This window comes from Streptomyces sp. NPDC127038, from assembly GCF_042725875.1.
GTDB lineage: Bacteria > Actinomycetota > Actinomycetes > Streptomycetales > Streptomycetaceae > Streptomyces.
In genome coordinates this window covers 181,771-237,274 of sequence record NZ_JBHXDQ010000002.1, presented here as the reverse complement: position 1 = coordinate 237,274, position 55,504 = coordinate 181,771, and the positions used below count along the sequence as shown (strand labels likewise).

The window sequence follows — 55,504 nt, the reverse complement described above, 5'->3', positions numbered from 1 at the left end:
CCGGCCGCCGTGCTCGGACTGTGGGCCTGGACCCCGATGGCCGCAATGCTGGCCGTGACCGTCTCCGCGCCCTGGGAGATCGCGTCCTACGGGCAGGGCAGCTTCCGGTTCCTGCCACGCCTGGCCTCCGTGATCACGTCGAGCGGGCCCGTCACGGTCCCGGTGGGCCTGGCGGCCGCTCTGGTCACCGTGCTCGTGGCCCGGATCGCCGCCAAGGGGGAGGAACCGGCACCCCGCGCGATCGTGGAACCCCGAGCCGCCCGGCTGGCCGCGAGCACGGGAACCGCAGTGACCGCGCTCTCCCTCGTCGTCCTGTCGTACCAGTCGGTGGCCGGCTGGATCCAGACCTCCTTCGACGGTGGAGGGCTGCTGTCCGAGCCCGGCGACCTGCTGCGGGCGTGGCTGCTGATCGGCAGCTGGGCGAGCCCGGCGGCCTCACCGATCGGCGACTGGCTGCTCTACCGGGCCGCCGACGCGCTCGTGCTGGTCGTGGTCTGGTGGGCGCTGCGGCTGCTGCCCGGCCTGCTCACCCGGACCACGATTCCGGCGATGGCGGTCTGCGGGGTCTGCGCGACCGTCCTCGGCCTCACGGCCGGCCGGCTGGTGCACATCGCCTTCGACGACGCGTTCGTCATCCGGGGACCGGTGTCCCTGGTCACCCAGCTCGACGCGGGCGTCCCGGCCGCCCTCACCTTCGGCGTCGCCGCGGGCCTGACGGCACTGGTGACCCTGCGGCTGGCGGGAGCCCGGGACACGGGCGAGGCACCGACGGCCGACTCCGGCGAGCCCGGCCCCGTCCTGGCCCACTGACGGCCCGGGCAGGTCGGGGACCCGGAAGGCGCGACCGAGCCCATGGACTCGTACCGGTGTCGTCCGGCCGTTTGACCGCCGGCCGGACGCGGTCCGTGTGAAGATCCTCGACGGTGGCGCCACGAGACCTCGGTGCCACGAGACCTGGGGAGAAGAGCATCGGATGAGCGCGCGTTTCGAGGAGATCGACTGGCGTCCCACGCCCATGGGCGAGATCAGCCTGCGCCGCCGGCGCGACCCGCTGTCCGGCGACGACGTGTACGAGGTGAAGCTCGGCGACGAGTACCTGATGTCCAGTCTCTTCACCAAGGGGGAGGTCGAGCTGACCCGGCTCGGCCTGGCGGAGCTGCCCGACACCCCGCTCGACGTGGTGGTGGGCGGACTCGGCCTCGGGTACACCGCCAGGACCGCGCTCGACGACCCACGGGTCCGCTCGCTCATCGTCGTCGACACCCTGGCCGAAGTGATCGACTGGCACCGGCGGGGGCTCGTACCCCTGGGCGAGGGCCTCTCCTCCGATCCCCGGTGCCGTCTGGTGCGCGGTGACTTCTTCGCGATGACCACCGGGGACGGGCCGCGCGGGCTCGACCCCGACAACCCCGGTCGCCGGTTCCACGCGATCCTCCTGGACGTCGACCACTCACCGCGCCACGTGCTGCACCCCGCCCACGCCACGCTCTACACGAAGGCCGGTCTGACGGCACTGGCCGAACTCCTCCGTCCCGGCGGCGTGTTCGCCCTGTGGTCGAACGACCCGCCGGACGACGCGTTCGGCACGGTGCTCGCGGAGGTCTTCACGGACACCGCGGCGCACGTCGTCGACTTCGACAATCCGCTCCAGGGCGGGACCTCCGCCAACACGGTCTACATCGCGCGAAGGCGCGACGGCTGAGACAACGGGACGATGCCGGACGAGGCGACCACGGGAAGCGGTGCCCGGTCCGGCAGTTCGCGCGGGACCCGCTCCAGGACGCCGCCCGCGAAGACGTCGTACAGCGGCAGGGTCTCCAGGTGCACGTAACCGATGTGGCAGTCGCACAGGGTCAGCGGGCAGGGCCGCGGGGCGAGCGCGGCGCGGTAGGAACCGTCGTACAGCCGGCCCAGCTCCGTCCGCACGAAGTGGCAGCGGCTCACCCGTCCGTCGCCGTCCACCGAGACGACCGACTCGCCCGTACGGCACGGCAGCCCCGCCGACCGGTGCGGATGGCGGCTGAACGGGAAGAGCGGGTCGAGCGCCGTCCACTCGGCGGCCTGTTCGTCGGTGTAGGTGTGTCCCTCGGCGGCGTTCACCCACAGGTACACATGCTCCGGGAGCTCCGCCCGCAGCCGCCGCGCGGGTTCCCGGTGCTCGGGCAGGCCGACGACGCCGACACTGAAACGGACACCCAGTTCGCCGAGCCGCCGGGTCTTGGCGACGAACCGCTCGTGCGGTGTCTGGCCCGGGTGGTACGTGCACCACAGCGCCACCGCGTCCCGGTCCGCCGCCTCCAGCCAGTCGGTGCGGCAACTGAGATTCGTCTGGATGGCCACCCGCCTGACATGGGGCTGGTGGGAGAGCTCGACCAGGGCACGGCGGTACCAGGAGCGGACCAGCCCCTCGCCCCACGGGGTGAACAGCACCGACAGCCGGTCCTCCCGCTGCTCGGCCGCCCAGGCCGTGAACCGCTCCAGGGCCGCGCGGTCCGCGCGCAGCTGCGCGGTGGAGTCACGGCGCTTGGCGAACGGGCAGTACGGACAGTCGTAGTCGCAGGAGGCCAGCGGGCCGCGGTACAGGATCGTCAGGTCCACCGGGTCTCACTTCGTCTCGTAGTCGGCCATGGCGTCCCGGACGGCCGGCGAGAAGAACTCGGGGCCTATCGCGTCCGAGTGGGCGAGTCCCTCCGCGGAGAGCCGGAGCCGGTCCTCGTCCCGGTGCGAGAGCCAGCCGCGCGCGGCGAGCGTCCCGATCTCGGACGGGAAGTCGTCGCGGGGGTCCGCCCCGAAGCGCAGCCGGTAGTCCGCCACGGGCAGGCCCTCGGCCTGGAGCAACGACTGGAGCAGATGCCGGCGGCGAGCCTCGTCCTCGTCGACGCGGCGGCCGTGCAGCGCGTGCGAGAAGTCCTCGGTGGCGGTGTAGTCGTCGATGATCCCGCGGATCTCGCGCATCGACACCGCGTAGTCGAAGGAGTAGTGCAGCGTGGAGGTGTACGAACGCGCACCGCAGCCGAGGCCGATCATCCCGTCGGTCTGGCAGGCGTAGTCGTCCGGGCCCTGCGGCGGTGCGTCCGCGCGCCGGAACATACGCATCGACACCTGCTCGTAGCCGTGTTCCAGCAGATGGTCACGGCCCTCCCGGTACCGCCGCAGCCGCTGCTCGTCCCACTCCAGACCGGCCGTCCGCGCGTCCGTGTGCCGGCCGAGACCGGTGAGGGGCCGGATGTAGAGCGGGTAGAGGTAGATCTCCTCGGGGCGCCAGGCCAGGGCCGCGTCCAGCGAGTGGCGCCAACTGGCCGCGGTCTGGCCGTCGATGCCGTAGATCAGATCGATGTTGAGGACGGGGACGGCCGCCTCGCGGATCCGCGTGAGCGCCGCCTCCACCTCGGAGCGCCGCTGGGGCCGCACCGCGGCACGGGACTCCTCCTCCACGAAGCTCTGCACCCCGAGGCTGAGCCGGGTGGCGCCCCGCTCGACCAGCACGGCCAGCCGGTCGGCCGTGGCCGTCGAGGGCGAGGCCTCCACCGACAGCGGGATCGCGCGGAGATCGGCCCCCATCTCCCGCTCGGCGATGTCGCACAGCCGCTCCAGCTCGGCGGCCTCCAGGAACGTCGGTGTGCCGCCCCCGAACGCGGCGTTGGCGAAGTGGGGGACCTCGGCGTCGCCGAGGGCCTCGCGCATCGCGACGGCCTGGCGCCGCAGCGCGTCCAGATAGCGTCCCGTCAGGCCGTCGGGAGCGCCGATCCGGGTGAACAGATTGCAGAAACCGCAGCGGATCTCGCAGAACGGGATGTGCAGATACAGGGACAGCGACCGACGGGACTCGCCGGCCCACAGGTCCCGCAGCGCGGGGCGCGGGTCGAGCGGCCGGTAGGCGGTCTTGTGCGGATAGGCGTAGGTGTAGCTCTGGTACGGGCGCGGCAGGCCGGTCGGGGCGGCCGCGGGGGCGAGGGTCATACGGTCGGCTCCAGGAAGAAGTGGCTGTAGGGCACGGTCCACACGCAGTCGTGGCCGAGACGGTGGCCGGTGTAGCCGTCGTCTCCGTAGGCCGTGCCGTGATCGGAGCAGACGATGGCGAAGCAGCGGCGGCGCGAGCTCATCGCACGGAACAGCCGTCCGACGTGCGCGTCGATGTACTCCAGGGCCGCCGCGTGGGTGGCCCGGCTGTCGCCCGTCTCCCGGGTGGCACCGGGCAGGTGGAACCAGTTCGGCTGGTGCAGCGCCGACGCGTTCAGGAACAGGAACAGTCTTTGTCCGGCGGGGAGTTCGGCGACCACCTTCTCCGCCCGGGCGACCTGCGCCTCGAACGAGGTGGGCGACGCGACCCCGAACTCCGGCTCCCAGTGGCTCTCCTGGAAGAGCCCGGGCAGCACACTGCCCAGCGCGCCCTGCTTGTTGAAGAAGCCGACGCCCCCGACGCACACCGTGCGGTAGCCCTGTGCGGCGAGGCCGGACACCAGGTCCGGGGTGTCGAAGACGAACGTGCGGCCCGCCGTCGTCTCGCTGCCGGCGAACCGTGCCGCGAACAGCCGCGGGTGCGGTCCGGGCTCCGCGGGGGTGGGCAGGAAGCCCGCGAACATGGCCTGGTGGGAGGCGTAGGTGAAGTTCCCCGGTGCGTGCCGCCGTTCCCAGGTGCCACCGGGCAGATGCGCGGTGAGGTTCGGCAGCCGGCCGGCCGCCGCGAGTTCGACGGCCACGTCGTGGCGCAGGGTGTCGAGGGTGAGCAGGAGCAGGTCGTCGCGGCCCACCACCTCGTTCATGTCCGGCGGCGCGGACGGTCCGGGGGCGGGCGGGGCGACGGCCGGTGCGCTGTCGGGTTCAGGCTGGGGCATGTGCTGTCCTGGCGGGGGTGTCGAGCGGAGGTGCGGGTCGTACGGGGAACTGTCCGGGGAAGCGGGAACGGACCGCCGCGATCTGCGCCGCGTACGTGTCCAGCCCTTCGGCGCCGCTGCCCGGCAGGCCGGTCAGCCGGGGGAGCAGATCGCCGAAGGCGTTGACCTCCCCTACGGCGAAGCGGCGCCAGCCGACGGCGGGCAGCAGGTCGACGCCCACGCACAGGGTGCCGGGGAAGCAGGCGGCCGCCCGCTCGCTGATGCCGAGGGCCTCCGGCCACCGGTCACCGGCCAGCGCGCGCACGGCCGCGAGATCGCCGCGCGCCCCGCCCAGATGCAGATTGGTCAGGGGGGAGCGGCTCGTGCGGACCACGGCGTGGGTCGCGCGCCCGGCGACGACCACGACACGCAGGTCCGCCGATCTGCTGCCGAGCGAGGCCTTCGGCAGCCAGCGCTCGATGTGCAGTCCGTCCGGCGCGAGCGTGTCCACGATCGCCGCGATCTGCGACTCGTCCGTGTAGCGGCGGATCCGAAGGGAGTTGTGGAGGTCGCCGTCCGCCGTGCGTTCGACGGAGGTGGTGGCCCGGATCCGGCCGGAGGCGGTCGTCTCCACGGCCAGCACGCCCGACGCGGACGAACCGTGCGCGAGTTTGACGAAGACCCTCCGCAGCGCGGCCTGATCCATCAGGTCCCGGACGCCGCTCCAGTCCGCGACCGCCGCGCGGGCTCCGGAAGTGGGGGACGGGGGCACCGGCACGCCCGCCGCGTCGAGACGGGCGTGGCACAGCCGCTTGTCGAAGAGCACGGCCAGCTCGGCCGGGTCGTCGAGCCGCAGCCCGCCGCGCAGCGAACCCACGCAGTCCAGGAACCGCGCGTACCAGCGCGCGGAGCCCTCCACCCGGGTCGGCTCACCGATCCCGCGCAACAGCCGGTCCACGTCGGCGTCCTCGCCGGGTGAGTCCAGCCGGACGACCTCGTCGTCGGCGAAGTCGTGCCCGCCGTCGCGCAGTACGTCCCGCCACTCGACCACCCGGGGCGTGCCGGAGCCCGCCGCCTCGGCCGCCGCCGCGAACAGGCCCACCCGGCGGTTCTCCCCGTTGGCCACGACCGCCCACTTCATCGGCGCGCCCTTGGGCCTCAACCCGCCCATCCCGCCTCCTCGTCGTCCGGTCCGCCGCTACTCGCCGACCGCGACGAAACGCCAGACCGTTCCGTCCTCCTCCTCGTCGGACTCCGCGTCGTCCTGGTCGGCGTGGACCGTGACGCCGGCGGGCTCCAGCGTCTCCAGCAGGCGCTTGCGCACCTCGGAACCGAGGTAGTTGTGGTGGAGGTCGAGCACGTCGAGGTGGGTCAGCGGCTGGCCCGACAGCAGGGCCGTCGCGCCGTCGTCGGTGAGCACGCCCATGGAGACGTCGAGGTGGGTGAGGCGCGCCACGACCGGAGCCGAGGCCAGCGCCGCGCAGATGTCGTCCTGGATCTCGCTGTTGCGCAGAGCGAGGCGGGTCAGAGCGGGCAGCCGGGTCCCGGCGAAGAACGGCTCCAGGTCGGCGATGTCGGCGTCACCCCCGTACTCGGAGGTGCCGAGCCACAGGTCGAGCGACTCGAGGGCGGGCAGATCGCTGCCGGCGACACCGCGCACGGCCGTCGCGGGCATGCCGCCGGTCTCGACGGTCAGGGTGCGCAGCCGTTCGTGCCGGAAAGCGGGGAGCACCAGTCCGTTGCCGCCCCGGACACCGAACTCCTCCAGATCCGGGAAGGCCTCCAGCAGCGGCGAGACATCGCCCTGGACGATCCAGGAGATCTCGCACTCCTCCATCACGATGTCGGCGACGAACAGCCCCCTGAGCGCGGGCAGCCGGTCGCGCGCGGCCACCAGCGCCGTGATCACCGCGTCGGGGGAGGAGTCGTACGCGTCGCTCCACGCGCCGACGATCAGCGCCTTGACCCGCTCGGTGTCCACGGCCGCGAGGAAGCGCGCGAAGGCGTCCTCCCACTCCTCCTCGCTCTCGTAGGAGTCCACGGCGATGCGCCAGGCGACGGACTCGGGCGAGGGGAGCGACGTGGCCCGGGGCGACTCGTCGCCTGCGTCCGGGAACGTGAAGGCCCGCAGGCCGTGGAACTCCTCGAGGTGCCTGTTGATGGTCATGCGCGCCCACTCCTTCGTGCGGTGGATCGACGGTCGTGGTGGAGAGCCCGGAGCGCGCGGACCGCACCCGGTGCACGATTTCTACCAAGCCCCACTGACATCACGGCGAACAGGGGTCGGCACCTGGGGACGGCCTGCGGATCACTGGCCGCCGGGCGGGCGGCCCGACCCGCCCGGACCGGGGTACGGCACCTCGTCACCACGGACATGACGCCTGGTCAGCGGGGGTACGCGTCCGGTCCCGAGGCCGATTGTCAGTGGTCGCCCCTACGGTTTTTCCATGGCACATCCCGTGCCGTGCCGGGAGGGAGACCCATGTTCCGTCAAGGAGACGTGCTCATCGTGCCGTTGGACGAGAAGGCCGTGCCGGACCACGCCCGCGACGCGGCGTCGGAGCCCCGTGACGGCCGTGGACGACTGGTGCTCGCGCTCGGCGAGGTCACCGGGCACGCCCACGCGGTGGTCGGTCCGGGGCGTCTGATACGGGACGGCGGGGTGTTCGGGCCGATGCTGCTGCACGTCCCCGACGGGGCGCGGGTCGTGCACGAGGAACACGCGGCGATCCCGCTGCCCAAGGGCTGGTACCGGGTGATCCGCCAGCGGGAGTACGTACCTGGCTCGGTGCGGATCGTCGCCGACTGACGGGCCCGCCGGCGGTGCCGGTCCGGTTCCGGAGCGGTGGACACCGACGGGCGGACCGCGCGTCCGGGAGCAGGACCGGGTTGCGTCGAAAGGTGCCGTGCCGCCCGGGAACAGGGGACACAGGAGAGGAACGGTGTGATGGAGCAGGGCAGTTGGCGTGCCACCGCGACCAGGACGGGCGCGGGCGACCGGACGGCGGCCGAGGAAGGGGTCCGGCTCGCCTACCGGCAGGCCGGACTGGAGGAGCCCGAGCGCATCGTCTGGGCGCGCTCACCCCACGAGGCCGTGCGCGTCCTCATGGGCGCGGTGCCCGTCGAAGGGCCGGAGCTCGGCGACACCGGCCCCGGCGTCCGCGACAGGGTGGTCTCCGGTCCCTGGGCGGCGGAGCGCGCGCGAGCCCACGAGCGGCTGGGACCCGAGGGGTGGAGCGGACACTGGCGGGCCACGGGCGCGCCCCTGTGGGAGTCGGTCCGCACCCTGGCGGACCGGGTGCGCGCGGGCGTCGTCGAGGACCTCGCCACCGACCGGCGCGAGGAGAGCCGGGTGCGGCTGCTGCTCCTGGACGCGACCCTGGGCCAGCACGACGCGGCCTGGCTGTGCGCCTTCGACCCCGGCGAGGCGAGCGCCCTGGCCGGGATCGCGGCGGTGGCGCGCGAGGCGGGCTGGTGGTGGCCTTACGAGAAGGTCGCCGTCATCAGTGAGCGGCCGACGAGCCTGCACCGCGACGAGGCGGGACGCCTGGACCGGGGCGACGGTCCGGCCCTGCGCTACGCGGACGGCTTCGAGCTGTACGCCTGGCGCGGGATGCCGGTTCCCCGGACGTTCCTCGACGAGCTCACCGCGCTGACGCCCGAGCGCATACGCGACGAGGAGAACGCCGAACTGCGCCGGGTGATGCTGGAGCACTACGGCTACGACCGGTATCTGGACGAGTCGGGTGCCGTCCCCGTCCACCGCGACGAGACGGGGGTGCTGTGGCGGGTCGAACTGGTCGGGGACGAGGACGTGGTCATGGTCGAGGTCGTCAACTCGACCCCCGAGCCCGACGGCACGAACCGTACGTACTGGCTGCGCGTCCCGCCGACGACCCGTACGGCCCGTGAGGGAGTGGCCTGGACGTTCGGGCTGGCCGCCGAGGTGTACGAGCCGTCCCGGCAGACGTGAGGGCGTCGGTGTGCGGGGCTCAGGCGCGTCGTCCCCAGGCCATGAGCATTCCGGGGCCGAGTTCGGCGAGCGTGGGCGAGGCCAGCTGGGCCAGCGCCTCGTCGATCACGGTGGAGTCGACACGTCCGGTCTCCTCCAGGGCGGGCCGCATCCGGTTCCACGTCTCGGACCAGAACCGGGCCAGCGGGCCGTCCGGGACCAGGGGCGGGCAGACCAGTTCGGCGGCGACGTCGCGGAGTCCTTCCTCCCGCAGGAAGTGCGGGTAGGCCGGGATCTCCGAGGTGTCCGTGCCGATCGTCGAGCGCAGGGCCTGCCACATGGCGTCCATGGTCCGCCGGTAGGCCGACGAGGTGTCCAGCGGGTTCGGCACCTCCACGGCGTCGCCGAGCACCAGCCAGCCGCCGGGATTCAGCCATCGGGCGAGGCGGGTGACGAGCCGGCGGCGTTCGGGCAGGTGCATGAGGACGAACCGGGCGTGGATGAGGTCGAAGGTGCCGGGGTCGAGGCCCTCGTCCCGGAGATCGGCGGTGATCACCCGCAGCCTCGAATCCCTGAGGCCGCCCAGGCCGCCGGTGTCCCGGTCCAGCGCGACCACCTCCGCGGCTCCCGCCTCCTGGAGGAGCCATCGGGCCACGGTCCCGGTCCCGGCTCCCACTTCGAGGCAGCGGCCGCCCGGTCTCGGACCCAGGGCGCGCAGCCGGCCCGTGGTGACGGGGTCGTAGATCAACGCCGCCGCGTCGATGCGTTCGGATTCCTGCGGATGCTCCGGCTCGAACAGATCTTCTCCATAATGGCCGTCGGAGGCCGGGAGGCCGGTCATGTCCGGCTCTCCCGCCGCGATCCGGCGGTGGGTCCTCTGTCCGTCGGCACCATGAAAGCCCCCAGATCATAGGAGAGCGATTTACGGCCAGAATGGCATTTTTCGGTCACCCCGGCAGGTCGGCGGACACAGAATCCGCCCAGCTTTGCACCGGCTGTGACCCTTGAAACGCACCTGTAACGCTCATAGCATGATCGAACTCACGACGATTGCCCTGATCGTCCGTCCTTCACTAGAAGAACACGCCGTCTAGCGCGAAGGGTGAGCTATGTGACCAACACCAAACAAATCGGCCAAACAGTTGATATCTATAGCATCCCGAGTAATTTCACGAATAAACAACATAATTGATTTCGATGAACGGCGTCGGCCACAGGCGATTCTGTGGGCCGTCGCGGGTGTCGTGACCCTCGGATTCCTCGTCACGATGGAGATCGTCGCGCGCCACTACGGCATGCCGGGACCGATTTCCAATCAGGTGGGCGAGGTGATCCTCACCCCTACGTCGGGACCGCTGCTGTACGCCGGTCTGGCCCTGATGATGGTCGTCCTGCCCTGGCGGCAACGGTTCATCGCGCTGGGCATCGCCGCCGGGATCGACATCGCGTTCCTTCTGGTGCGCTGGACGCTCGACTCCGACCTGATGTTCGGCAACGGCGCGTTGTGGGTGATCCTCGGTTATGCCTTCATCGCCGTCACCCGGCGCAAGGGCAGGGAACGGATCCTGCTCCTGAAGGGCGTCGGACTGGGCCTGCTCCTGGTGGCCGGGCACAAGACCGGCGACACCTGGCTGATGATCACGTCGGAGACGCGTCCGTCCGTCCTCGACGCCTACGTGGCCACGGCCGATCACGCGCTGGGCAACCCGTCGTGGGTCATGGGCCGGGTCGTCGACGCCTCCGGACCCATCGGCTCCCACGCCCTCCACCTCGTCTACGGCCAGCTCCCGCTCGCGGCGGCCGTCTTCGCGCTCTACCAACTGCGCAACGTGGCCGAGGAGCGCCGGTTCCCGGGACACCACCTGGTGCGGACCTTCCTGGCCATCGGCCTCGTCGGACCCGCCATATACATGATCTTCCCGGTGGTCGGACCGGTCTTCGCCTACGGCGCCGAGGGCGGGCAGTGGGCGGCGGCCAACCTGTGGCCCCACACCCCGCTGCCGATCGGCGCCCCGCACCCGAGACCGTTCGACGAGATAACGCCCCGCAACTGCATGCCGAGCCTGCACACCGCCTGGGCCACCACCCTCTTCATCCACACCCGGGAGGGCTCGCGGCTGCTGCGCTACGCGGGCACGTTCTGGCTGGTCGGCACGCTCACGGCGACGCTCGGCTTCGGCTACCACTACGGCGCGGACCTCATCGCCGGCGTGGTGTTCGCGCTCACGATCGAGACGGCCATGCGCTCGTTCCACCGTGGCTGGGACCGGTCGGGATTCACGCTGGTCGGCTACGGCGCGGCGGTGTTCACCGCGCTCCTGCTCTCGTACCGCTATCTTCCGGTGGACATGGCCCTGCACCCCTGGGTGGCCGGGCCGCTCCTCCTGCTGGCGATGTCCTCCATGATCTACGGATACGTGCGGACCACCAACCAGTGGAAGCCCCGGCCCGCGCTCGTGCAGCAGCCGGAACCGCAGCTCGTACAGGCGTGACCGCGCCGCCCCCGCGCCACCCGTTCACGCCCCCGTCCGAGGCGCCTCCAACAGGCCGTGCAGGCGCCTCGGACGACAGCGGGGGCCCGGTGGCACCCCCCGGCCCGGCCGGAGCGGCCTGGCCGGGACACGGCCGGGCGCCGGGCCGCGGGATTTGCCCTGAAGTGCACTCGAAGGTGTTGGGTGGCCGGAGTGGCACCGCGGGGACGCGGTGACCGGGTGGACGACACGTTCCAGAGGAGCACTCCATGACACAGAAGATCTGGTTCATCACCGGCGCCTCCCGCGGCTTCGGGCGGGAGTGGGCCGTCGCCGCGCTGGAACGGGGCGACTCCGTGGCCGCGACCGCACGCGATCTGTCCACCCTGAGTGATCTCCGCGAGACCTACGGGGAGCGGCTGCTGCCCCTTCAGCTCGACGTGACGGACCGCGACGCCGACTTCGCCGCCGTACGGCTGGCGCACGAGCGGTTCGGACGGCTCGACGTGGTGGTCAACAACGCCGGCTACGGACACTTCGGGATGATCGAGGAGATCACCGAGGACGAGGCCCGCGCCCAGCTGGAGACCAATCTGTTCGGGGCCCTGTGGATCACCCAGGCGGCACTGCCGTTCCTGCGCGAGCAGGGCGGCGGCCACATTCTCCAGGTCTCCTCCATCGGCGGGATCAGCGCGTTCCCGCTGGTCGGCATCTACCACGCCTCGAAATGGGCGCTCGAGGGAATGAGCCAGGCGCTGGCGCAGGAAGTGGCGCAGTTCGGCGTCAAGGTCACCCTGATCGAACCCGGCGGATTCGCCACCGACTGGGCCGGTTCCTCGTCGAGCAGGTCCGAGGAACTGCCGGCGTACGCCGAATTCCACAAGGAGGTCCAGGAGCAGCGGCGCAAGCGCGTCGGCACCCCGGGCGACCCGCGCGCCTCCGCCGCCGCGGTACTGGAGCTCGTGGACGCGGACGAACCGCCGCTGCGCTGCTTCTTCGGCTCGGCGCCCCTGGCCATCGCGAAGGCCGACTACGAGCAGCGCCTGACCTCGTGGGAGAAGTGGCAGCCGGTCGCCGAGCTGGCCCAGGGCTGATGGCCCCCTGATCCGCCGCGAGGAGGCCGGAGCGGGCGAGCGCGATCCGACGTCCCGGCCCCTCCCCGGCACAGGCCCCGGCCCCAGGTACCCCGGACCCGGCCCCAGGTACCCCGGTACCGGGGTCGGTGCGCCGGTGGGTCAGCCGCGGTGGCTCTGGTAGTAGCCGCCGACCAGGTCGTGGTAGTCGACGTCACCGACGTGCTTGGCCCTGTCGAACTCGGGGGACTCCCGGATCTGCTGCCGGGTGAGCGCGACGTGGATCCTCCGCTCGTCGTGGTCGATCCGCCGCACCGTGCCCGCGGGCAGCAGCACGTGCCTGCCGAAGATCCACACGCCGAGGTCGACGATGAGGTACGAGGACCCGAGGTCCTCCGCGTGCTTGTCGACCTTGCCGATGGCGCCGTCGGTGGCCTCGACCCTGTAGCCGACCAGATCCGAGCCCGCGATGTGCCCGGCGTCCGGGTGGTAGCCCCAGATGCTGTCCGTCATGAACGGCTCCCTCATCGGAGATTCCTCGCGCGTCCGCGGCGGAACCGTGGAGTCGTGCGGGCGTCATCCACCGTAGAACACGAAGCGCGAGCGCCGCGACGTCAGTAGAAGTCGCCCCGGCGCTGCGCGGGGTTGACGGCGTCACGTCGCTGCTGGAGCCGGCGGGCGGCGCGCAGGGCCGCGATCTCCCTGAGGTGCGCCTGGCTCTGGAGCAGCATCATCGATCCCAGCGCGTGGTTTCCGGTCATCGGGTTGTCCACGCAGGACTGGTACATCACGGCGGCCCGTTCGTTGTCCTGGTAGAGCGTGCGGTAGATCTCGGCGGCGCGGTACTGGGCGTACGGGTGGTTGCGCGTGGCCGCCGCGAGGAACTGCTCCAGAGCGTGCTCCGCGGGCGTCCGGGTCACCGGGATCAGCCGTTCCAGGTACAGGTCGCCCAGCACGAGCATCGCCTCGGGCTCGCCCAGCGCGGCCGAGGCGCGGTACCAGCGGGCGGCCTCGTCCAGCGACTCGACGATGCCCGCCTGCGGACAGCCGCGGTGGTACAGCGAGGCCAGGTAGAAGGCCGCCCGCGGTGAACCGCTGCTGTGCCGCAGACGCGGTACGGCGCTCGCGTACCGCCCCTGTGTGTAGTCGATGTGCCCCAGCAGCTCGATCGCGGCGCTGTGTCCGGACGACGCCGCCGTCTCCAGGAAGTAGACCTCCGCACCGGGGTGCTGCCCGCTGTTCCAGCAGTGCAGGCCGATCCGGTAGTACTCCTCGGCACTGGTCGGCTCGTGTCCGTCCACGGTGAAGTTGGTCCCCTGCCACTGCACCATGTCGCTGCCTTTCGCGTCGTGGCCTCAACCGATGGTACGGCTCGCCGGCCGCCACGACCGCGGGACCGGTCGCCCGGGGACTCCGTTCACGCCGAGGGCCCGGCAGGCGCCTCCCGGCGCTCCGGCGGCAGACGCTCGGCCACGGCGTCGAAGAACCGCCATCCGTCGACCTGACCGGCGTGCCCGAACCTCTGCCCGTCGGCCAGAGCCGCTTCGAGCAGGCCTCGCACGGCCGCGGGCCGGTGCAGATTGAGGTAGCCGCCCCGTACGCGGCTGACACCGCCTTCGTGAGCACCCCAACCGCCGCCGCCCACCACACGATCGGGACCCGAGTCGAAGAAGATGCGGATCACGCCAGGAGATCCCTCGCGTGCGACGACGAGGACCTCCTGGCACGGGCTCGCGACACCGCTTCCGGGGGCGGGATCCCGTACATGCCGATGGCTGACCCACCATCGGTACCGCTCGGAGCCGATGACCAGATGCCGATGCCGACGACGTCCCATACGGTCACGGTAGCAACGCGCGCGGAGGCGCCGGCGGGTTCCGTGCTCCGAGGCCGTGGCTCCGGGGCCCCGGCTCCGAGCGTCGACTTGCGTTGGAGTGCGCTCCAGGCCATAGCGTCGCAGACACCACGGAAGGCCTCCGCGCTCTCCGAGGGACGACGAACGAGTGTGCAGAGACGAGCTGGGAGAGGGCATGCGCAAGCGCAGTCTGCGGGACCTTCAGGTATCGGCCATCGGCCTGGGATGCATGGGCATGTCCGCCTTCTACGGATCCACGGATCAGGAGGAGGCGATCTCGACCATCCGGCACGCCCTCGACCTCGGGGTGAACTTCCTCGACACCGCGCAGATGTACGGGCCGCTGACCAACGAGTCGCTCCTCGGCGAGGCGATCCGGGGTCATCGCGAGGAGTACGTGATCGCGACGAAGTTCAACTACCGCATGGACGACGCCGTGCCGGGCGACATCAGCACGGTCGGCCCGCAGGACGGCTCGGCCGAGCACGCCCGCAGTTCGGTCGAAGGCTCCCTCCAGCGCCTGGGGACCGACTACATCGACCTGTACTACCAGCACCGGGTCGACCCGAAGGTCCCCATCGAGGAGACCGTCGGCGCGCTGGGTGAACTGGTCGCCGAGGGCAAGGTGCGTCACATCGGCCTGAGCGAGGCGAGCGCGGAGACCATCCGGCGCGCCCACGCCGTGCACCCGGTCACCGCGGTGCAGAGCGAGTACTCGCTGTGGTCACGGGACGTGGAGGCCGAGGTGTTGCCCGCCTGCCGTGAGCTGGGCATCGGCTTCGTGCCGTACTCGCCGCTCGGCCGCGGATTCCTGGCCGGCCGGTTCGCCTCGCCCGACGACCTGGACGCGAACGACTGGCGCCGCCAGAACCCGCGCTTCCAGGACGCCAACCTGGAGGCGAACCAGCGGCTGGCGGCCAAGGTGAAGGAGATCGCGGCCGAGAAGGACGTGCTCCCGGCCCAGCTGGCCATCGCCTGGGTGCTGGCCCAGGGCGAGCACCTGGTGCCGATCCCGGGCACCAAGCGGCGCAAGTACCTGGAGGAGAACGCCGCGGCCGTCGACGTGACCCTGACCAAGGACGACCTGGCCCGGATCGAGGCGGAACTGCCCGAGGCCTCGGGCGAACGCTACGACGAGGCGGGCATGCGGTCCGTCAACCGCTAGAGCCCGTACGGCACATGCTCACCCGGCGGAGCCGTGTGCCCGCCGAATTGCCTTGCCGCCGCGACCCCGACCGATGATCCTGGGCCGATGCCAGGACAGCGGAAGAGGAAGCGGCGGCAGGACGCCGAGAGACAGCGGATCGCCCGGCGCACCGCACGGCCGGGGCACTGGGAAGTGGTCTTCGAGACGTACGACCAGGCGGAGCTGCGCGAGCACGCGATCCGCCTCCGGGAGGCCGGGGTCGACGGGCCGATGATCCGGATCGACATGCTGTGCGGCCGCCTGGTGCAGCCGACCGCCTACCGCCTGAGCCACTTCGTCCCGGACCCGACGCGGGAGCCCGACAGCGGGCACCTGGATCGCTGACTTTCCGAACCGCCGCGTGGGCTTCCCGCGGCAGGTTCCCCTCCGGCCTGTCGCGGGTCCTGGAGGCGTACGTACGGCACGTGGTCTTCGGTACGGATCCACCCGCAACGCCCGCGTCAGGCGCCGGTGTTGGCGCCGTCCCGCTCGACCGGGATCCACAACTGGGAGCCGGTCTCCGCGCCGGTCTCCACCGGCCGCGTCCGCAGGAGCTCCGGACCGGGCCTGGTCGTGTACAGGTTGGAGGGGAACCACTGCGTGAACACGTCGCGCCACAGGGCCTGGAGCGCGCTCGGGTACGGCCCGTGGCTGTCGAACACCGCCCATGTCCCGGCCGGCACATCGAGGGCGTCGAGCCCGTCGGCGACCACGTCGGGACCGGCGACCACGCCGATCCAGTAGTCCGCCTCGGTGCCCTCCTCCCGGCTGTCGGTCAGGTACACCGCCGCCGAGAGGATCCCGGCCGGCTCCTGACGGGCCGGCTCCCGATCGGCAAGTTCCTTCATCCGTACGACCGTTCGCTCGTCGAGGCTCTCCAGGTGCGCCGCGGCCGCCGCGTTGACACCGTCGTGCACGAGCGGGACCCGGGCCTTCCTGCCGACGACCCGGAACGCCCCCTTCTCCACGATCCGGTACCGCATGGCCGTACTGCCTTCGACGACGAGCCGGAAGGACATCCGCGGCTGCGCCGTGAGCACCGCGCCCGTGCGCCGGGCCTCGCCGGGCCCGATGCCGTGCAGGGACCGGAACGCGCGGGCGAACGCCTCACCCGAGCCGTACCCGTACCGCACCGCGATGTCGAGCAGCGTCAGCTCCCCGGCGAGCACCTCGGCCCCGGCGAGGGTCATCCGCCGGCGCCGTACGTAGACCGGGAGCGGCATTCCGGCGAGCGCGGAGAACAGCCGCCGGAAGTGGTGCTCGGAGACCGCGGCGATCCGGGCGACCTCGGCGATGTCGACCTCTCCGTCGAGGGAGGCCTCCAGGTGGTTCAGCGCCTGATTCAGCCGCTCCAGCACGCGCAGCCGTCCTTCCTTCCCCGGTCGGCCGCCTCACCGGAGCGGAGGGACGTGATCATGCCCGGCCCGACAGAACCGGTGCGGGAATTGTCGGGTGGGGGACCCTGGTGTCGGCCGAGGCTTGCCCCATGACCGATATTAAGGGTTTTTGTGATCCCCGCTTCGTCGCCGTCCGTGACGCGCTCGCGGCGCTGCTCGACAAGGACGACATCGGCGCCTCGGCTGCCGTCTTCCTCGACGGCGAGCCGGTGGCCGACCTCTGGGGCGGGTACGCCGACGCGGACCGCTCCGTCGCCTGGGAACGCGACACCATCACCGGCGTGAACTCCACGACCAAGAACATGGTCGCCCTGTGCGCGCTGGTCCTGGCCGACCGGGGCGAGCTCGACCTGTCGGCGCCGGTCGCCGTCTACTGGCCCGAGTTCGCCGCCGCGGGCAAGGAGAACGTGCTGGTACGGCATGTGCTGTCGCACACCGCGGGGCTTCCCGACCTGCCCGGGCTCACGGCGGTCGAGGAGCTCTACGCCTGGGAGAGCGTGACCGAGGGGCTGGCCGCGCGGGCGCCCGCGTGGGAGCCGGGAACGGCCGCGGGCTATCACGCGCTCACCTTCGGCTACCTCGTGGGGGAGATCGTCCGCCGGATCACCGGGCGCGACGTCGGCGCGTTCTTCGCCGAGGAGGTGGCCGGACCGCTGGGCGCGGACTTCCACATCGGGCTCCCCGCGGTCCACGACCACCGCGTGGCGCCCCTCGTCCCGCCGCCGTCTCGGACCGAGGAGTACGCCGCCACCGCACCCCTGGGTCCTGACGGCACCCGGCGGGAGGACACCGGTGTCGCGATCCGGGTCAAGGACGCCAACTCCGTGGCCTGGCGCCGTGCGCGGATCCCCGCCGTGAACGGTTACGGCAATGCGCGCTCGGTCGCCCTCGTCCAGTCGGTCCTGGCGAACCGGGGCTCGGCCGGGGGCGTGCGCCTGCTGTCCGCCGAGGGGTGCGAGCCGGCGTGGCAGGAGGTGTTCCGCGGCGACGACCGGGTGCTGGGGACGCCGATGTCCTGGACGAACGGCTTCGGCCGGTTCGGCAACGCCTTCGGGTGGGGCGGCTGGGGCGGCTCGCTGGTCGTGAGCGATCCCGGTTCCCGTATGACGGTGGCCTACGTCATGAACCAGATGATCGACCGGGACGGACGGGACGACGACCGCGGCATGGAGATCGTGACCGCCGCGTACGGCGGCCTGTACTGACGTCGGCCCGCTTCGACGCGCTCCGCTTCGGGTCTCGGGCTCGGACGAGGACGGAGGCCCTCGGGTACCCGGCCGCGAAAGATGAGTGCGCGTACTCAGGCCCCGGTGACCCGCACGGTCCGACGATGAAGGCCGACACCGCCGAGACCGGGAGACCGAACATGCTCAGCCGCCTAGCCGACGCCCTGGTGCCCGCCGTCGGCCGCCTCACGGTCACCACGGACGCGGGCGCCGAACTCGCCCCCGGCAGCATCATCGCCGCGAACCACACCTCGCTCGCGGACCCCGCCGTCGTACTCGCCGCGCTGCACCGCCTCGGGGTCCGTCCGGTCGTCATGGCCACCGCCGGACTGTGGCGCGTCCCCGTCCTCGGACGGGCGCTCACGCGCGAGGGACACATTCCCGTCCACCGCGGCGACCGGCGCGCCGCCGACGCCCTGAACGGGGCGGCCGAGGCGCTGGAGCGCGGACGGCTCGTCCTGATCTACGCCGAGGGCGGGCTCCCGCACCGCGCCGATGCGGCGGAGGCGGAACCCGAGGCCTTCCGCAGCGGCTTGTCCCGGCTCGTCCAGCTGACGGGGGCTCCGGTGGTGCCCGTGGGCCAGGCCGGTGCCCGCCGCGTCACCTCGGGAAGCAGGGCCAAGCAGCTCGCGGGCCTGTTCACGGCACCGCTTCGGCGTCCGCGCCTGCATGTGCACGTGGGCGAGCCGGTCGAGTTGACGGCGGACGGCGCTGCCCGGACCGAGCGGGCCCGCGCCGCGGTGACGGCTGCCTGGCGCACGGCCGCCGCCCGGCTCGGCGAACCCGCCGCGCTCGCCGCGTAGTCCGGCGGCGGCCGGCGGCAACCGGCAGGAGCCGGAAGCCGGCCGTCGCCGGCCCCTGGTCGGCAGCCCGCGGCTACCGTCCCTCCCACTGCTCCTTGGTGATCTCGTACCGGACGCCTCCCTGCTCGGAGCCCTCGACCTTCTCCATGTCCGGGGGAGTGGGGATGGTGTCCGTGTGGGTCATGTCGAGCTTCTTCATGATGTTGCGCGAACCGTGGTTCACGGTCATCGTCTCGGCCCAGACCAGGCGCACACCGAGCTGGGTGAACGCCTTGCCGAGCAGTGCCCGCGAACCCTCGGTGGCGTAGCCCCTGCCCCAGGCCGCCTGCCGCAGCCGGTAGCCGAGTTCGACCTCGTCCAGCGGACCGTCCCGCTCGGGACGCAGGATGAACCAGCCGATGAACGCGCCGCCGTCCTTCTCGTGCGCGGCGAACAGCCCGAGGTCGCCGCCCCACCTCTCGTAGCCGGCGAGGATGTTCGGCAGATACAGGTCGCGGACGATCTGCGGCTCGGTCGGTTCGCCGCCGGTCAGGTAGCGCATGACCGCCGGGTCGCTGTCCAGCTCGATCAGCAGGTCCGCGTCGTCGGCGGTGAAGCGGCGCAGGGCCAGGCGCTCGGTCTCGAGATAGGTTTCCACGCAGCGATCCTGCCGGAAGGCGGGTCCGGGAGCCCAACGGTTTTTCCCCGGCAACTCGCGATCGTGGTCGTGACGTCGTACGGGTAGATCGGGCAGGTCGGGCAGGTCGGGCAGGTCGGGCAGGTCAGGCAGGTCCCGGCAGGTCAAGTAGATCGGTCAGGTCGGTCGGGGCTGAGTCGCACCCGTCACGGGATGCTGACGCCGGCCGACCGCATCCTCTCCTGGATCAGCGCGGTCAGCCGGGTCCAGCCGGGGCGCCGGTCCTCGCCGTGGCGGGTGAGCAGGTCGTGGCGGGCGGCGCCGTCCTCGCGGTTCCGGAGGCCGGTCAGCGTGGGCAGCAGCGAGGGGTCGGCGAGGAAGTGGGAGGCCATCTCGTCGGCGAGTTCCTCGATCCGGGGGTCGTCGGGGGCCCAGTTGCCGGCGGCCCAGGTCAGCTTGATCATGGCGACGTGCCGGGGATCGTCGAGGCCGTGCTCGATCTGGGAGAGGTAGTCGTCCAAGCCCTCCGGCATCAGGGCCCTGACCAGGATCAGGCCCTCCCGGGCCGTCGTCACGTCGTCCGCGGTGAAGCCGAGCGCGGGCATCCGGTCCAGCAGCGCCAGGGCACGCTCGGGCAGCAGGACCCGGTCGCCGTGGGCGAGGCGCCGCAGCGTCTCACGCCGTGCGATCAGCTCGTCGATCCGGCCGGTCAGACTCTGTTCGACGTCGACGAGCGCGGCGGCGAACGTGTCGGGATCGGCGTCGAGCACGGTGCCGACCTCGGCCAGCGGAACGCCCGCGCCGGCCAGGGTCCGGACCTGGACCAGTCGCAGCAGGTCAGCCGTTCCGTAGCGCCGGTAGCCGGAGGTGTCGCGGCGGGGCTCGGCGATCAGGCCGTGCTTGTGGTAGTGCCGGATGGTCTTCACCGTGACGCCGGCGAAGGCGGCGGCCTGACCGATCGTGATTCCCTCTGTCATGGCGTCAGTTGACCCGGTCACGCCCCGCGTCGGCAACCTCGCGCACCGCCGCGGCGACGGCCCGGAAGTCCTTGCGCACGATGGTCGTGTGCTTGCTCGCGACCGTCGCGCTGACCTTCACATGGGGGTTACGGGCGAGGATCGGGTCCAGCGTGGCGCGCATCGCCGCCAGGCCTTCCTCGGTCCCGCCGAGGCTGGCACCCGTGGCGACGAGGAACCGCATGGGGAAGGTCACCAGGTCGAAGACAGGGTCGCTGTCGGCGACGATCTCGTTCAGTTCGATGTTGACCTCGGCGTGCTGACCGGCGCTCATCCGCGCGGCCATGCCGAGCGGGCGCACCAGCGGCATGATCCAGCCGAAGCGCCGGAACATCTTCCGGATCTCCTCGCGGCCCGCCTCCCGGCCGCCCTCGACGGTGGCGAGATAGTCCCACGGGTAGCCGCCGTCGACCATCACCACACCGCCGACCCGGTCCGGGTCACGGGTGGCCCAGTGCAGCGCCAGGGCCGCCCCGTAGGACCAGCCGACCAGCAGCGGCCGTTGCGCCCCGGTGGCCTCCAGAACCGCGTCGATGTCGCGGAGGCAGGCGGCGAAGGAGTAGTCCGCCGACCGCCTCGACCGGCCGCGGGCCCGCTCGTCGAAGGTGATGTGCCGGTACGAGGACCCGAGTTCGGCGGTGACGTGCCGCCAGTTCTTCTGCGTGGCGTACGAGCCGTTGAGGTAGATCACGGGCCGGCCGGGTCCACCTGTGTCGGTGACGGCCAGGGCCGTGTCCTCCACCGGCACCATGCCGGTCCAGGGGGAGTCGGGACGAGGGCCGGAGCCGGGCTTCGAGTTCGTCATGCGTCGAGCGTCCACCCTGACCTCGGGTCAGGGTCAACCCCGGAGATCCGCGACCGCGTCGCCTCTCGGTCCCTGTGAGTTACCTCACCGCCGTCACCGGCGGCCGTCGGTGAACCGCCTGGCCAGCGAGTCGCAACTCCCCTTCGGTGAAGCTCTGTTGGCCGGATGTGTCAGTGATCTGTCATTGCAGTCAGTCCGAGATCCGATACAGGCTGTGACCGTGGCAGAGCGACGTGTTGTTGTGGTGGTGTACGCCGGTGCCATGGCGCTGGACATCACCGGACCGATCGAAGTGTTCGACATCGCCAACAGGCTTCTCGATCAGGGGGCCGCTCCTTATCGGATCGACCTGGTCTCCGCCGACGCGCCCTTGGTGCGCACGAGTTCGGGCGTGAGCGTGGCGGCACTGCCGCTGGAGGCGGGCCGGGGCCCCGTCGACACCCTCCTCGTGCCCGGAGGCTGGAGTGTCGGGGAGGCGCTGCGCGACCAGGCGCTGATCTCGTGGATCCGGGCGGCCGCGGGCCGTTCGCGCAGGGTCGCCTCGGTATGCGGCGGATCCTTTCTGCTGGCCGAGGCCGGTCTGCTGGACGGCAGACGCGCCACCACGCACTGGGCCTACAGCGAGACGATGGCCTGCCGCTATCCGGCGGTGACGGTGGACGCCGAGCCGATCTTCGTCTGGGACGGCCCCTTCGTCACCTCCGCGGGCGTGTCGACCGGGATCGACATGGCGCTCGCCCTGGTGGAGGCCGATCACGGAGCCGCGGTCGCCCTGGAGACGGCACGGTTCCTGGTCCTGTTCCTCAAACGGCACGGAGGACAGTCCCAGTTCAGCGCGATGCTGGACGCCCAGCTGGCCGACCATCCGCCGATCCGGACGGCGCAGGAGTGGATTCTGGAGAACCTCCACAACCCCTTACCCGTGGCCGAGTTGGCCCAGCAGGCCAACATGAGCCCGCGCAACTTCTCCCGGGTCTTCCGCCGAGAGGTGGGCACGACACCCGGACAGTACGTCCAGCGCACCCGGATCGCCCGTGCCCGCGAGCTCCTGGAGACGACCGACCTCCCGATCGGCCAGATCGCGGGCCGCTGCGGATTCGGCGCTCCCGAGACCTTCTTCCGCTCCTTCGGGCGGACCCTGGGACTCACCCCGAAGGAGTACCGGCACCGCTTTCAGGTGATCACGCCGTCCGGCCTGGTCGACCGGCACGAGGAGAGGGACGGGAGCCCCGTATGACGGTCTCCGCGGACGGACCCGGGACCGGGACGGTACGTCTGGTCGACCACCTGGCCGGCGAGCTCGCCGGCGCCGGGGTCACCCATGTGTTCGGCGTCGGCGGCGCCAACATCGAGGACCTGTACGACGCCGTGCACCGCGTCGGAACGGTGCGAGGGGTGGTCGCCAAGCACGAGTTCTCGGCCGTCACGATGGCCGACGGCTACGCCCGGACCACCGGGCGGCTGGGCGTCGTCGCCGCCACCTCGGGCGGCGGCGCGATGAACCTGGTGCCGGGCCTCGCGGAGGCGTACGCCTCACGGGTGCCGCTGCTCGCCCTGGTGGGCCAGCCCCCGACCGTCCAGGAGGGGCGGGGCGCCTTCCAGGACACCAGCGGCAAGGGGGACTCCTTCGACGCGGGCGAGGTCTTCGCCCCGATCTCCCGCTTCTGCGCCCGGGTCGAGGACGCGGACTCGCTCGTGGAACTGCTGCCGAGGGCGATGGCGGCGGCCCTGACCGAGCCGCGCGGACCGGCCGTCCTGCTCCTGCCGAAGGACGTGCAGCAGGCGCAACTCCGGGTGCCCGAACAGGATCCGGCGCCCGCGGAGGAGCAAACGGCATCGGCACCCGCGGCGCCGCTCGACAGCACCGCCCTCATCGAGGCGTCGGACATCCTGCGCCGCGCGGACACGGTGCTCGTCATCGCCGGTGAGGGCGTCGCGGCGGCGGACGCGCGCGCCGAACTGGCCGAGCTCGCGGGCAGACTGGGGGCGTGGGTCGCCGTCACTCCGGACGCGAAGGACGTGTTCGACAACCGGCATCCCCGATTCGCGGGCGTGGCCGGGGTGATGGGCCACGCCAACGTCGAACAGTGCCTGCGGCGCGCCGACGTGTGCCTGCTGGTGGGCACCCGGCTGCCGCTCCTGGCGCGCGGCGGTCTTGAGCAGGCGCTGGCCGCCGCCGACGTCGTGTGCCTGGACTCGGAGCAGCCGTTCGTGGCCGCCACCGCGCTGGGCGGGGACGTGCGGGACGCGCTCCGCGCCGTGACCGGCCGGCTCGCGCCGGGCCCGCGTGCCTGCCCGCAGCACTCCGGGCCGCTGCCCGTGCCCGCGCCGGACTCCGCGGACGTCGGCGGGCGGACCGTGCCCTTCGCCCGGGCCCTCGCCGCGGTGGAGGCGGCCCTGCCCGAGGACGCGCACGTCTTCGTCGACGCCGGGAACACGGGCGCCAGCGCGGTCCACCTCCTGCCGGCACCCCGGCGCGGACGGTTCGTCGTGGCGCTCGGCATGGGAGGCATGGGCTACACCTTCGGCGCCGGGATCGGAGCGGCGCTCGCGACCGGGCGCCGTACCTACGTACTCGCCGGTGACGGGGCCTTCTTCATGCACGGGGCGGAGGTGCACACCGCGGTGGAGCTCTCCGCGCCCGTCACCTTCGTCGTCTTCAACAACAACGCCCACGCCATGTGCGCGCTGCGCGAGGAGTTCCTCCAGGGCGGTGTCCGCACCGACGACCTGTTCGGCCGGACCGACATCGCCGCCGGGGTGGCCGCCGCCTTCCCGTCCCTCGACGTCACCGGCGCGGAGGACGCCACGCGGTTGCGTGAGGCGCTGCTGCGCGGCAACGCGGGCGGCGGCCCGGCGTTCGTGGCGCTGGACTGCGACCCGAGGGAGATCCCTCCGTTCCTTCCCTTCCAGCCCTTCACCGCGGCCACCACCGGTGATGCAGACCGCGCCGGCACCGACCATCCCGACGCCGGCCCCGGCCTCGGCGCGGACCATACCGAGGACCCCGGCCGCGCCGGACACCCCGACAGCAAGGAGAACGCAGATGAGCGACGAGTCGTCCGAGCTGGCTGACATCCCCGGCCTGATGCGGATCGAGAATCCGGGCAAGGACGAACTGACCGCCCACTGCGTGGAACTCACCCACGCCGTCTACCCCCACCATCAGGTCTACGGGCGGTACTGCACCATCCACGAGTACGTCGACTGCCCGCCCGAGCAGACCTTCGACTACCTCCGCCAGGGGCACCACCTGGAGGAATGGACGTGCAGTCTGCGGGACTTCACCCCCACGGACACCCCGGGACTGTGGGTCGGGCGCGACCGGCTGGAGGAGGACACCAGGATCTACTGCAAGGTCGTCGCCAACGCCGAGGCCCTGACCGTGGATTACCACTGTTCCTGGGACCAGGGCGACCAGCTGTGGATGATCTACCTGATGCGGGTGGTGCCGGCTCAACTGGTGCTCGGCAAGCCGGGATCGGTGATCACCTGGACCAACTGCCGTCATCCGTACTACGACACGAACCCGCACCCCGGACTGGCACCCCGGTCGGACCGGCCCTGGGTCGGCGACTACTGGGACCTGTTCTACGCCGGGCACACCGTGGAGATGAACAACCTCAAGGCGATCCTGGAGCACCGCCATCGCAACGGCCTGCCCATCGGCGTCGCGCCCTCGCGGGCGGTGGCGCGGTGACCACGGTCAGCCTCACCGACGTCTCGGGCTATCTTCCGGGCGATCCGGTCCCCGCGGAGTTCTACACCGACTACCCGGGAGCCGAGGACAAGCTCCGCGGCCACCCCATGTTCAAGGTCCCGCTGTCACGGCACCACGTCGCCCCGGACGAGACCAACACGGACATGATCGAACGCGCCGTGCAGCCCCTGATCGAACGCCACGGCAGGGACGAGATCCGGGGCGTCGACGTCCTGCTGGTGCACAGCCAGCTGCCTGACCTGCCCTTCGTCGGCGCGGGAACCGAGGTGGCCCGCCGGCTGGGACTGAATCCGGAATGGCTCGTCGACGTGGCCAACGCGGGCTGCGCCTCCTTCGTGTACATGTTGAAGCTGGCCCGGCAGATCCTCGGCACCACCGACGCCAGGACCGCGCTGATCTGCAACGCCCAGAGCGCGGCGGGCCAGTGCTTCACCCAGTCCGAGGTGCGCCGGCTCGCGCAGGCCGCGATCCCGGGGGACGGCTGCGGCGTGGGCTGGGTGACGACGTCGGCAGGTTCGCCGGTCCTCGACGTGGAGACCCGGCACATCGGCGATCACGCCGGTGACATGACCCTGGCGCTCGACGACGGGCGCAAGTACTGGGAGCCGGGGGAGTCCCAGCTGCGGATCGGGTTCACCGACGCGAGCGTCGCCAAGGTCCTGGCCCGTGGCAACCGACTGGTCCCCGAAGTGATCCAGGACCTGTGCGGGCGGCTCGGCGTGGCGACCGCCGACATCGACGTCCTGGTCACCAACCAGCCGAACCGCACCTTCCTGCGCAACTGGCGGGAGGCGCTGCAACTGCCCGCCGAGCGGCACCTGAACACGTTCGACCGGTGCGGGAACCTCTTCGGGGCGGCGATCCCGGTCACCCTGGACCAGGCGATCGGTTCGGGCCGGGTGAAGGACGGCGACCTGGTGGTGCTGGGCGGGTTCGCGCACGCCGGCGACTTCGCGGGAGCCGCCGCGGTCCGCTGGCACGGGGGACGCGGATGACTCGTACGACGGGAGGGCGGCCACCTGGCCGACCGCCGTGTGCCGGGCCCGCTGCTGCTCGGTCGCCCGTCTGCTGGTCACACGAGGTGATCAGCCTCCGATGACGCCGTCGGCGTGATGTACGGCCGTGCGCGCAACCGCAGGCGTGCTCCTCGGACTCTGGACTCGTAGTGGACAGCGATTCCTACGGTGAGGAGCCGGAGATGACCCCTTGGAGCGGTGAGAACCTCAGTTCCCGCGCGTTCGTCGACCCCTATGCCGTACAGCCGCGGGACAGCGCGTGGACGGCATCGGACCTGCCCCGCGACGACATCGACGCCCTGCTGCCCCCGCCCGACCCCGCCCACCGGATCGGCTACACCATCGACCCGCGGGACCAGCGGCGCCTCGCGCTGCACGCCACGCTCACCGCCGCCGGTGTGCCGCCGATGCCCGAGGACCGTGCCGCCATCGAGCAGATCAGCGCGCTCCCCGCGGACGTCAACGACGTCCTTCAGCGCTGGCTGCACCACACCGCCTAGGCGCGTTCCGGCGGACCTCCCGGCACATCGGTCAGCGCGAGCCCTCCGGTGTGCCGGGCAGGAAGTCGTACCCCGCCCAGTCGGCCAGCCCCCGATAGCCGAGACGCTGGTAGAGGGCGTTGCTGGTGGGGTTGGACAGGTCCGCGAACAGCACCACGTCCCGCGCTCCCGAGGCGAGCGCGGCGCGGCTCACCTCCGCCGTCACGGCGGCCGCGTAGCCGTGACCGCGCAGCTCGGCCGGCGTGTAGACGATGTCCACCTGGATCTGGCCGCCGATGAGCGGATTCATGCCCGCGACGGAGACGGGGGTGCCGTCCGGGGTCTCCCAGAGCGTGTAGCGCTTGTCGGCGAACCGCGTGTCGGCCCAGGTGCCCGCGTCGAGGGACACGTCCTCGCCGACGGCCGCGGCGAACTCGCCGCACCAGAACATCACTTGGTCGAGGTCCTGTTCGCCCAGGACGCGGGCGCGGCCCGCGGGCATCGGCTCGGGCGGGGTGAGTGTCTCCAGGCGGTACAGCCGCAGCCGGACGTCGCGCGGTCTCGGGGTGGCGCCGGTGTGCCGCTGCCAGGCCTCGGCGAAGACGGTGGCCGTGTCGGCGTCGGCGCTGACGCCGGGAACGGACTCGCCGAGGGCGGCCAGGCGGGCGGCGAGGGAGTCCGCCTGCTCGGGGGTGAGCGGGGAGAGGCCGAAACCGCGGGGCGGGAGACGGTAGAAGGTGGCCAGGGCCTCGCCCCCTCGCTCCAGCACTCCGAACTGCGGCGCTCCGGGGCCGAACGCGTCCGCCCCCCTCTTGCGTACCCTCTCGGCCCAGGTGAGCTGCATGATGTGCCGCCCGGGCCGTGAGCGGAGGAAGTCCCCGGCGCGGGCGAGGAAGTCGTCGACGTCTTCGGTGAGGTGCCAGTCATCGGGTCGCATGGCTCATGGTCCCAGTGCCGCGCGCACGCCGTATGCCTTTCGGCCGTGGCGGACGCGAGGCCGGGCGGTCTCGAACGCCGTGGTCAGGCGGGTTCCTCGACGGAGAGCTTGTCCATGGGACGCGCCTCGACCGGGCTTTCCTCCACGGGCTGCTCCTCGGCAGGGTGCTCCTCGACGGTCCGGGAGTTCGTCAGGCTCAGGGCACCGCCGGCCGCGATGAGTCCGACGACGACCGCGAGCACGGCGTACGTGATCCGCTCGCCGTGGAAGAACGAGGCGACGAGGTCGCTGCTCCAGGTGCCGGCGGGAAGCCGCGTGGTGACCAGCAGGGCGATCAGGGTGCCGACCACGGCGGTGCCGACGCTGGAACCGACCTCCTGGGCGGTGTCGTTGAGGGCGGCGCCGATGGAGGTGCGGTTGCTCGGCATCGCGTCGACGAGCGCGACCGCGCAGATCGTCATGACGGTGCGCAGTCCCACCGTCATGAGCACCATGCAGACGGCGATGGCGAAGTACCCGTGGCCGACGGCCCAGGAGAGACCGGCCAGGGCGCCGGCCAGGCAGGACGCGCCCACCAGGCAGGCGACGCGGTGGCCGAAGCGGCGCCCGAGCCACTCGGACAGCGGTGTCGCGAGGAGCATCGTCACGATGAGCGGCAGATTGGCCAGGCCGGCCCGCACCGGGCTCCATCCGTAGGCGTACTGGAAGTGGAGGATCAGCCCGAACATCACGCTGGCCATCGCGATGGAGGTGCCCAGCTGCGCGATGGTGGCGCCGCGGACGGTGCCGTTGGAGAAGAGTCGCAGATCCAGCATGGGTGCCGCGCTGCGGCGCTCGTGCCGGACGAAGGCGATCGCGGCCGCGACGGCGCCGACGACCGACGCGATGGTGGCGGCGGAGAGCCAGCCGTGCTCGACGCCGCTGGTCAGCGCGTAGCAGGCGAGCCCGATGGCGCCGACGCTCAGGGCGGCGCCCGGCAGGTCGAGGGCGTCCTGGGTGAGGTCCTCCGGCCGGTCGGCCGGGACGCCGAGCCGGACACCGATGCAGGCGAACAGCGCGATCGGGGCGTTCACGACCAGCAGCCATTCCCAGCCCACATGGGCCAGCGCGGTGCCGCCGAGCAGCGGTCCGAGGACGAAGCCGGACATGCCGACGACGATCATCACCGTCATGGCGCGCATCCGCAGGGCCGAGTCGTCGAACAGGCGGAAGACCAGTGAGTTCGTGATCGGGGCCATCGCCGCGGCGGCGATGCCGAGCACGGCCCGCAGGCCTATCAGCTCGCCCGCAGAGGTGACGAGGACGACGCACAGGCTCAGCGAGCCGAACGCGGCGAGTCCGATCAGCAGCACCCGGCGGCGGCCGAACCGGTCGGCCATCGATCCGGCGGTGAGCAACAGGCCGCCGAAGGTCAGTGAGTAGGCGCCGGTGACCCATTGCAGCGCGGTCGTCCCGCCGCCGAGGTCACGGCCGATCGTGGGCAGGGCGATCGACAGCAGCGTGTTGTCGACCATCTCGACGAAGAAGGCCAGGCAGAGCGCGGCCAGGGGAATCCATGCCGCGCGCAGGGACGAGTAGGTGCGTGGCGGGGGCTGGGGCGAGGTGGTGGTCATGGCGATTCCTTCCGATCGAACATCGTTCGGCTATCGAACAGTGTACGGCTATCGAACAACGTACGATGCGCTACGATAGAACAACGTTCGATACGACGCAAGAGTGATGGGAAGGAAGCCATGACAGGCCTGCCGAACCGCTCGACCGGGGGACGTCGACGGGCTTCGCACTCGATGGAGTCCGTGCTCACCGAGACGGTCGCCCTGCTCGACGAGGCCGGGGCCCAGGCGCTGACGTTCCGGGCGCTCGCCCAGCGCCTCGGCGGTGGCGTCGCCAGCATCTACTGGTACGTGGCGAACAAGGAGGAACTGCTCGACCGCGCCACCGACCATGTGATGGGCGGGATCCTGGCCGACGTCGAGAAGCTTCCCGGCAGCGACGACCCGATCGACGACCTGCGTGCGATGGCGGTGACGCTGTTCGACGCGATCGTGGACCGGCCCTGGCTCGGCGCGTACTTCATGCGCAACACCGACGTGCAGAGCAACTCCCTGCGCCTGTACGAGAAGCTCGGCCGGCAGACGCTCCGCCTCGATCTCACCGCGCACCAGCGGTTCCACGCGGTGTCGGCGATCATCGGGGTCGTCGTCGGGTCCGCCGTCGACATGGGGCAGGAGCCGCCCCAGGAGATCCTCGACGGCGCCGTGAACCGTGAGGAGTTCCTCGGCCGCTTCGCCCAGGCCTGGCGCGAGCTCGACCCCGAGGAGTTCCCGTTCGTGAGCGAGATCGTCGACGAGTTCGACGGCCACGACGACGTCGACCAGTTCCGCTCCGCGCTGGAGCTGACGCTGACGGGCCTGCGCCTTCAGGCCGGAGCCTGAACATCCTGACCACGGCGGCCGCAGCCGGTGCCCCGCCTGCCCGCCGGGGGCCGGCGAGTGCGGCCGCCCCGGCCGTCCCGGTTATCCTGCCTCGTTCCGAAGAGGCCAGGAGGTCCCGCACCATGAGCAGCAACACGTCGTCGTTTCCCGAGCGGATCGAGCTCACGGGGGAGGGCCTCGTCCTCCGCGACTGGACGGAGGAGGACCTGGCGGCGATGCCGGAGCTGTTCGACCACCCCGACATCGCGTACTGGACACCGATCGTCTCCCCCTTCGACGAAGCGGCCTCCCTCGCACGCCTGGACCGGGCCCGGCAGCTGCGCGCGGAGGGCACGGCCGTCCTGCTCGCGATCACCCTCGACGGCGGTGCTCCGCTCGGCGAGGTGATGCTGCGCCGTTCCCCCGAGGGCACCGAGATCGGCTACGCGGTCGGTCCGGCGCACCGAGGTCAGGGGCTGGCGGTGCGGGCGGTACGGGTCATGGCCGCGTACGCCTTCGAGGAGCTGGCCGCGGATCGGGTGATCCTTGAGCTGGAGGCGGAGAACGCCGCCAGCGTCGCCGTGGCCACCAAGGCGGGCTTCGCGCTGCTCGACGTCCCGCCGATCACCGGCGAGGAGAAGGGGCGCCCGTTCGTCCTCCAGACATGGGGCCTGGACCGCCTCTGAACGGCCCCGCGCACCGCCGTATATCCGATGGCGCCCGGGGCGGCGGAAACGGGAGCATGAACGGCCGCCGTCCCGTGCGCGGGGCGGCGGCCTTCGACGTGTTCGCGCTCCCTGGGGGGAAGTCCGTATGACCGTGATGCCGCTGGTCCGGCGTGTGCTGGGCGACGGGCCCTTCGCCGAGACGGGACGGCCGAGCCTGGCCGTCGTCGACGGTCGTTCACGCAGGATCGCGGTGGCCGGGGACGTGGGCCGGCTCCAGTGGAGCGGCAGCGGGACGGCGGAGTCGCGCTGGACGGGGGACCGGATCGGCGTCTACGACCGCGACACCCTGCGGTGCGAACACCTGGTGCGGTCGAGGTACCCGGCGCACTCCGCCGCCTTCCACCCCACGCTTCCCCTCCTGGCCGTCGGCACCGGCAGCTACGACGGCGGCTACGCGTTCGAGGGCGAGCTCCTCCTGCTGCGTCTGGACTCGGGCACCGTGGTGTCGGCGCTGCGGTACGAGCGCGAGGTGCTCGGCGTCGAATGGTGCGGACCGACGCGGCTGCGTCTGGTGCTGGCGCCCTGTGACGACTGGGAGAACGACGACGCCCACGAGCAGGGGCACGAGGTCGTGGTCTCCCGCGACGACTGGGGAGCGGTGGGCCCGCGGGCCATCGAACCGGAGGAGCTGGCGGCGCCCGTACGTCCCGCCGCACGGCCGGATCACCGCGCCGAGGCACGCGGTCTGCTCGCGGACCTCGCCGCCGTGGCCGGCCGGCCGTGGTCGACCCGGCGACGGGTGTGGGCCGTCGAGGGGCTGGAGGACGGCCGGGTGCTGGCCGCGCTGGACGGGGTCCTGGCCGAGTCGTGGCTGCCGTCGGGGGAGCGCGAGTGGGTGGTCGAGGACGACGAAGGCGGCCGCCAGCTCGTCCCCGCCTCCGACGGGGCCTCGGTGTGGACCAACGGCGACCGCCGCATGCGCCGGGGCGACGGCGGAGCGTGGCAGTGCCCCGCACCCCGGATCGCGCGCGTGGCCCTCGACACCGGGCAGGTGCTGGAGACGCTGAGCCTGGCGGAATCCGCGGTCCTGGTCGCCGGCGGGGGCAGAGTGCTGCTGAGACCGTCGGACCACACACGCCGTCGTGGCGAACGCCTGACGATGTTCGGCCTCACCGACCGGGTGGAGGCGGCCCCGGAATCCGACGGCTCCGGCGCGTCCCGACGTCCGTCCCCGCAGTCCGACGGCTCCGAAGCGGGCAAGGACCCGTGCCCGGAATCCGCCGGCGTCGAACCCTCCGCCGACTCGTTCCCCGAGGTCGGCGGCTTCGACCTGTTCAACCACCCGTTCCCGGTCAGCCGCGCGAGCCGTCCGTACGTCCTCGTGGGCACGAAGCCGGACGCGCCGCACAGGGACAAGTGGATCGTGGCGCTCGCCTCGGACGGCACGGTCCGGCGGCTCTTCCCGCTCTCCTGGGCGCCCCAGGAGCACCACTTCGGCGGCCCGGCGGCCGAGTTCGGGCAGGGTCTGGTGTACGCCGGAGCGGTCCACGACGGGGCCGGACTCCAGCCCGATGGCGCCTACGTCGTACGGCGCTCCCTCGACGGCACGGTGCGGTGGCAGCACCGCGCCGACCATCCGGCCACGGCGCTCGACGTCGACGAGGACACGGTCTACGTCGCGTACAACTCGGGCGCCCTGACCGCACTGGACGCCGACGACGGCACGGTCCGGTGGCACACCGAACTCGCGGTCGACGGGACACCGACCACGGCCCTGTCCCTCGCCGTGACGCCGCACGGGAGCCTGCTCATCGGCACGGTCGACGGCCGGATCCTGGAGTGCGCGGTCCGGGAGTGAGGCTCATCGCGCAGCCGAACAGCGTGTCCGTCAGGGACGTCACGCCTTCCGGTTCGCGTCGATCTCGGCGATCAGGGCCTCGATACGGGTCCTGATCTCGTCGCGGATCGGGCGGACGGACTCGACGCCCTTGCCGGCCGGGTCCTCGAGGGCCCAGTCCAGGTACTTCTTGCCCGGGAAGACCGGGCAGGCGTCGCCGCAGCCCATGGTGATGACGTAGTCCGACGCCTGGACGGCCTCGGTCGTGAGGATCTTCGGCTCGGCGTCGGCGATGTCGACGCCGACTTCCCGCATGGCCTCGACCGCGGCGGGGTTGACCTGGTCGCCGGGGACGGAGCCGGCGGAGCGGACCTCGATCCGGTCGCCCGCGAGGTGGTTCAGGAATCCGGCGGCCATCTGCGAGCGCCCGGCGTTGTGGACACAGACGAAGAGCACGGAGGCGAGCGGGTTGGAGGACATCGGTTCTTCCCTCGTGAGTGGTCGTTCGGACGACGGCGACCGGTGGGTCCTCGGGATCGGTCACGGGCCGGTCGAGGTCGTGGCGGTCGGGCACGCGTCCGCGCATCCGCGGGGGACGCGGGTCCCGAGAATCACTCCACGCTGGTATCAGCCCGGAGTGATGTGAGAGTATCAGTCCATGATGACGTCAGTCGACACTGATCTGATGCGGGTTCTGGCCGACCCGCTCCGGCTCCGGATCGTCACCCTGCTCGCCAGGGAGACGCTGTGCAGCACCCACCTGATCGAGGAGACGGGAGCCACGCAGACCAACCTCTCCAACCATCTGAAGGTGCTGCGCGAGGCCGGAGTCGTCGACACGGAGCCGTGCGGCCGCTTCACCTACTACCGCCTCAGGCCCGAAGTCATCGCCTCCCTCGCGGGCCAGTTCGCCGATCTGGCGGAGACCGCGCGCGCCACCGCCGAGAACAACGTCAAGCGGTCCTGCCCCTGATCCCGCCCTCGCGGCGACCTGCAATGAGGAGTCCTGTTGACCGCCACCGAGGCCACCGAGCGCGACGGCACCGAGGGATCTGCCCCAGCCCCTGACCCGTCCGTGCCGCAGCCCGCCCCGGGCGCCACTCCGCCCCAGGCGCCCCCGCTGATCGCCAGGGTCGCAGCCGAACTCGTCGGCACCGCGGCCCTGGTCGCGATCGTGGTCGGCTCCGGTGTCCAGGCCACCGAACTGACCAAGGACGTCGGCCTGCAACTGCTCGCCAACTCCACCGCCACCGTCTTCGGTCTCGGCGTCCTGATCGCCCTGCTCGGCCCGGTCTCCGGCGCGCACTTCAACCCGGTGGTCACGCTGGCCGAGTGGTGGACCGCCCGCCGCGGCGGCGCCGGAGTCACCCTGCGCGAGACCGCGGTCTACGTACCCGCGCAGATCGTCGGTGCGATCGCGGGCGCGATCCTGGCCGACGCCATGTTCGGTGAGCCGCTGGTGAAGTGGTCCACGCACGACCGCTCGGCTGGGCATCTGCTGCTGGGCGAGGTGGTCGCGACCGCCGGTCTGATCCTGCTGATCTTCGGTCTTGCCCGCACGGACCGGCTGCGCTTCGCGCCCGTCGCGGTCGCCTCGTACATCGGCGCCGCCTACTGGTTCACCTCGTCCACGTCCTTCGCCAACCCGGCGGTGACGATCGGCCGCGCCTTCACCGACACCTTCGCCGGCATCGCCCCGGGCTCGGTCCCCGCGTTCATCGGCATGCAGGTCATCGGCGCCGCGGTCGGGCTCGCGCTGGTGGCCCTCATCTTCATGACCGGCGGACAGGAAGCCCGGCGGCCCACCGAAGGCCGCTGACGTCCCAGGTCGTGGTGATCGGCGGAGGCCCCGAGCCGGGCTCGCCGCCGGGTGTCACCCTGCGCGGACCGGGCGGCGTGGGGCCGCCCTGCCGACGCCCGTGGGCCGAGTGGTCAATCGATGATCGGGCTGCGGCGTTCGACGAGAACGACGTCGCGCCAGCGGCCGTGGTGGCGACCGATCCGTTCACGGGTGCCGATGACGCGGAAGCCCGCCCGTTCGTGCAGGGCGAGGCTTGCGACGTTCTCGGGGAAGATCCCCGACTGGATCGTCCAGATCCCCGCCGCCTCGGTCGACCCGATCATCGCGTCGAGCAGCATCGAGGCGACGCCGCGGCCTCTGGCTGCCGGGTGGACGTAGACCGAGTGCTCGACGACGCCCGCGTACGCGCAGCGGTCGGACACCCGGGTCGTCGCGACCCAGCCCGACACGGCGCCCCCCTCGTCCAGCGTGACGAAGCGGTGCTCGCGCAGCTTCGCGGCATCGAACGCCGGCCAGGCCGGAGCGGTCGTCTCGAAGGTCGCGTCGCCCTCGTCGATGCCCGCCTGATAGATCGCCAGGACCTGATCCGCGTGGTCGGCGGTCATGGGTACGACGACCACACCCGGCCCGGTCGCGGGTCGGCCCGCGGCGCTGCTCCTCGTCTCCCCGGCCATGGTCAGGCCCCGGCCGGGGCGACCGTCAGCAGTTTGCCCATGGCGGCCACCACGGAGGGTTCGACCCGGTAGTAGACCCAGGTGCCGCGCCGCTCCGAGGTGAGCAGGCCCGCCTCCTTCAGCTTCTTGAGGTGGTGCGAGACCGTCGGCTGGGACACGCCGACGTCGGAGATGTCGCAGACGCAGGCCTCGCCGCCTTCGTGCGAGGCCACGGCGGAGAACAGCCGCAGCCGCACCGGGTCGCCGAGGGCCTTGAACATGCGCGCGGCCGTCTCCGCCTCCGCCGCGGTGAACGGGCGCTCGGTGAGCGGCGGGCAGCACGGCTCCACGGCCCGGTCGGCCTGATCCAGCAGCGGCAACAGCTCCATGTTTGACATGCGTCTATGTTGACACACGTCGAACCAGCCTGGCGAGAGCCGGATCGGCCGCCCCGGAGAACCCTCGCCAGGCTCGCTAATTCGATAGATGTCTATGTTGACGCTCGTCGAATCGAGTGTAATGCTGGCCCTGCAAGTCATCGACAGACGTCGAAACAGCGAGGAGTCGACCGTGAACGCGTCCGTCACCACCGATCCGCCCGTCACCACCGATCTGCCCGTCGTCGTGATCGGAGCCGGCCCCGTCGGGCTCGCTGCCGCCGCCCACCTGGTCGACCGCGGTCTCACCCCGCTGGTCCTGGAAGCCGGTCCCGTCGCCGGTGCGGCGGTGCGCGAATGGGCACACGTGCGGCTGTTCTCCACCTGGGGCGAGGTCACCGACCCGGCCGCGGAGAAGCTGCTCGCCCCGACGGGATGGGTGAAGCCGGATGGCGCCGCGTACCCCTCGGGCGGTGACTGGGCCGAGCGGTACCTCCAGCCGCTCGCCGACGTCCTCGGCGAGAGGGTCCGCTTCGGTGTCACGGTCACCGGAGTCTCCCGTGCGGGCCGGGACCGGATCGTGGACGCCGACCGTGAAGCTCAGCCGTTCGTCGTCCATGTGACCCACGCCGACGGCGCCGAGGAGCGGCTGTTCGCCCGCGCGGTGATCGACGCCTCCGGCACCTGGACCACCCCGAGCCCGGCCGGCGCCGGCGGCCTCCCGGCCCTCGGTGAAAAGGCCGCATCCGACCGGATCACCTACCGCGTCCCCGACCTCAAGGACCCGGCCGTCCGCGCCAGGTACGCGGGAAAGCGCACCGCGGTCATCGGCTCCGGCGCCTCCGCCTTCACCGCGCTCGCCTACCTCGCCGACCTCGCCAAGTCCGACGACGGCACCGGTACCGAGGGCGTGTGGATCCTGCGCCGGGGCATCTCCGGCTCCACCTTCGGCGGTGGCAGTGCCGACCAGCTTCCCGCCCGCGGCGCCCTCGGCCTCGCCGCCAAGGCCGCCGTCGACGAAGGCCACGCCGACGCGGTCACCGGCTTCCGCACCGACGTCATCGAACGCGACAGCGATGGCCGCCTGGTGCTCGTCGGCGAGGACGGCCGCCGCCTCGCCCCGGTCGACGAGGTCATCGTCCTCACCGGTTTCCGCCCCGACCTGTCGTTCCTGTCCGAGCTCCGTCTCGGCCTCGACGAACGCCTCCAGGCTCCCGTCGAACTGGCCCCGCTCATCGACCCCAACCAGCACTCGTGCGGCACCGTCTACCCGCACGGCGTCAACGAGCTGTCCCACCCGGAGAAGGACGTCTACCTGGTGGGCATGAAGTCCTACGGCCGCGCCCCCACCTTCCTCGCGATGACCGGCTACGAGCAGGTCCGCTCGATCGCCGCCGCCCTCGCGGGCGACCAGGAAGCCGCCGAGCGGGTCGAACTGACCCTGCCCGAGACCGGGGTCTGCGGCGGCGCCGGCCTCTTCGATGACCCCGCCGCCGCCCAGGACGGCGACGGCGGAGGCTGCTGCGCCGCCCCGACCGCCCTCCGGATCGGCCTCGGCGCCCCGGCCGGGTCCGGCGGCTGCTGACCGTTGGCGATCCGCGCAAGCAACGCAAGATACGCAATAAATCTACGGACTCTTGCAGGATGCGTACTGAAGGATGGAAAAACGCGTCTGGTGTCTTGTCCGGGTGTCCGGGCGCGCCCTAATGTCCCGGTACGCAGCGGCACGGCGTCCTGACCGCCGTGCCGCCGTGCACCGAGCTGCCCTCGGTGTCCCGCTCCCAGAGAAACGAGACCCCGATGGCGCGACACACCGTCCACGCGGCTGCGGAGCGGGTCCGGAGGCGCGTGCGAAGACCGGTCCGGACGGTCGCGGTGGTGACCGCGGCCGCCGCGGGGCTCGTGCTCGGGCTCGGGGCCCCGGCCCCGGCGGCCCCGGGGCACGGCGGCCGCGCGGGCGCACCGGCGGTGACCCGGGCCGGACTCGATCCCGCCCTCGTCGCGGGGCGCGGCGCCGCAGTGGACTTCGCCGAACAGGAGGCGGAGAACGCGCGGACCGACGGCACCGTCATCGGCCCCGACCGTACCGCCTACACCCTGCCCTCCGAGGCGTCCGGCCGCGCGGCGGTACGCCTGAAGCCGGGCGAGTACGTCGAGTTCACCCTGCCCCGAGCGGCCAACGCGCTCACCGTCCGCTACAGCATCCCCGACGCCCCGCGGGGCGGCGGCATCACCGCGCCCCTCGACGTCACCGTGAACGGCGGACACCGCACCACGATGACGCTCACCTCGCAGTACTCCTGGCTCTACAACCAGTACCCGTTCAGCAACGACCCCCAGGGCGACCTGCTGCACCCGGACTGGTGGATCACCGAATGCGGCTGCGTCCCCGCCGCCACCACCCCGGCGCCCACCGTCGACAAGCCGTTCCGCCCCAGCCACTTCTACGACGAACAGCGACTGCTGCTCGGCCGGAAGTACGCGGCCGGCGAGACCGTACGCCTCACCGCGCCCAGGAACACCAGCGCGGCCTGGACCGTGATCGACCTGCTCGACACACAGCTCGTCGGCGCCCCGCACGTCGAGAAGCACGCGGCGGACGTCATCGCGTTCGGAGCCGATCCCACCGGCCGGCGCGACGCGGGCGACGCCTTCGACCGGGCCGTCGCCTACGCCAAGAAGCGGCACCTCAAGGTCTACGTGCCCCCGGGCACGTACCAGGTGAACCGGCACATCGTCGTGGACGACGTGACGATCGTCGGGGCCGGCAGCTGGTACTCGATCGTCAAGGGCCACCAGGTCACCCTCGGCACCCCCGCCCCCGACGGCTCGGTCCACACCGGGGTCGGCTTCTACGGCAAGGACGCGGCGGACGGCGGCAGCCACGACGTCCACCTGTCGGGCTTCGCGGTCGAGGGCGACGTACGCGAACGCGTCGACACCGACCAGGTCAACGCCATCGGCGGAGCGCTCGGCGACTCCACGATCGACGGCCTCTACCTCCACCACACCAAGGTCGGCATGTGGTTCGACGGCCCGATGACCGGACTGCGGGTCACCCACACCGTGATCGCCGACCAGATCGCCGACGGCATCAACTTCCACACCGGCGTGACCGATTCCAGCGTCTCGGACACCTTCGTCCGCAACACCGGCGACGACGGTCTGGCCATGTGGTCCGAGAAGACGGCCGACGCCCGCAACGTCTTCGCCCACAACACCGTGCAGAGCCCGGTCCTCGCCAACGGCATCGCGCTGTACGGCGGCACCGACAACACGGTCACCGGCAACCTGATCGCCGACCCCGTCCGTGAGGGCAGCGCCATCCAGGTCGGCTCCCGCTTCGGGGCCGAGCCGTTCGCCGGGCAGCTGCGGATCACGGACAACACCACGGTCCGCTCCGGCCCGTTCGAGCTCAACTGGAAGATCGGCCTCGGCGCCATCTGGTTCTACGCCCTGGAACGGGACATCGACGCCGACATCCAGGTCACCGGCGACCACTTCCTCGACAACACCTACAACGCGATCATGCTCGTCTCCGACTTCCCGGTGAAGGACAAGTACGCGATCCGAGGCGTCCGCTTCAAGGACATCCGGGTGGACGGCACCGGCACGTCCGTCCTCAGCGCCCGCTCCGCCGGATCGGCGTCCTTCGAGAACGTGGACGCCCGTGGCGTCGGCGCGGTCGGCGTCAACAACTGCGGGTCCTTCAACTTCCCGGCCACCGGATCCGAGTTCACGGTGAACGACCTCGGCGGCAACGACGGCGGCGGCACGACCGGCCCCTGGCTGGCGTCCTGGGAACTGCCGAACACCATCACCTGCGACGACCGGCCCCCGGTGGTACCGCCACCGGCCCCGGCACCCTGGTGAGGGACATCTCTCACCGACGCACACGCACGGGCGCGGCGGCCGATCCCCATCGGCCGCCGCCGCGGCGTGCGCTCCGACGACGGCATGCGGTCGTACGGCTCGACCACGACGACGCAGACGGACCGTACGAGCCCGCGCAGGTGGCCTCCGGACCCGGGCGGGTCCGGGCGGTGGCCCCCGCCCGGGCGGATGCATGGCCCCAGCAGCTATCCTGGCTGACCGGCCGGGGCCACCGCCGCAGCCAGAGGGACCGGGTCCGACCCGACGCCGCACCTCGCGGGGCGATCTTGGAATGGATGCCTTCGCGCCATTGCTGCACCACCTGCGCGGGCCAACCCGCACCGCACCGCACCGCACCGCACCGCACCGCCCCGCTCCTGGTCCCCGGCCCGTTGTCTTCGAAAGGTTCTCCTGCACCATGCCCTTGGCTCTGCTGGCCCTCGCTGTCGTCGCGTTCGGCATCGGCACCACCGAGTTCGCCACGATGGGGCTCCTGCCCCAGATCGCCGACGGAATCGGTGTGTCCGTACCGCACGCCGGCAACGTCGTGTCGGCGTACGCGCTCGGTGTCGTCGTCGGCGCCCCGCTGCTCACGGGCATATGCGCGCGCGTCCCGCACAAGCGGCTGCTGCTTCTCCTGACCGGGCTGTTCGTGATCGGCAACACGGCGTCGGCCCTCGCCCCCGACTTCGGCACGCTCTTCGCCGCCCGCTTCCTGGCCGGTCTGCCGCACGGCGCGCTGTTCGGCGTCGGCGCCGTCGTCGCCTCCCGACTGGTCTCCGCGGACAGGGCGGCGCGCGCCGTCTCGAAGATGTTCCTCGGACTCACCATCGCCAACATCGTCGGAGTCCCGGCCGCCACCGCCCTCGGCCAGCACCTGGGCTGGCGCGCCGCCTACGGCGCCGTCGCCGTCATCGGCCTCGTCGCGCTGGCCGCGCTGGCCGCCTTCGTCCCGCACCAGCCGCGCGGGGAACAGTCCGGGGTACGGCACGAGCTGCGGGCCATGGGCAACCGGCAGGTCGTCATCGGTCTGGCCACGGCCGTCGTGGGCTTCGGCGGATTCTTCGCCGTGTACAGCTATCTCGTACCGATGCTCACCCACGTCACCGGCCTCTCCGGCACCTCGACCACCTGGGTCCTCGCGCTCTACGGCGTCGGCATGACGCTCGGAACCCTGATCGCCGGACCCCTCACCGACCGCGCGCTGCGCCCCACCATGTACTGGGGGCTCATCCTGCTGGCCGCGGCCCTGGTGACGTTCTACTTCGCGGTCCACAGCACCGTGCCCGCCCTGGTGATGATCACCTTCATCGGCGCGATGGGCTCCCTCATCACCACGCCGATCCAGATGCTGCTCATGGCCAAGGCCAAGGACGCCCCGACGATGGCGGCGGCCTCCAACCACTCTGCCTTCAACCTGGCCAACGCCGGTGGCGCCTGGCTCGGCGGCCTGGTCATCTCGGCCGGCTGGGGCTGGGCCTCGCCCAACCTGGTCGGCGCCGCGCTCGCCGTGGCCGGTCTGGGTCTCGCCTTCACGGGCGGTGCCATGGACCGCGGCCGGCGGCGCTCGGACGTCATCACCCAGGCAGCGCCGGTCGCCGGTCAGGAGACCCGGGTCCGCACCGCGGACTGACCGGGACACCGGGGATCTCCAGCAGCGCACCCGGTGCACCACGTGGCATGTCGTCCGCGCCGGGCTGACCTGCCCGGACCTGCGCGGACCCGTCGGCGGAGGTGACGCCGGAAGCGTGCCGGTCCGGCTTACTCGGCCATGCCGGCGCCCTCCACCGCGGGACCGGCGGACTGCGCCGGTCCCGCGGATTCCGTGACCTCGTCGGGGCCCGTGGCCGGGGCGTCGTCCACGAGCGAGGCCGTGCGGTGCGCGGGGCCCGCCATCCCGCACGGCGCGCAGCCCGACGCCGTCTCCGGACGCAGCGGCACGCCGTTGGCTCGCAGCACGTCACGCAGGTCGAGGATCAGCGGGAACACCTCGTGGTTGTGGTCCTCGCCCTGCTCGTCCCAGGCACGCTGCTCCGCCTCGACCGCCATCCGGTCCTGGGCGAAGACCCGCTCGGTGAACCTGCGGATCAGCGGCCAGGCGAGCTGCAGCGCCCCGGGCACCGGCGGCTTCGCGATCGTCAGCAGGCCGTAGGCGTGGTTGACCCGCTGTTCCGCGTCCTCCGGCACATACGCGGCCCAGAGCGAGAACGCCGGGAGGTCGCTGCCCTCCGGGACGTCCCGGAGGGTCTGGTACGGGTACTCGGTGCGGATCGTGATGACGTCGGGCCGGTCCTGGCCCCCGAACCCCTCCGCGGACAGCAGACCCGCGCCCCGGTCCTTGCGGCCCCCGGCCGGGACGAAGAGGTACCGCGCCTCGACGTGCGTCGGTCCGGCGTCGTACCCCAGCAGCTCCGGCCGGATCCTGCCGAGGACGCTCCGGTGCAGGAACTGGTGGTTCATGTCGAGCAGGTTCTCGTGCATGAACGAGTAGTGGCAGTGCACGGTCCGGGAGAACGTCATGGTGCGGTGGCCGGCCGAGTGGTACTCGGGCAGGAACGGGAACGGCGCGTCCTCGGCGAGCGCCGGGTCGCCCGGGAACACGAACACCAGGCCGTAGGCCTCGCGGACCGGATACGAGCGCACCCCGCGCGGCGGCCGCTCACAGCCCTTGGGCAGATACGGAATCTGCGAGATGCGCCCGTCGCCCCGGTAGGCCCACGCGTGGTAGCAGCAGCGCAGGATGTCACCCTCGACCACACCCATGCTCAACGGCACCTGCCGGTGCGCGCAGCGGTCCTCCAGCGCGTGGACGGCACCGCTGCGCCCCCGGTACAGCACGATCCGCTCACCCGCGAAGACGGCCGCGAACGTCCGGTTGCGCCGCACCTTCCGCGAGGTCGCCACCGGGTACCAGTGATCGGGGGAGATCCCGACCCGGCGGAGGTCGGAGACCGCACCCGACCCGGCCGCCGGGCGGCTGTCCGAGTGGCGCGGCACCGGGCCCTCGGGGCCGGGGGCGGAGTGCTGATCGGCTCCGGGGCGGTCGTGCCGGGCCTCGGTCATGAGCGGTGCTCCCTTGCACTCGGGGCGCGAGTTCACGTCGTGCGGCAGCGGGGAGACCGCGCGGCGGGGCTCCACCTTCCAACCGTCACCGCGAGCGCGACGGCCGTCAACCGCGGGGGTGCGTTGGTGGTACGTCCTCGGAGCGGCGCAGGCCATGGTTGCCGTGCTCCGCCGCTGACGGGTGCCGCCCGGGCCCGGGTGCCTCCGGCGTCAGAACCGTCCTCGGGCGAACACGCCGTCCGGGTCGAGGACGCGGCCGATCCGTTGCAGGAGAACGCCGTGGGGACGGGGGAGGGGGTGATCGATGTCCGGACGGTACGGATGGTGGCCTGCCGCGGCGAACGACCGGTGGAGCCGGTCGAGCGTGCGGTGGGCGTCGTCGACGGAGCGCGCGTCCCGTGGCGGGAATCCGAGGGTGACGACGTGGTCGATCGTGTCGGCGTCGAGAACGTTCATGGTGACGCCCGGAGCTGCCGTGCCGCCCTCCAGCGCCGTGGCGATCAGCTCGGAGGCCCGCGCGACGGCGGACCCGTCGAACGGGACGACGGGAAGGAACATCAGCAGACCGCGGGCGGTGTCCAGGCAGCGGGCGCAGCAACCCGCCTTGCGCCGGAAGAGGGTGTCGTCGGGGTCCGGCAGACCCGCGTAGGCACCGTGCACATGGTCGTCGGCGGTGTGCGGGGGCGCGGCCACGAAGGGGGAGCCGTGCCCGCCGACCCTTTCGGCGACGAGCCGGGACCGCGCGGCGACGAGGCCCGGGTCCCCGGTGAGGCAGATGTGTACGAGCCAGCGGTCCTCGACCCCGTAGGTCCGGGCTGCGACGGGGTTGTAGATCTTGGCCGTGGCGGGGATCAGACGCTGGGCGGTCCAGGAGCGCAGGACGTCGACGGCGGCGGGGAGTTCGGCCTCGGCGAAGGTCAGCGGCAGTACCCGTACCGCCTCCGGCCGGGGCAGCAGACGGACGACGGCGGCCGTGACGACGGCCATCGCGGACTGGGTGAAGACATGGTTGAGGGAGGGACCCCGTCCGTGCGGCTGCACGGTGTCGGCATGGTCGGAACGCTCGTCGGGCCACCAGCCGCAGCGTGTGAACGTGCCGTCCGACAGGACGAGTTCGAGCCCCGCCAGATCCTCCGCGCGGGCCCGGTGCAGGCCCACGCCCCGTTCCAGGATGTTGCCGAGGACGCTGGTGTGCTGTGAGGCGCCGGTGAGATTGAGCATCCGCTCCGACCCGCTGAGCCGTCCGGCCAACTCGCCCTGTGTGACGCCGGGTTCGACGACCGCGTACCCCGCCCGGAGGTCGATGGCGCGGATGCGGTCGAGCAGCGAGAGGTCGAGCACGGTGGCGCCCTCCTCGACCGGGCTGCCGGAGCCGAGCCCCCAGTTGCGTCCGGTGCTCACCGGATGCAGCGGGGAGTGCGGCCCGACGGCCGCGCGCCGGGCCGTCTCCCGCACGATGCTGGCCACCTCGTCGGCGTCGCCGGGCCGCAGGACCTCGGCCACCCATCGGGGGCGGAACCGCCCCGACTCGATGATCCTGTGGCCCGCTTCCGCTTCCGCCGCCGTTTCCGCTCGCGCGGGAGCGGCGGGCGAAGGGGCGGACGTCCCCGGGGCAGTGCTCATCGTGTTCTCTCCTGGACGCGAACTCCGGCCCGGCAGGCCGGAGATGGGGCGGCCGCGGTCGCGACCGCCGGGGTTCGGGGGCGGAGCCGCACCTCGGCCGGTGCGGCTCCGCTATCCGGAGGCGCGGGGGCCGAGGTGGCCGAGCCGTTGCCGGGCGAGGCGCTCGGCGGCCTCCACTCCGGTCTCGGGCCGCCGCGGACCGGGTTGCTGGGCGGTCTGGGCCATGAGCAGACTTTGCTGTGTCGCTCCGCCGAACCGTGCGCACACCCAGACGTGAGCGTCGTACAGATGCTGGACCGACGCGTGCACGGCGGTCACGGATGCCGGGGCCAGACGGTCGAAGACGCCGCTGTTCCTGGACTGGCGCATCTGGGCGACGAGCGCGTGATGGTCCCTGGTCTGGAGTCCGCTGAAGCCGGCGTTGACCGTGGGCGGGGTCATGGTGTCGCGGACGGGGCCGTACAGCTCCGGCGGGAAGTCGGCGGCGTAACGCATGGAGACGGCGGTGCTGCGGCAGATCCGGCCGAAGGCGCGGACCGCTTCTCCCTCTTGTTCCTCCTCGTGTGCCGTGCCGCCGTCGTCGAGGTCGCGCAGGGCGACGATCAGCAGTTGGAGCATGACGAAGAACCGCTGATGGCCGACGAGCCATCGCTCCTGAGCGGCGGCCGCCGGGTCGGCGGGCTGCCAGCGTGTGTGTTTGACGGCAGGGGTCGGCACGCCCGTGAGCAAGGTGCCGACCCCGAGCAGCAGGTTGTCCGGGTCCTCGTCGAGGGTGCTGCCGTTACGGGCGAGGTCGTCGTGGACGAGGAGGTCGCTGACCACCAGTGCCGCGGCGAGCAGCCCGGCACTGCTGCCCCCGGCCCGTTGCACCGAGAAGAACCGGTCGTGGATGTCGCCGCCGGCGGGGCGTGAGCCCTCCGCCGGTACGCCCCGGTCGAGTCGGGTGTCGCACCAGGCCAGCAACTCGGTTCGGGCCGCGGCGGCGTTGGGTCCGTCCTGGAGGGCGGTGGTGTACAGGCCCGGTGGCAAACCTTCGTGCAGGAGGGTGAGTTGCTCACCGACGCGGGCGGTGGTGGCGGGAAGATCCGTGGGCAACGGCAGGGTCAGAACGGTGGGGCTGCCGGGCACGGCGTCGTTCGGTACAAGTATCTCGGCTTCGATCGGCGACAGAGGGTGTAACTGAGCGTCCTTGATCCACTACTCTAAGTGTTCACGGGGGATGCTTCTGACCCACATCACTGCCGAGCGGGAGTTGTGCCATGCACCAGACGATGGACAAGGCGGCGAACCGGCCGGTTCCGGCCTCGGCCGGCCCGGCCGAACCGGAGTCGGTCACACCCGTCCCGCTGATGGAACTGACCACCGGCTTCTGGCGGTTCAAGGTGCTGGCCGCCGGTGTCGACCTCGGACTGTTCTCGGTCCTGTCGCGGCGTGGCACCGTCGACGCGCGCACGATCGCCGCGGAGCTGGGCCTGCATCCCAGGCCCGCCCGGATGCTGCTCGCCTGCTGCACCGCCCTCGGGCTGCTGACGCGTGAGGGCGGCCTCTACCGCAACGCGCCGATCGCCGAGGAGTTCCTGGTCGAGGGCCGGCCGCACTACTTCGGTGGCTTCGTCCGGTACTCGGACCGGCACGGCTATCCCGGCTGGGGCCGGCTCCAGGAGGCGATCCGCGACAACCGGCCCACCACCTGGGACCCCGACCTCCAGCAATCGGCGTTCGTCACCACGGACCCCGAGATCCTCGAAGGGTTCTGGGAGGCGATGTTCACCCTCTCGTCGTTCACCGCGCGGGCACTGGCCGACGCCCACGACTTCGCCGCGTACAGCCGACTGCTCGACGTGGGCGGCGGCACCGGGGCGTTCCCCGTCGGACTGTGCCGCCGCCACCCCCACCTCGGCGCCACCGTCCTCGACCTGCCGCACATCACCGCGATGACCCGGGAGAAGGTCGCCGCGCTCGGACTGACGGGCGCGATCGGCACCCACGACGGCGACTTCCTGTCCGAGGAGCCGTTGCCGTCGGGGCACGACGTGATCCTGCTCAGCATGATCCTGCACGACTGGGACGAGGCGACCGGGCGCCGGCTGCTGGAGAAGTGCCACGCGGCGCTGCCCGAAGGAGGAGCGGTGATCATCTGCGAACTCGTCCTCGACGACGACGAGACCGGCCCCGCCCCGGCGGCGCTGATGGGGCTCAACATGCTCGTCGAGACACGCTCGGGCCACAACTACACCTACGGCGAGTACCGGCGCTGGCTCACCGACGCGGGCTTCACCGACATCTCGGTGGCACCGCTGGACGCCGCCGGGGCGAACGCGGCCCTCATCGCGCGGAGGACGAGTGCGTCCGAGGGGCCGTCCCGATAGGCTCGCCCGGGTCCGAGACTTCGCCGAAGCCCTGGTCACGGGCACACCGAGGAGCCGTCGATGCGCACCCCCGAGCCGCGCCACGACACACGGCTCGCCGCGTACGGGCGGGTGTCCACGCGACTGTCCCTGCTGAGCGACCGCCGGCTCGGCGAGATCGTGGCCGGGGCGGCGCCGCTCGGGTCCGGCATCGGCGGCCGGTCGGCGGAACTGGACGTCGACGGCACGCGCGTGTTCGTCAAGAAGGTCCCGTTGACGGACATCGAACTGCGCCCCGGGAACACCCGGTCGACGGCGAACCTCTTCGGGCTGCCGATGTTCTACCAGTACGGAATCGGCTCGGCGGGGTTCGGTGCCTGGCGCGAGCTGGCCGCGCACGTCATGACCACCAACTGGGTCCTCGGGAACGAGTACGAGGGCTTCCCGCTGATGTACCACTGGCGTGTCCTGCCCGACGCGCCGCCCGAGGGGTTCGCCGACGCGTTCGGCGGGATCGAGGGGGCGGTCGAGCACTGGGAGGGTTCGACGGCCGTGCGTGAGCGGCTGGAGGCCATCGGTCGCTCCTCGGCCGCTCTGGTTCTCTTCCTGGAGCACATCCCCGAGACGCTCGCCGACCGGCTGCACGACCAGGGCGCCGCCGCACCGGAGAGCGGTGGCGGGTCGCCGTATCTCTGGGCGGAGGAAGCCCTGGAGCGCGGCACCGCCTTCATGGGCTCGCGCGGGTTCGTCCATTTCGACGCCCACTTCGCCAACATCCTGACCGACGGCCGTCGGGTGTACTTCGCCGACTTCGGGCTCGCGCTGAGCTCCGGCTTCGAACTGTCCGCGGCCGAGCGGGAGTTCCTCTCCGCGCACCGGCTCTACGACCGTTGCCTCACCGCCCGCCATCTGCTGCGCCATCATCTGCCCGTGGGTCCGCGCGATGACGAGGCGTACGCGGTCTTCCTGGCCGAGTGGATCGCCGGGCGCCGTCCCGACGGTCTGCGGTCCGAGATCGCCGCGATCCTCGACCGGAACTCCCGGGCCGCCGCGGCCATGGGCGAGTTCGCCCGGCGCCTGCTCGCCGAGACCAAGCGAACCCCGTACCCCGCCGCCGAGTTCGCGAGGGCCTGGGAGGGCGCCTCGGCGGTCGTGGCGAGCCCCTGAGGCCACCTGTCGAGAGCACTTTCCTTTCAACTCGGCCTTGAGCGGGGCTGCTTGGAGTCGCAGCCCCGCCAAATGCATCCTGTTCCACTGCTGTTGTCGTGCTCGGGACTGTGGGGATCAGCCCGTGGAGTCGGCTCCCGCGGTGGGCGGGGTCACGCGGCGACGGCGCCGTACGGCACCCGCGACCAGGTCGGCGGCCAGGAACGCGGCGAGCGGCAGGCCGAGGAGGGGGAGCGCCCACCCGAGCGCGACGACGGCGAGGACTCCTGCCGCCAGGGCCCCGTACGGGATTCCGCGCCAGGCACCACGGGCCGGCGGGGTGCCGAGCGGGGCGCGGCGGTCGGCGCGCGTGGGGCGCCGCTGCCACCACATGCGGTAGCCCAGGACGGTCATGCAGGTCAGCCCGATGGCCAGCAGGGCCAGCAGGATCTGGTTGACCAGGCCGAACAGCGTGCCCATATGGGCGTTGATGCCCCACCGGGTCAGCTTGGCCAGGACCGGCCAGTCGGCGAAGTCCACCCGGTCGACCACCCGGTCGGTGGTGGCGTCGACGGCCACGCTGTCGCGTCCGACCGGCCAGAGGTTCCGGGTCTGCGACACGGTCCAGGCGGCGGTGTGGTCCTGCGGGACACCGATGGCGACGGGGCCCGACAGTCCGTCGCGCCGGGCAGCGGCGAGGACCCCGTCGATGGCCTTCGGGTCGACACCGTCCCCGGTGGGGGAGTCCACCGCTCCGCCGTGGTGGTGGCCGCCCGGTCCGCCGGCGGACGCGCCGGGCAGGGCGGTCGACACCGCGGGCGTACCGGAGCGCAGCGCGTCCAGCGCTTCACCGAAGTGGGCGCCCGCGAAACGGGACCAGGTCAGGCCGGTCGCGGAGAGGGCCAGCAGACCGAGCGCGAGCCACACGCCCGTCGCCGCGTGCCACCCGCGGGTGCGGCGGACGCCCTTCCCGGCCGCAAGGTCGGGCAGCAGCAGACGCCGGGCGGAACGGTTGCGGCGCCGGCGGCGCCACCACAGGACCAGGCCGCCGAGGACGAGGACCCACAGCCAACTCGCGGCGAACTCCGAGTAGTAGCGGCCGGTCGTGCCCAGGTGCAGATTGCGGTGCAGGTCGTCCAGCCAGGTCTTGAGCGGCGTGGATCCATACCAGGTGGTCAACTGCCCGGTCACCTCGCCCGTGTACGGGTCGACGTAGACGGTGTGCGCCCGCTCGCCCAGTTCGGGCAGTGCGAAGTCCACCTGGGTCGTCGAGTCCCCGGTTCCGGGACGAACGGCGGTCAGCGTGCCCTTCTGGTGACGGGCCCGAGCGGCCTCCACCTGTTCGGCCAGGGGGAGGGACGCGCCTGCCGGACGCGCGACGGTGAGCTCCTTGTCGTAGACGAACGCGTCCAGTTGAGGGGTGAAGGTGTAGAGCAGGCCGGTGACCGCCGCGACGAGCAGGAAGGGTGCCACCAGGACTCCGGCGTAGAAATGCAGCCGTGCCAGCAACGGACCGAAGCCCGTGGGCCGTCGAGGTGATCCCGGTGTCCCGGCCGGGGCGCCCGCACCCGCGGACACCCCGCCGCCTTCTGGTGTGCCGGTGGCCTCCTCGCCCGGGGAGGGCAGGTCGGGGGCATCGGAGCTGACGGACATCGGTCCACCTCGTTCTGTGTCGGCTGCGGCGGACGCTGCTTCCCCGGCCCGGGCGGTGGACGCGCGGGTGACGACCGGGCCACGGCGTCCTTCCCACGGCCGTTTCCGGCCGTGCGGTGAAGCAGTCGGACGGGCGAGCCCTCCGGTTCCCGTGGTGATCCGGAAAAGTGCGCGGACCCGCCGGTGGCGCGTCCGGAACCGGGCCCGTCGGCGTCGTCACGCTCCACGATCAGCCGCCGCCCAAGCGTCACATTGCCCCGATATGGGTTTATTGCATTGAAGGCCGGGGACTCCAATGACAGTGCTTCGGACAACAGGCACGTCCGTGAGAGCGTCCGCTCCCCGCACGGGTGTGTCGCCCATACGCGTGCGCCCTCATGGAGTTCTGTCCAGTGGCAACCCTGAGGGAGCTGTTCGCACATGACCTGCACAGCAGCCACCCGGCGCCGTCGGCACGATGACGCACCCGAGACCGACGCCGCCTTCTCACACCTGGCAGGACTTCCCGACGGACCGGAGCGCAGGGCGCTGCGCGAGGAGGTCGTCGGGGCCTGGATGCCGATGGCCGAGCGCATCGCCGGCAAGTACCGGGGCAGGGGTGAGTCCATCGAGGATCTGGTCCAGGTCGCCGCACTCGGCCTGGTGAAGGCCGTGGACCGGTACGACCCCACCCGGGGCAACGCCTTCGAGAGCTACGCCGTCCCGACGATCGTCGGTGAGATCAAGCGCCACTTCCGCGACCACATGTGGGCCGTGCACGTGCCGCGACGGGTCCAGGAGGCGCGCAACCGGGTCCGCGGGGCCGTGAAGGACCTGGCGCCGGCCCATTCCGACCGGCAGCCCCGCGTCGCCGAGATCGCCGAATACGCCCAGCTCAGCGAGGACGACGTACGCGTGGGCCTGGAAGCCCTGGACAGCTTCGTGACCCTCTCGCTCGACGCCCGCCTCGCCGACGGTGACGACGGGTACTCCCTGTCCGACGGGCTGGGGGAGGCCGACACCGGGTTCGACCTGGTCGTGGACCGGGAGGCCGTCAAGCCCGCCCTGGCGCGGCTGCCCGAGCGCGAGCGGACCATCCTCTACCTGCGGTTCTTCCGTGACATGACACAGAGCTGTATCGCGGCGGAGCTGGGGGTCTCCCAGATGCATGTCTCGCGTCTGCTCAGCGGCTGCTGCGCCGCGCTCCGCGAGGAGGTGCTCGCCGACGCGGACCCGGGCGCGGAGCCGGCCGGCAGCAACACGGCCGACTCCGCAGCGGCCCGTTCGGCTTGAGCGCGGGCGCGCCGCATGCCGCCGGCCCTCCCTACTCCGCCGGCCAGGCCCCCACGGAACGCCGGTAGGCCACGTGCCCGCCCAGCGCTCCGGTGACGCCGACCGCCGCCAGGCCGGCCAGTGACCACAGGCTCCCCTTCGCCCGGTGATGGCGGAGCCGTGCGGTGAGGGAGGCGGCGAAGCAGGCCACCGCGGCCACGTTCGTGGCGGCGTGGGCCAGTCCGACGCGTGCCTGCTCCGGCGGCAGGTCCGCCCAGTCGACCCACCCGCTGATCGCCGCCGGGGCGACCCCGGCCAGTCCGACGGCCGTCAGGGTCGTCGCGGCGCGCTGCCCCGCCGGCATGACGTCCATGAGGGTGGCCGACAGCCAGCAGCCGATCGGGACCTGCACCAGGACCGGGTGCACAGGATGGCCCAGGGGCCGGCCGCGCAGCAGATCGCGGGCCCCGCCGAGCGGCAGCGCCCTGATGCCCCGCTGAAGCGTGCTGATCAGCGGGTCCGCCGCCGTGGACCGCTCGATGCGGGCCAGGCAGGTCAGCCATCGCGTCGAGGCGGTGCTGGACGCGAAGACCGTCCGGGTATCCGGTGAATCGCCGGATTCGTATTCCTTCATGCCCAACGACTACCCGGCGCGAGGGATCTCTCCCACCCGCCGGTCGTGTGGCGCGGCCGGCGGGTGGGAGAGGTGTTCGGCCGGGACGCGGCCGACGGGGCGGGCTCAGCAGTAGAGGTTGGCCCCCGGTGCGACGCCGAGGATCGAGGTGAACCGCTGGTACGCGTCGACCCGGCTCTGCACCTGGGCCGCGTTCTTGCCGTCGCACTCCAGGGAGCCGTTGATGCTCCGGATGGTCTGGCCGAATCCGGCGCTGTTGACCATCGCGTTGTGCGGGGTCATCGTGCCGGGGCCCGACTGGGTGTTCCAGTACCAGAGGCCGGTCTTCCAGGCCACGGCCGCGTCGGTCTGGACGAGGTTGGGATTGCCCAGCAGGTCGATGCCGAGCGCGTCACCGGCGGCCTTGTAGTTGAAGTTCCAGCTGAGCTGGATCGGACCGCGCCCGTAGTACGCCGACTGGCCGGCCGGGCAGCCGTAGGGCTGGCTCCAGTCGCAGTAGTGCGAGTAGTTGGCGGTGTTCTGCTCCACGACGTAGACCAGACCGCCGGTCTCGTGGTTGACGTTCGCGAGGAAGGCCGCGGCCTCCTGCTTCTTGACGGTGTCGCTGCCGGTGTTGGCGAAGCCCGGGAACGAACTCAGCGCGGCCTTCAGGCCGTTGTAGGTGTAGAAGGAGTTCCGGCTCGGGAACATCTGGTTGAACTGGGCCTCGCTCACGACGAAGCCGTCGGACGGGTTGGTCGAGCCGCCGTCGCAGGAGTACGGGTCCCAGAACCAGGTGCTGATGGTGGGGTCGTACCCCGGGTTGTCGTGCTCGGCGATGTAGGCCTTCCCGTCCGTGTACCGGACGATGTCGCCGGTGACGTAGGACCGGCCGGGCACCCAGTCCGGGTAGCTCGCGCAGGACCCGCCGGGCGGGTTGGTCGAGCCGCTGTCGCAGGCGTAGGGGTCCCAGTACCAGGTGCTGATGGTCGGGTCGTAGCCGGGGTTGTCGTGCTCGGCGATGTAGGTCTTGCCGTCGGTGTACCGGACGATGTTGCCGGTGGCGTAGGACCTGCCCGCCACCCAGTCCGGGTAGCTCGCGCAGGAGGCGGCCGAGGCGTTGGCGGCCGGCAGCAGTACGGGTGCGGCGGTTCCGATCAGCAGCGCGGCCAGTACGGAAGACACACGGCGTTGTGACAAGGGATCAGTCCTTCACGGAACAGGCCGCGACGGAGACATGGCGCGGCCTCGCGCGCACGCCGACGAGAGCGGAGCGATGCACTCCGGGCGACCGTGGTGGGGGGTGTGGAGCACACTCAACCGCGTTGGTCTGTACCAGTCAAGGTGTAGACCAATCCGGGCCACGGCCATTGGCGAAAAAGTGCTGCCTCGTGCCGGACGCCCAACTCGTTTGTGTGTCCGGGTGGTTGGCGGCAAGGGTGTGTGCCGGAGGCGACTGTCGGAGAGGTCCGGTTCGCTGCCGCGAGGGTATGCGTGAGATCGAGAGCGTCAGTACGGGGTCCGCGATCACTGTCGCGAGGTCGCGCAGGGGGTCGGTCGCCCGCCCGGGTCGTCGGCCCTCGGCCCGGACCTTCAGGCGCTGGGCCGCAGTGCCGTCGGGCGGGAGGTGAAGGCGCGTTCCAGGAGGGTGTGGAGCGTGGTCCGCTCCTCCTCGCTGAGGTTGTCCAGGCCGGCGCGGGTGGTGTCCATCCTGCCGCGGATCACGTCGATGACGCGCTCGCCCTCGGCGGTCAGGACGACGTTCTTGACGCGCCGGTCGGTGGGGCTCGGCTCCCGCCGGACGAGACCGCGCTTCTCCAGCCGGTCGATGATCCCCGTCATGTTCGAGGCGTCACAGGTCAGGATGGTGGCGAGGGCGCGCATCGCGGCCGGCCCCCGGCGCAGCACGTTGAGCGTCTTGCCCTGGCTGGCGGTGAGGTTCTCGCTCGCCGCGGCCACCGTGAAGTCGCCGTAGTAGGCCCCGAGCGACACCGACAGGAGCTCCATGAGCTGGTCCGTGTCCACACCGCTGGTTCCTGTCATGTGGCTCACTCTACGCCAGGAAGTTTGACCATCTCAAATATTCACGGCTACGGTCAGCTATTGCTTGAAGTTCTCAAGCATCGAGGTTGTTAACTAGTTAGGGCAGACTTTCCGTGTCTCACACACAGCAAGCGGCGTCGCCGAGGTCCTCCGGGAACACCCGGATCGTCCTCGTGCTCGGGCTCGCCGCCATGGTCGTCTCGATGATGCAGACCCTGGTCGTACCCATCCTGGGCATGATCCAGAGCGACCTGAAGGCCAGCACGGCGAACGTCAGCTGGGTGACGACCGCCACGCTGCTGTCCGCCGCCGTGTTCACCCCGCTGCTCGGCCGCTTCGGCGACCAGCACGGCAAGAAGCCCACGCTCGTCGGCGTTCTGGTCGTGATGATCGCCGGTTCGGTGCTCGCCGCCACCACCACCTCGCTGACCTGGCTGATCGTCGGACGCGTGATGCAGGGAGCCGCCACCGCGATCTTCCCGCTCGCCCTCTCCGTCCTGCGTGAGGAGATCGCGCCGGAGAAGCTCCACGGAGCGATGGCCCTGGTCAGCGGCACCCTCGCGTTCGGCAGCGGCCTCGCCCTCGTCGGCGCCGGCCTCCTCACCCAGGGCTCCCACCCCGACTACCACCGGCCCTTCTGGCTCGCGGTCGTGCTCGCCGTGGTGGCCCTGATCGGCGTGCTCGTCACCGTGCCCGCGTCCCGGACGAAGACCGGCGGGCGGACCGACTGGCTCGGCGCGCTGACCCTCGGCATGCTGCTGGTGCTCCTGCTGCTGCCCATCTCCCAGGGACACGAGTGGGGCTGGACGTCCGGCCGTACGCTCGGCGCCTTCGCCGGTGCCGTCGTCATGGCGGGTGTGTGGGTGTTCACCGAGAACCGGGTCAAGGAACCGATGGTGGACATGAAGATGTTCGTCCACCGGCCCGTGCTCTTCACCAACCTGGCCGGACTGCTGCTGGGCTTCGCGATGTTCACCCAGTTCATCGGCGTCTCGTACCTCGTGCAGATGCCGGAACACCTCCTCGGCTACGGCTTCGGCGCCTCCGTGCTCGCCGCGTCCGTCGTCTACCTGCTGCCGACCACGCTCGTCTCCCTCGTCGGTGCCCAGTTCGGCGGCGTGCTCGTCCGCAGGCTCGGCGCACGCTTCACGCTCGCCGCCGGCGCCTGCTTCGGAGTGCTCGGCTTCGCCTGGCTGACCGCCGCCCACGACACCAGCGCCTCCGTCATCAGCGCGGGCATGCTCATCGGTCTGGCGATCAGCTTCGGCTACGCCTCCATGCCGGCCCTCATCGTCGCCGGCGTCCCGGCGCACCAGACCGGCATCGCCAACGGCATCAACTCCATCTCCCGCTCCGTCGGCAGCGCCGTCGCGAGCGCGGTGATCACCTCGCTGCTCGCGTCCAAGACCGTACGGCTGCCGGCCGGCATGCCCGCGCTGCCCCAGGAGAGCCAGTTCACGCTCAGCTTCGCCATCGCCGGAGGCGCGTTCCTCCTGGTCGCCGTCGTCGCCCTGGTCGGACTGAAGGCGGCCCACGCGCCGCGGACGTCCGTGGTGCGCCAGTCGGAGACGCCCGAGCCCGCTGAGCTCGCGGTGGCGGGTGCCGAGGCCAAGTCCCTCTGACCGGCCCCCTCTTCCCCTCGTAGAAAGGCACCACAACGATGACGTCCCCGGACAGCCGTGCACAGGGAGCGACCCCGGTCGACCACCGTGCGGCGATCATGGCCGAGACCGCCCGGTTCGTCGCGGCGCTGGAGAACGCCGATCCGGCGACTCCGGTGCCGGGTTGCCCCGGCTGGACGCTGGCTGACCTGGTCACCCACACGGGCAGTGTCCAGCGCTGGTTCTCGGCCCTGCTGCACGCCCGGGTCCAGGAACCCCCGCGGACGCGTGACGTGGACCTGCGCCTGCCGGACGGGTGGGACGGCCGCGCCGACTGGCTCGCCGCGAGCGCGACGGTGGCGGCGGAGGCCTTCGCGGCCACGGACCCGGACCTCCCCATGTGGGCCTGGGGCGTCGACCAGCACGCCCGCTTCTGGGCGCGCCGGATGCTCTTCGAGACCCTGGTGCACCGGATCGACGCCGAGACGGCGCTCGGCCTGCGGCCCACCGTCGACCGTTCCCTGGCCGCCGACGGCGTGGACGAGTTCCTCGTCAACCTGCCGTTCGCCGGCTCCTTCGCGCCGGGAGTCGCCAATCTGCGCGGTCCCGACAGGACCGTCCGCTTCCTGGCGACCGACGGTGACGGCGACTGGCTGGTCCGCCTGCGGCCCGACGGCTTCGGGCTCGACGCGTCCGGCGCGGCGGCCGGATCCGCCGACGCGACCGTCCGGGGCACGGCCGCGGACCTGCTGCTGCTCGTGTACGGCCGGCTCTCCCGTGACGCCGGGGCGATCGCCTGCGACGGGGACGAGGAACTGCTGACGCTGTGGTTCGCCAACTCGGCCTTCTGACGGCCGAGTCCGCGGAGCCGAGTCCGCGAAGCCGGGCGGCGGGGGCCGCCGCCGGGTGCGACGGCGTGCCGTTCGCACCCGGCCCGGCGCATGGGGACCTCCGAGACGGTCCGTACAACCAAAACCTTGACCGTCATGTCGTACATGGCAGGCCCACCGAGAGCCGCGGAAACAAGGGGGAACCATGCGTACGAGACGATCCATGGCGGTGCTGGCCGCCCTGACGACGGCCGCCGCGGGCGTGGTCGGGGGGCGGGGGCCCGCGGCGGGCGCGGCCGCCCCGACCGGGCAGTGGCCGACCCGCTGGGGGCGCCACCCCGAC

The 55,504-nt window shown here is 71.9% G+C and carries 53 protein-coding genes (1 of these 53 cut by a window edge); 28 read left to right on the top strand and 25 right to left on the bottom strand.

The window, feature by feature from the left end:
- Both ACFWI4_RS02575 and ACFWI4_RS02570 read left to right on the top strand, forming a co-directional pair.
- Positions 1-810: the 3' portion of a hypothetical protein gene (locus ACFWI4_RS02575; RefSeq protein ID WP_387190050.1), read on the top strand. The gene continues 366 nt to the left of window position 1, outside the view; the window shows 810 of its 1,176 coding nt (coding positions 367-1,176); its start codon lies beyond the left edge, outside the window; the stop codon is at positions 808-810.
- A gap of 163 nt (positions 811-973) precedes the next feature.
- The gene (locus ACFWI4_RS02570; RefSeq protein ID WP_387190047.1) at positions 974-1,702 is read left to right on the top strand and encodes a spermidine synthase; all 729 of its coding nucleotides are present in this window, start codon (positions 974-976) and stop codon (positions 1,700-1,702) included.
- On the opposite strand, the gene ACFWI4_RS02565 is transcribed toward ACFWI4_RS02570, so the two are convergent.
- From ACFWI4_RS02565 to ACFWI4_RS02545, 5 genes are read right to left on the bottom strand one after another with little or no spacing between them, the layout of a single operon-like run.
- Positions 1,675-2,598, bottom strand: coding sequence for an STM4011 family radical SAM protein (locus ACFWI4_RS02565; protein WP_387190045.1), 924 nt, complete (start codon positions 2,596-2,598; stop codon positions 1,675-1,677). The two genes, ACFWI4_RS02570 and ACFWI4_RS02565, sit on opposite strands and share 28 nt — an antisense overlap.
- A gap of 6 nt (positions 2,599-2,604) precedes the next feature.
- Positions 2,605-3,960: an STM4012 family radical SAM protein gene (locus ACFWI4_RS02560; RefSeq protein ID WP_387190042.1), complete on the bottom strand. Its 1,356-nt coding sequence runs from the start codon at positions 3,958-3,960 to the stop codon at positions 2,605-2,607.
- Positions 3,957-4,763: an STM4013/SEN3800 family hydrolase gene (locus tag ACFWI4_RS02555; protein ID WP_387190174.1), complete on the bottom strand. Its 807-nt coding sequence runs from the start codon at positions 4,761-4,763 to the stop codon at positions 3,957-3,959. Before ACFWI4_RS02555 ends, ACFWI4_RS02560 begins: the two co-directional genes overlap by 4 nt.
- 58 nt (positions 4,764-4,821) lie before the next feature.
- Complete coding sequence (locus ACFWI4_RS02550; protein ID WP_387190039.1) at positions 4,822-5,985, bottom strand: STM4014 family protein; 1,164 nt, start codon at positions 5,983-5,985, stop codon at positions 4,822-4,824.
- A 27-nt stretch (positions 5,986-6,012) separates the two neighbouring features.
- Complete coding sequence (locus ACFWI4_RS02545; RefSeq protein ID WP_387190036.1) at positions 6,013-6,981, bottom strand: STM4015 family protein; 969 nt, start codon at positions 6,979-6,981, stop codon at positions 6,013-6,015.
- A gap of 315 nt (positions 6,982-7,296) precedes the next feature.
- Between ACFWI4_RS02545 and ACFWI4_RS02540 the strand changes: the two genes are divergently transcribed.
- A complete protein-coding gene (locus tag ACFWI4_RS02540) occupies positions 7,297-7,623 on the top strand; it encodes a hypothetical protein (RefSeq protein ID WP_387190033.1) in 327 nt (108 codons plus the stop codon).
- A gap of 135 nt (positions 7,624-7,758) precedes the next feature.
- Positions 7,759-8,787, top strand: coding sequence for a DUF6745 domain-containing protein (locus tag ACFWI4_RS02535; RefSeq protein WP_387190030.1), 1,029 nt, complete (start codon positions 7,759-7,761; stop codon positions 8,785-8,787).
- Positions 8,788-8,806: 19 nt separating this feature from the next.
- On the opposite strand, the gene ACFWI4_RS02530 is transcribed toward ACFWI4_RS02535, so the two are convergent.
- Positions 8,807-9,607, bottom strand: coding sequence for a methyltransferase domain-containing protein (locus ACFWI4_RS02530; RefSeq protein WP_387190027.1), 801 nt, complete (start codon positions 9,605-9,607; stop codon positions 8,807-8,809).
- Positions 9,608-9,986: 379 nt separating this feature from the next.
- Here ACFWI4_RS02530 and ACFWI4_RS02525 point away from each other — a divergent pair, with 379 nt between their 5' ends.
- Both ACFWI4_RS02525 and ACFWI4_RS02520 read left to right on the top strand, forming a co-directional pair.
- Positions 9,987-11,258: a phosphatase PAP2 family protein gene (locus ACFWI4_RS02525; protein WP_387190172.1), complete on the top strand. Its 1,272-nt coding sequence runs from the start codon at positions 9,987-9,989 to the stop codon at positions 11,256-11,258.
- A 248-nt stretch (positions 11,259-11,506) separates the two neighbouring features.
- Entirely contained in the window at positions 11,507-12,331 is an 825-nt protein-coding gene (locus tag ACFWI4_RS02520; RefSeq protein ID WP_387190024.1) for an SDR family oxidoreductase, read from the top strand.
- Between the two features lie 141 nt (positions 12,332-12,472).
- On the opposite strand, the gene ACFWI4_RS02515 is transcribed toward ACFWI4_RS02520, so the two are convergent.
- From ACFWI4_RS02515 to ACFWI4_RS02505, 3 genes are all read right to left on the bottom strand, one after another.
- A complete protein-coding gene (locus ACFWI4_RS02515; protein ID WP_387190022.1) occupies positions 12,473-12,823 on the bottom strand; it encodes a PRC-barrel domain containing protein in 351 nt (116 codons plus the stop codon).
- Positions 12,824-12,924: 101 nt separating this feature from the next.
- Entirely contained in the window at positions 12,925-13,641 is a 717-nt protein-coding gene (locus ACFWI4_RS02510) for a tetratricopeptide repeat protein (protein ID WP_387190020.1), read from the bottom strand.
- 86 nt (positions 13,642-13,727) lie between these two features.
- Positions 13,728-14,147 (bottom strand): hypothetical protein, encoded by a 420-nt coding sequence (locus tag ACFWI4_RS02505; protein ID WP_387190018.1) that lies wholly within the window; start codon positions 14,145-14,147, stop codon positions 13,728-13,730.
- A 193-nt stretch (positions 14,148-14,340) separates the two neighbouring features.
- Here ACFWI4_RS02505 and ACFWI4_RS02500 point away from each other — a divergent pair, with 193 nt between their 5' ends.
- Both ACFWI4_RS02500 and ACFWI4_RS02495 read left to right on the top strand, forming a co-directional pair.
- A complete protein-coding gene (locus ACFWI4_RS02500) occupies positions 14,341-15,330 on the top strand; it encodes an aldo/keto reductase (RefSeq protein ID WP_385393948.1) in 990 nt (329 codons plus the stop codon).
- A gap of 87 nt (positions 15,331-15,417) precedes the next feature.
- Positions 15,418-15,696: a hypothetical protein gene (locus tag ACFWI4_RS02495; protein WP_387190015.1), complete on the top strand. Its 279-nt coding sequence runs from the start codon at positions 15,418-15,420 to the stop codon at positions 15,694-15,696.
- Positions 15,697-15,812: 116 nt separating this feature from the next.
- On the opposite strand, the gene ACFWI4_RS02490 is transcribed toward ACFWI4_RS02495, so the two are convergent.
- On the bottom strand, positions 15,813-16,709 hold the full coding sequence (locus ACFWI4_RS02490; protein ID WP_387190012.1) for a GyrI-like domain-containing protein: 897 nt from the start codon (positions 16,707-16,709) through the stop codon (positions 15,813-15,815).
- Positions 16,710-16,837: 128 nt separating this feature from the next.
- Here ACFWI4_RS02490 and ACFWI4_RS02485 point away from each other — a divergent pair, with 128 nt between their 5' ends.
- Entirely contained in the window at positions 16,838-17,953 is a 1,116-nt protein-coding gene (locus ACFWI4_RS02485) for a serine hydrolase domain-containing protein (protein WP_387190009.1), read from the top strand.
- 161 nt (positions 17,954-18,114) lie between these two features.
- Positions 18,115-18,777, top strand: a complete 663-nt coding sequence (locus tag ACFWI4_RS02480; protein WP_387190169.1) for a lysophospholipid acyltransferase family protein — start codon at positions 18,115-18,117, stop codon at positions 18,775-18,777.
- Between the two features lie 73 nt (positions 18,778-18,850).
- On the opposite strand, the gene ACFWI4_RS02475 is transcribed toward ACFWI4_RS02480, so the two are convergent.
- The 3 genes from ACFWI4_RS02475 to ACFWI4_RS02465 form a co-directional block, all read right to left on the bottom strand.
- Positions 18,851-19,414 (bottom strand): GNAT family N-acetyltransferase, encoded by a 564-nt coding sequence (locus tag ACFWI4_RS02475; protein WP_387190006.1) that lies wholly within the window; start codon positions 19,412-19,414, stop codon positions 18,851-18,853.
- 185 nt (positions 19,415-19,599) lie between these two features.
- Entirely contained in the window at positions 19,600-20,370 is a 771-nt protein-coding gene (locus ACFWI4_RS02470; protein ID WP_387190004.1) for a MerR family transcriptional regulator, read from the bottom strand.
- A 4-nt stretch (positions 20,371-20,374) separates the two neighbouring features.
- Positions 20,375-21,214 carry an alpha/beta fold hydrolase gene (locus ACFWI4_RS02465; RefSeq protein ID WP_387190001.1) on the bottom strand — a complete coding sequence of 280 codons (840 nt, stop codon included), beginning with the start codon at positions 21,212-21,214 and terminating at the stop codon, positions 20,375-20,377.
- Between the two features lie 220 nt (positions 21,215-21,434).
- Here ACFWI4_RS02465 and ACFWI4_RS02460 point away from each other — a divergent pair, with 220 nt between their 5' ends.
- The 5 genes from ACFWI4_RS02460 to ACFWI4_RS02440 all read left to right on the top strand — a co-directional run bounded on the left by ACFWI4_RS02460 (position 21,435) and on the right by ACFWI4_RS02440 (position 26,451).
- Complete coding sequence (locus tag ACFWI4_RS02460; RefSeq protein ID WP_385393928.1) at positions 21,435-22,451, top strand: GlxA family transcriptional regulator; 1,017 nt, start codon at positions 21,435-21,437, stop codon at positions 22,449-22,451.
- Complete coding sequence (locus ACFWI4_RS02455) at positions 22,448-24,289, top strand: thiamine pyrophosphate-binding protein (protein ID WP_387189997.1); 1,842 nt, start codon at positions 22,448-22,450, stop codon at positions 24,287-24,289. Before ACFWI4_RS02460 ends, ACFWI4_RS02455 begins: the two co-directional genes overlap by 4 nt.
- Positions 24,261-24,914 carry an SRPBCC family protein gene (locus ACFWI4_RS02450; protein ID WP_387189994.1) on the top strand — a complete coding sequence of 218 codons (654 nt, stop codon included), beginning with the start codon at positions 24,261-24,263 and terminating at the stop codon, positions 24,912-24,914. Before ACFWI4_RS02455 ends, ACFWI4_RS02450 begins: the two co-directional genes overlap by 29 nt.
- The gene (locus ACFWI4_RS02445; RefSeq protein WP_385393922.1) at positions 24,911-25,930 is read left to right on the top strand and encodes a 3-oxoacyl-ACP synthase III family protein; all 1,020 of its coding nucleotides are present in this window, start codon (positions 24,911-24,913) and stop codon (positions 25,928-25,930) included. Before ACFWI4_RS02450 ends, ACFWI4_RS02445 begins: the two co-directional genes overlap by 4 nt.
- A 203-nt stretch (positions 25,931-26,133) precedes the next feature.
- Positions 26,134-26,451: a hypothetical protein gene (locus ACFWI4_RS02440; protein WP_385393919.1), complete on the top strand. Its 318-nt coding sequence runs from the start codon at positions 26,134-26,136 to the stop codon at positions 26,449-26,451.
- Positions 26,452-26,482: 31 nt separating this feature from the next.
- On the opposite strand, the gene ACFWI4_RS02435 is transcribed toward ACFWI4_RS02440, so the two are convergent.
- Positions 26,483-27,367 (bottom strand): GNAT family N-acetyltransferase, encoded by an 885-nt coding sequence (locus ACFWI4_RS02435; RefSeq protein ID WP_387189991.1) that lies wholly within the window; start codon positions 27,365-27,367, stop codon positions 26,483-26,485.
- 83 nt (positions 27,368-27,450) lie between these two features.
- Positions 27,451-28,980, bottom strand: coding sequence for an MFS transporter (locus ACFWI4_RS02430; protein ID WP_387189988.1), 1,530 nt, complete (start codon positions 28,978-28,980; stop codon positions 27,451-27,453).
- Positions 28,981-29,154: 174 nt separating this feature from the next.
- Here ACFWI4_RS02430 and ACFWI4_RS02425 point away from each other — a divergent pair, with 174 nt between their 5' ends.
- The 3 genes from ACFWI4_RS02425 to ACFWI4_RS02415 all read left to right on the top strand — a co-directional run bounded on the left by ACFWI4_RS02425 (position 29,155) and on the right by ACFWI4_RS02415 (position 32,307).
- Complete coding sequence (locus tag ACFWI4_RS02425) at positions 29,155-29,802, top strand: TetR/AcrR family transcriptional regulator (protein ID WP_385394267.1); 648 nt, start codon at positions 29,155-29,157, stop codon at positions 29,800-29,802.
- Between the two features lie 122 nt (positions 29,803-29,924).
- Entirely contained in the window at positions 29,925-30,467 is a 543-nt protein-coding gene (locus ACFWI4_RS02420) for a GNAT family N-acetyltransferase (RefSeq protein ID WP_387189985.1), read from the top strand.
- Between the two features lie 127 nt (positions 30,468-30,594).
- Positions 30,595-32,307, top strand: a complete 1,713-nt coding sequence (locus ACFWI4_RS02415) for a PQQ-binding-like beta-propeller repeat protein (RefSeq protein ID WP_387189982.1) — start codon at positions 30,595-30,597, stop codon at positions 32,305-32,307.
- 39 nt (positions 32,308-32,346) lie between these two features.
- Here ACFWI4_RS02415 and ACFWI4_RS02410 read toward each other — a convergent pair whose 3' ends face one another.
- A complete protein-coding gene (locus ACFWI4_RS02410) occupies positions 32,347-32,766 on the bottom strand; it encodes an arsenate reductase ArsC (protein WP_387189979.1) in 420 nt (139 codons plus the stop codon).
- A 178-nt stretch (positions 32,767-32,944) separates the two neighbouring features.
- Between ACFWI4_RS02410 and ACFWI4_RS02405 the strand changes: the two genes are divergently transcribed.
- Positions 32,945-33,259, top strand: a complete 315-nt coding sequence (locus ACFWI4_RS02405) for an ArsR/SmtB family transcription factor (protein ID WP_387189976.1) — start codon at positions 32,945-32,947, stop codon at positions 33,257-33,259.
- Positions 33,260-33,295: 36 nt separating this feature from the next.
- Entirely contained in the window at positions 33,296-34,105 is an 810-nt protein-coding gene (locus ACFWI4_RS02400; protein WP_387189973.1) for an aquaporin, read from the top strand.
- A gap of 113 nt (positions 34,106-34,218) precedes the next feature.
- Here ACFWI4_RS02400 and ACFWI4_RS02395 read toward each other — a convergent pair whose 3' ends face one another.
- Both ACFWI4_RS02395 and ACFWI4_RS02390 read right to left on the bottom strand, forming a co-directional pair.
- Positions 34,219-34,692, bottom strand: coding sequence for a GNAT family N-acetyltransferase (locus tag ACFWI4_RS02395; protein WP_387189970.1), 474 nt, complete (start codon positions 34,690-34,692; stop codon positions 34,219-34,221).
- A gap of 71 nt (positions 34,693-34,763) precedes the next feature.
- Positions 34,764-35,138, bottom strand: coding sequence for an ArsR/SmtB family transcription factor (locus tag ACFWI4_RS02390; protein ID WP_387189967.1), 375 nt, complete (start codon positions 35,136-35,138; stop codon positions 34,764-34,766).
- A gap of 88 nt (positions 35,139-35,226) precedes the next feature.
- Here ACFWI4_RS02390 and ACFWI4_RS02385 point away from each other — a divergent pair, with 88 nt between their 5' ends.
- The 3 genes from ACFWI4_RS02385 to ACFWI4_RS02375 all read left to right on the top strand — a co-directional run bounded on the left by ACFWI4_RS02385 (position 35,227) and on the right by ACFWI4_RS02375 (position 40,623).
- Positions 35,227-36,702 (top strand): NAD(P)-binding domain-containing protein, encoded by a 1,476-nt coding sequence (locus tag ACFWI4_RS02385; RefSeq protein ID WP_387189964.1) that lies wholly within the window; start codon positions 35,227-35,229, stop codon positions 36,700-36,702.
- Between the two features lie 215 nt (positions 36,703-36,917).
- Entirely contained in the window at positions 36,918-38,990 is a 2,073-nt protein-coding gene (locus ACFWI4_RS02380) for a glycosyl hydrolase family 28-related protein (RefSeq protein ID WP_387189961.1), read from the top strand.
- Positions 38,991-39,408: 418 nt separating this feature from the next.
- Positions 39,409-40,623, top strand: coding sequence for an MFS transporter (locus tag ACFWI4_RS02375; RefSeq protein ID WP_387189959.1), 1,215 nt, complete (start codon positions 39,409-39,411; stop codon positions 40,621-40,623).
- 128 nt (positions 40,624-40,751) lie between these two features.
- Here ACFWI4_RS02375 and ACFWI4_RS02370 read toward each other — a convergent pair whose 3' ends face one another.
- The 3 genes from ACFWI4_RS02370 to ACFWI4_RS02360 form a co-directional block, all read right to left on the bottom strand.
- Complete coding sequence (locus ACFWI4_RS02370) at positions 40,752-42,053, bottom strand: Rieske 2Fe-2S domain-containing protein (protein WP_387190167.1); 1,302 nt, start codon at positions 42,051-42,053, stop codon at positions 40,752-40,754.
- A 210-nt stretch (positions 42,054-42,263) separates the two neighbouring features.
- A complete protein-coding gene (locus ACFWI4_RS02365) occupies positions 42,264-43,676 on the bottom strand; it encodes an FAD-binding oxidoreductase (protein WP_387189956.1) in 1,413 nt (470 codons plus the stop codon).
- 111 nt (positions 43,677-43,787) lie between these two features.
- Complete coding sequence (locus ACFWI4_RS02360; RefSeq protein ID WP_387189953.1) at positions 43,788-44,804, bottom strand: hypothetical protein; 1,017 nt, start codon at positions 44,802-44,804, stop codon at positions 43,788-43,790.
- A gap of 131 nt (positions 44,805-44,935) precedes the next feature.
- On the opposite strand from ACFWI4_RS02360, the gene ACFWI4_RS02355 reads away from it, so the two are divergent.
- Together ACFWI4_RS02355 and ACFWI4_RS02350 are read left to right on the top strand one after the other, a co-directional pair.
- Entirely contained in the window at positions 44,936-46,045 is a 1,110-nt protein-coding gene (locus ACFWI4_RS02355) for a methyltransferase (protein WP_387189950.1), read from the top strand.
- Between the two features lie 60 nt (positions 46,046-46,105).
- The gene (locus tag ACFWI4_RS02350) at positions 46,106-47,191 is read left to right on the top strand and encodes a protein kinase family protein (protein ID WP_387189948.1); all 1,086 of its coding nucleotides are present in this window, start codon (positions 46,106-46,108) and stop codon (positions 47,189-47,191) included.
- 117 nt (positions 47,192-47,308) lie between these two features.
- Here the strand turns inward: ACFWI4_RS02350 and ACFWI4_RS02345 are convergent, their stop codons facing one another.
- On the bottom strand, positions 47,309-48,823 hold the full coding sequence (locus tag ACFWI4_RS02345) for a PepSY-associated TM helix domain-containing protein (protein ID WP_387189946.1): 1,515 nt from the start codon (positions 48,821-48,823) through the stop codon (positions 47,309-47,311).
- Positions 48,824-49,243: 420 nt separating this feature from the next.
- Between ACFWI4_RS02345 and ACFWI4_RS02340 the strand changes: the two genes are divergently transcribed.
- On the top strand, positions 49,244-50,095 hold the full coding sequence (locus ACFWI4_RS02340; protein WP_387189943.1) for an RNA polymerase sigma factor SigF: 852 nt from the start codon (positions 49,244-49,246) through the stop codon (positions 50,093-50,095).
- Between the two features lie 31 nt (positions 50,096-50,126).
- Here ACFWI4_RS02340 and ACFWI4_RS02335 read toward each other — a convergent pair whose 3' ends face one another.
- The 3 genes from ACFWI4_RS02335 to ACFWI4_RS02325 form a co-directional block, all read right to left on the bottom strand.
- Positions 50,127-50,708, bottom strand: a complete 582-nt coding sequence (locus ACFWI4_RS02335) for a DUF2231 domain-containing protein (RefSeq protein WP_385393873.1) — start codon at positions 50,706-50,708, stop codon at positions 50,127-50,129.
- 105 nt (positions 50,709-50,813) lie between these two features.
- On the bottom strand, positions 50,814-51,887 hold the full coding sequence (locus ACFWI4_RS02330) for a glycoside hydrolase family 19 protein (RefSeq protein ID WP_387189940.1): 1,074 nt from the start codon (positions 51,885-51,887) through the stop codon (positions 50,814-50,816).
- Positions 51,888-52,280: 393 nt separating this feature from the next.
- Complete coding sequence (locus ACFWI4_RS02325) at positions 52,281-52,730, bottom strand: MarR family winged helix-turn-helix transcriptional regulator (protein ID WP_387189938.1); 450 nt, start codon at positions 52,728-52,730, stop codon at positions 52,281-52,283.
- A gap of 113 nt (positions 52,731-52,843) precedes the next feature.
- Here ACFWI4_RS02325 and ACFWI4_RS02320 point away from each other — a divergent pair, with 113 nt between their 5' ends.
- Together ACFWI4_RS02320 and ACFWI4_RS02315 are read left to right on the top strand one after the other, a co-directional pair.
- Positions 52,844-54,352, top strand: coding sequence for an MFS transporter (locus ACFWI4_RS02320; protein WP_387189936.1), 1,509 nt, complete (start codon positions 52,844-52,846; stop codon positions 54,350-54,352).
- A 38-nt stretch (positions 54,353-54,390) separates the two neighbouring features.
- Positions 54,391-55,182, top strand: a complete 792-nt coding sequence (locus ACFWI4_RS02315; RefSeq protein ID WP_387189934.1) for a maleylpyruvate isomerase family mycothiol-dependent enzyme — start codon at positions 54,391-54,393, stop codon at positions 55,180-55,182.
- Positions 55,183-55,504: the final 322 nt, after the last annotated feature.

Coding starts and splice junctions, on each gene's coding strand:
- ACFWI4_RS02570 (WP_387190047.1), top strand. CDS start 974: ATGAGCGCGCGTTTCGAGGAGATCGACTGGCGTCCCACGCCCATGGGC.
- ACFWI4_RS02560 (WP_387190042.1), bottom strand. CDS start 3,960: ATGACCCTCGCCCCCGCGGCCGCCCCGACCGGCCTGCCGCGCCCGTAC.
- ACFWI4_RS02555 (WP_387190174.1), bottom strand. CDS start 4,763: ATGAACGAGGTGGTGGGCCGCGACGACCTGCTCCTGCTCACCCTCGAC.
- ACFWI4_RS02550 (WP_387190039.1), bottom strand. CDS start 5,985: ATGGGCGGGTTGAGGCCCAAGGGCGCGCCGATGAAGTGGGCGGTCGTG.
- ACFWI4_RS02545 (WP_387190036.1), bottom strand. CDS start 6,981: ATGACCATCAACAGGCACCTCGAGGAGTTCCACGGCCTGCGGGCCTTC.
- ACFWI4_RS02540 (WP_387190033.1), top strand. CDS start 7,297: ATGTTCCGTCAAGGAGACGTGCTCATCGTGCCGTTGGACGAGAAGGCC.
- ACFWI4_RS02530 (WP_387190027.1), bottom strand. CDS start 9,607: ATGACCGGCCTCCCGGCCTCCGACGGCCATTATGGAGAAGATCTGTTC.
- ACFWI4_RS02520 (WP_387190024.1), top strand. CDS start 11,507: ATGACACAGAAGATCTGGTTCATCACCGGCGCCTCCCGCGGCTTCGGG.
- ACFWI4_RS02515 (WP_387190022.1), bottom strand. CDS start 12,823: ATGACGGACAGCATCTGGGGCTACCACCCGGACGCCGGGCACATCGCG.
- ACFWI4_RS02510 (WP_387190020.1), bottom strand. CDS start 13,641: ATGGTGCAGTGGCAGGGGACCAACTTCACCGTGGACGGACACGAGCCG.
- ACFWI4_RS02505 (WP_387190018.1), bottom strand. CDS start 14,147: ATGGGACGTCGTCGGCATCGGCATCTGGTCATCGGCTCCGAGCGGTAC.
- ACFWI4_RS02500 (WP_385393948.1), top strand. CDS start 14,341: ATGCGCAAGCGCAGTCTGCGGGACCTTCAGGTATCGGCCATCGGCCTG.
- ACFWI4_RS02495 (WP_387190015.1), top strand. CDS start 15,418: ATGCCAGGACAGCGGAAGAGGAAGCGGCGGCAGGACGCCGAGAGACAG.
- ACFWI4_RS02485 (WP_387190009.1), top strand. CDS start 16,838: ATGACCGATATTAAGGGTTTTTGTGATCCCCGCTTCGTCGCCGTCCGT.
- ACFWI4_RS02480 (WP_387190169.1), top strand. CDS start 18,115: ATGCTCAGCCGCCTAGCCGACGCCCTGGTGCCCGCCGTCGGCCGCCTC.
- ACFWI4_RS02470 (WP_387190004.1), bottom strand. CDS start 20,370: ATGACAGAGGGAATCACGATCGGTCAGGCCGCCGCCTTCGCCGGCGTC.
- ACFWI4_RS02465 (WP_387190001.1), bottom strand. CDS start 21,214: ATGACGAACTCGAAGCCCGGCTCCGGCCCTCGTCCCGACTCCCCCTGG.
- ACFWI4_RS02455 (WP_387189997.1), top strand. CDS start 22,448: ATGACGGTCTCCGCGGACGGACCCGGGACCGGGACGGTACGTCTGGTC.
- ACFWI4_RS02450 (WP_387189994.1), top strand. CDS start 24,261: ATGAGCGACGAGTCGTCCGAGCTGGCTGACATCCCCGGCCTGATGCGG.
- ACFWI4_RS02440 (WP_385393919.1), top strand. CDS start 26,134: ATGACCCCTTGGAGCGGTGAGAACCTCAGTTCCCGCGCGTTCGTCGAC.
- ACFWI4_RS02435 (WP_387189991.1), bottom strand. CDS start 27,367: ATGCGACCCGATGACTGGCACCTCACCGAAGACGTCGACGACTTCCTC.
- ACFWI4_RS02430 (WP_387189988.1), bottom strand. CDS start 28,980: ATGACCACCACCTCGCCCCAGCCCCCGCCACGCACCTACTCGTCCCTG.
- ACFWI4_RS02425 (WP_385394267.1), top strand. CDS start 29,155: ATGGAGTCCGTGCTCACCGAGACGGTCGCCCTGCTCGACGAGGCCGGG.
- ACFWI4_RS02420 (WP_387189985.1), top strand. CDS start 29,925: ATGAGCAGCAACACGTCGTCGTTTCCCGAGCGGATCGAGCTCACGGGG.
- ACFWI4_RS02415 (WP_387189982.1), top strand. CDS start 30,595: ATGACCGTGATGCCGCTGGTCCGGCGTGTGCTGGGCGACGGGCCCTTC.
- ACFWI4_RS02410 (WP_387189979.1), bottom strand. CDS start 32,766: ATGTCCTCCAACCCGCTCGCCTCCGTGCTCTTCGTCTGTGTCCACAAC.
- ACFWI4_RS02405 (WP_387189976.1), top strand. CDS start 32,945: ATGATGACGTCAGTCGACACTGATCTGATGCGGGTTCTGGCCGACCCG.
- ACFWI4_RS02395 (WP_387189970.1), bottom strand. CDS start 34,692: ATGACCGCCGACCACGCGGATCAGGTCCTGGCGATCTATCAGGCGGGC.
- ACFWI4_RS02390 (WP_387189967.1), bottom strand. CDS start 35,138: ATGTCAAACATGGAGCTGTTGCCGCTGCTGGATCAGGCCGACCGGGCC.
- ACFWI4_RS02385 (WP_387189964.1), top strand. CDS start 35,227: ATGTCTATGTTGACGCTCGTCGAATCGAGTGTAATGCTGGCCCTGCAA.
- ACFWI4_RS02380 (WP_387189961.1), top strand. CDS start 36,918: ATGGCGCGACACACCGTCCACGCGGCTGCGGAGCGGGTCCGGAGGCGC.
- ACFWI4_RS02375 (WP_387189959.1), top strand. CDS start 39,409: ATGCCCTTGGCTCTGCTGGCCCTCGCTGTCGTCGCGTTCGGCATCGGC.
- ACFWI4_RS02370 (WP_387190167.1), bottom strand. CDS start 42,053: ATGACCGAGGCCCGGCACGACCGCCCCGGAGCCGATCAGCACTCCGCC.
- ACFWI4_RS02365 (WP_387189956.1), bottom strand. CDS start 43,676: ATGAGCACTGCCCCGGGGACGTCCGCCCCTTCGCCCGCCGCTCCCGCG.
- ACFWI4_RS02355 (WP_387189950.1), top strand. CDS start 44,936: ATGCACCAGACGATGGACAAGGCGGCGAACCGGCCGGTTCCGGCCTCG.
- ACFWI4_RS02350 (WP_387189948.1), top strand. CDS start 46,106: ATGCGCACCCCCGAGCCGCGCCACGACACACGGCTCGCCGCGTACGGG.
- ACFWI4_RS02345 (WP_387189946.1), bottom strand. CDS start 48,823: ATGTCCGTCAGCTCCGATGCCCCCGACCTGCCCTCCCCGGGCGAGGAG.
- ACFWI4_RS02340 (WP_387189943.1), top strand. CDS start 49,244: ATGACCTGCACAGCAGCCACCCGGCGCCGTCGGCACGATGACGCACCC.
- ACFWI4_RS02335 (WP_385393873.1), bottom strand. CDS start 50,708: ATGAAGGAATACGAATCCGGCGATTCACCGGATACCCGGACGGTCTTC.
- ACFWI4_RS02325 (WP_387189938.1), bottom strand. CDS start 52,730: ATGACAGGAACCAGCGGTGTGGACACGGACCAGCTCATGGAGCTCCTG.
- ACFWI4_RS02315 (WP_387189934.1), top strand. CDS start 54,391: ATGACGTCCCCGGACAGCCGTGCACAGGGAGCGACCCCGGTCGACCAC.